Genomic DNA, 55,169 nt, shown 5'->3' with positions numbered 1-55,169 from the left:
CTCGCCCGCGGTCTGGTGACGATCCTGCGCGGTCGCCGCGGCGATCCGCCCCCCGCCGAGCCGGCGGCGACCCGCGTCGACATCCACCGGCAGCCGTTGCGCACGGCTCTGGACTGGCACCAGGACATGATCGCCGTGTGGAAGCGGAATCCCACTTTCGGTCCGGGCCTGCACGACGACCTGAAAAGCACCGGGCTGCTGCCGCGCTGCGTCATCCTGACGGCGCGGGACGGCGGGCCGCTGTGCTTCCGCTACATCGGAGAGCCGACCCGCCGGGTCTTCGGCGACCGCTGGGCCGACCAGAACATCGGCAAGCCCCACCTCGAGGACGTGCACAGCGCCTACGCCCAGGCCATCGACGCGCAGTACCGGGAGGCGGTGGAGGGCGGGGAGCCGGTGTACAACCATCTCGTGATCACCGGACTTCCCCGTCCGCCCGTCAATTACCGGCACCTCCTGTTCGGCTGGTCACTGGGCCATCGCCGTCAGGCCCTGCTGGCGCTGATCGACTCCTGACGCAAACGGCCCTTCACGTCAGGCCGCCCGGGCGAGGTCGGCGGCGAGCTGCGCCAGATCGCCCAGGAACTGCGCGCGGCTGAAGCGCACGAGGTGCATCGGCAGCGTCTTCAGGCCGATCTGGTTGTAGGTGATGCCCGGCTGGTCGTCGATGTGGCGCGGCCCCATCTTGCGCTCCGCCCAGACCGGGACGATGTCCGGATCGACGACCGAGATGAACCAGGTCGGCGACCACAGCAGCCACGCCGCCAGCTTGTTCACCCGCTGGCAAATCGGGAACAGGCCGCGGCCCTGGAAATCGGGGCGCGTCCATCCCGCGTTCGTCCACACCACCCGACCGCGCGTGCCGTTGGCGGTGTCGGAGGTGCAGGTGCACCATTCGCCGTCCGGAGCCTGGGCGGCCGGATCGTCGTAGAACACCGTCATGGCGTTGAAGCGGTCGCCGATGGACTGCGTGCTGCAATCGTAGAGCAGCCCGGCCTGGGCGGTGACCACGTCGCCGGAGGCGGCCGTCCCGCAGATCCAGAAGGCGTTGGCCGGAGTCAGGGAGCGGCAGGCCGGATGGGCCGCCGGCAGCATCGGCTCCCAGGAGCCCGCGGCCACCGCCGCCTCGTTGACCCGCACCAGCGCCGGCATGTCGAACACGACGGAGAGCGCCACCCCGCGGCCGGACGCCAAGGCGACGAGTTCGTCGCGGGCGGCCTGGAGCAGGCCGGACAGGGGTCCCGACGGGATGGGGAGAGCGGACAGGGCGATGGAGGCCGGTTGCGTGCCGTTGAACTGCGTGCCGGTAAGCATGGATGTCTCTTCCTTGGGTTGGAAAGGGTTGGCGGAAGCCGCCAAGCGGGGCGCCATCCGCCCCGCACATCCACATCATCGTCACCCCGAAACCGGCATTACTACTTTTACGAATGCCGTGACCCGGAAACGCGCGGGGCGCCCGATCCACCGGACCGGACGCCCCGCCGTTTTCCTGCCGCCCTTTGGACCGGGCATCTTAGCGGCCCTTGCCGTCCGAGGGCACGGCCGCCGCCTCGCTTGAGGAGGCCGGGGTGGACCCGCCGGCGCCCTTGGCCGGGCTGCCGGGCACCCACCAGCGGCGGGCCTCGCCGTCCGCGGCATCGGGGGCCGCGTCCGCACGGGTCTTAAGCATTGAGAAGACGATGGAGCCGCCGACCAGGAAGGCCGTGATGCCGAGCGCCACCGCCGTCGGCATCTTGTAGATGTCGATCATCAGCATCTTGGCGCCGACCACCACCAGAACCAGCGACAGGCCATACTTCAGGTAATGGAAGCGGTGGATGATCGAGGCCAGCGCGAAGTAGAGGGCGCGCAGGCCGAGGATCGCGAAGACGTTGGAGGTCCAGACGATGAACGGGTCGGTGGTCACCGAGAAGACCGCCGGGATGGAGTCCACGGCGAAGACCAGATCGGTGAACTCGATCAGGATCAGCACGAGGAACAGCGGCGTCATCATCCGCACGCCGTCGCGCATCACGAAGAACTTCTGCCCCTCGTAGCCGTCGGTCATGCGGAAGCGGGAGCGGACGAACTTGACGATCCGGTTGTTCTCCATGTCCGGCTCGTCGTCCACCGACATCAGCATCTTGATGCCGCTGAAGATCAGGAAGGCGCCGAAGATGTAGATGATCCAGTGGAATTCCTGGATCAGCGCCGTGCCCGCCACGATCAGCACGCCGCGCATCACCAGCGCGCCCAGGATGCCCCAGAACAGCACCCGGTGCTGGTATTGCGGCGGCACCGCGAAATGCGTGAAGATCAGCGCGATGACGAAGATGTTGTCGACACTCAGGCTGTATTCGATCAGGTAGCCGGTCAGAAATTCCAGCCCCTTCTGCGACCCTTGGAAATGAAAGACGCCGGCCGCGAAAATCATCGCCAGCGTGGAATAGGCCGCGCAGCGCATCAGCGCCTCGCGACCGGAGATCACATGGGATTTCTTGGAAAATACACCAAGATCAAAGGCCAAAAGCACGCCAACGAAGACGGCGAAGCCGGCCCACATTAAAACGATCTGATCCATGGAACTGTCCCTTGCTTCATGCACTCCGCTCCCGCAAGCGGAGACTTCGATCGTCACATGAGCAGTCCGACATCACCGGTGCGCCACGGCGGGACGCATCGGCCAGAGGGGCCCGGACTGGAAGCGCGGCCGCAAGGTCTGCGGCCAACGGAAAGGCGCGCGACGGCTCGGCCGCGGCGCGCCAGGACACCCGCCTCCATCGTTCGCCGTGGAGACGTGGCGGTCGGTCAGGATGCTGGTTCGCTGCGGTCCATGTCGATGTCTCCCAAAGGCCCGTCGGGGGGGCCATCGTCCGGCGGTGGACCTTGTGGGGGAGCGGGACCCAGGGGGAAGGACAGGGCCAGCTTCCGCAAGGCCGCGCCAAAGCGACGGCTCAATGGGAAGTCCGACATCACAGCGCCGGGCGACGCTGCCAGAGGGGCCCGGACCTCAACCGTCATGTAGTCAGGCCCCCTCCCGGCGACAAGAGGGGGTCATGTCCTTTCCGGACGGTGATCGGAGCGATGATCCCGGACGGCGGCCCGGCCAGCCGATCGCCTCAAGGTTGCCGGAAGCAAAACCATGATCTTTCTTTGCGAAACCCGTTTCATCATTGGATGATTTCGTGCCGATGGCCTGTTCGTACCGATTGAAGGCAATCCACGGCGGGGCATCCACAATGACACGGCGTTCCATTCTGCTCGGCTGCCTGCTGGCGGCCGGACTGGCCGGTTGCGGCCCACGTTTGGAGACGGTTGAAAATTATGTCCTGCCCGTCAGCGAGGCGGGAAAGCTCTGTGTCGCCCAATGCAAACAGGCCAACACAGTCTGCCAGTCCGCAAAGGAGCTGGCCCTTCAGACCTGCCGTGCCCAGGGTGTGACCCGCGCCCAGGCCGAGTATCAGGGCTATCTCACGTCATTGCCCAAGGATGTGGATAAGAAGAAGATCAAGACGTTCAGCGACTTCAACCGGGAACCCAGCTGCTACAGCAACCTCACCTGCTATTCCGATTACAAGGACTGTTACAAATCCTGCGGCGGCCGGATCGAGGCGCAAACCTATTGCGTCAGCAATTGCAAGGAAATGGTGCCGCCCATGCCGGACGGGTCTCCGGTCGGACCGAAAACCACGCTCTGACACCGGCTGAGCGAAAGGAGCGGATTGCGGCTTGACCGCAGCCGTTCCGCCCGCGTAGCTTCGCATCCGACGGTTGCCCGAAAGGGCTGAAAATGGGAACACGGTGCGGACCCCACGGCGATTTGCTGTGCGATGGTTCTACGCCGGGGCTGCCCCCGCAACTGTAAGCGGCGAGTCGTCCATCGGAATGCCACTGGGATCGCGATCCTGGGAAGGCGATGGGCCGACGATAACCCGCGAGCCAGGAGACCTGCCGTCAGTCGTGGTCACACGCGAACACGTTCGGGCGGGGTGCACCGAAGGTCGTCGAACCGGGATTCCGTTCGCGGAGACCCCGGTGGGGCTTCGTTCGCGGTGACGTGCCACCGGCGTCCCGCCCGAGGTCTCAATGAGTGTCCGCGTTCCCCGTCTTCACCGGACGGCGTCCTTCGCCGCCCTTCTGGGAAGCCTTGCCCTTCCCGTGTCGGCCCTCCCCACGCCGGCCTTCGCCGACTCCGCCACCATCACGACGCTTCCGCCGGTCTCGGTGACCGCCAACCGCGTCCCCACCGCCGCCGAGGAAACCGGCAGCGCCCTGACCGTCATCACCCGCGAGGAGCTGGAGCAGCGCCAGACCCAGCTGCTGTCCGACGCGCTGCGCGCGGTGCCCGGCGTCGCCGTCAACCGCACCGGCCCGATGGGCACCCTGACCCAGCTGCGCATCCGCGGGTCGGAGGGCAACCAGACGCTGGTCCTGATCGACGGGATCGAGGTGAACGACCCGGCGTCCGGCTCCGAATACGATTTCGCCAACCTGCTGGCCGGCGACGTGGAGCGCGTCGAGGTGCTGCGCGGCCCGCAGAGCGCGCTCTACGGCTCCGACGCGGTCGGCGGCGTCGTCAACATCGTGACCCGCCGCGGCGCCGGCGCCCCCCGGTTCCGCGCCGCCGTCGAGGGCGGGTCCTTCGGCACCGCCGCCGGTCGGGCCTCCTTCGGCACGGGGACCGACCGCTACGACCTGTTCCTCAGCGGCCAGGGCGTCACCAGCGACGGCGTGTCGGTCGCCGACAAGCGGCTCGGCAACCCGGAGAAGGACGGCTACCGCAACGGCACGCTGACCGGAAACGCCGCCGTCCGCCCGACCGAGCGCAGCGAGATCGCCGTGACCGGCCGCTACACCCGCTTCCGCACCGACACCGACGGTTTCGTCGGCGGGCGCGGCGCCGTCGATGACGGCACCAGCACCGCCGGGGAGCAGTATTTCGGGCGCCTCCAGGGCAAGATCGCTCTTCTCGACGGCCGGTGGGAGCACATCGTCGGCCTGACCCATGGCCGCCAGCAGCGCGACTACCGCGACGCCGCCAAGACGGTGACCAGCCGTTACGACGGGCGCAAGACCAAGGCCGACTACCAGACCAACCTGACGCTGGAAAGCGGTCCCGCCGACCATGTGCTGACCGCCGCCGTGGATCATGAGGAGGACAAGGCGATCAGCCGCAGCGCCTTCTCCAGCTTCGACCGCTCCATCGGCTCCACCGGGCTGGTCGGGCAGTACAAGCTGGGCCTGTTCGACCGGCTGACCCTGACCGGCAGCGTCCGCCACGACGAGAACGACCTGTTCCGCGACGCCACCACATGGCGCACCACGGCGGCCTATCTGGTCGAGGAGAGCGGGACGAAGCTGCGCGCCTCCTACGGCACCGGCGTCAAGAATCCGACCCTGTTCGAGCTGTACGGCTACACCGCCACCTACGCCGGCAACCCGAACCTGAAGCCGGAGCGGGCGCGCGGCTGGGACGCCGGCTTCGACCAGTCCTTGTGGGGCACGCGGGCGGCACTGGACGGCACGTGGTTCGACCAGCGCATCCGCGACCTGATCACCGGCACCGGGCGGACCTCCGTCAACATGCCGGGCGAGTCCCGCATCCGCGGTTTCGAACTGGGGCTGTCGGTGGAGCCGCTGGACCGGCTGACCGTCCGCGGCTCCTACACCTGGACCGACGGCGAGGATTCCGCGGGGGCGGAGCTGGTGCGCCGGCCCAAGCAGCTCGCCAGCCTGAACGTCAATTACCGCTTCCTGGAGGACCGGGCGAACGCCAACCTCGGCGTCGTCTACAACGGGCGGTCCAGCGACTGGGCCTACGACCCCTTCTACAACCGTCAGGTCGTGACCCTCGCGCCCTACACGCTGGTCAATCTGGCCGGCTCCTACGCGGTGTCGGAGGGGGTCGAGGTCTTCGGGCGCGTGGAGAACCTGTTCGACCGCCAGTATCAGGAGGTCTGGACCTACGGCGCGCCCGGCCGGGCCGGCTATCTCGGGCTGCGGCTGCCGCTGTGAGACCCATCCGTCTCGGGCTGGCCGCCGCCGCCCTCTTGCTGATCGCGGGGGGCCGGCGGCGGCCTGGGAGGCGCCGCCCGCAAAGCCGCAGCGCATCGTCTCCCTGAATCTCTGCGCCGACGAGCTGCTGTTGCGGCTCGTCGGGCCGGAGCGCCTCGCCGCGGTGACGTGGCTGGCGCGCGATCCCCGCGCCTCCACCGTGGCGGCGCTGGCGGCGCGGGTGCCGATCAACCACGGGCTGGCGGAGGAGATCCTGCCGCTCGACCCCGACCTGATCGTCGCCGGACGCTACACCACGCGGGTCGCGGTCGGGCTGCTGACCCGGCTGGACGCCCCGCTCCTGGAGCTGGACGTCCCCCAGAGCGTGGCCGGGGTGGCGGAGCAGATCCGCGGCCTCGCCCGCGCCGTCGGCGAGCCGGAGCGGGGGGAGGAGCTGGTCGCCGCAATGCGCTCCCGCCTCGACGCCCTGCCCCCCGCGGCGCCGGGACCGCGCCCGACCGCGGTGGTCCTGCGGCCCAACGGCTTCGTCGCCGGGTCCGGGTCGCTGGTGGACGAACTCCTGACCCGCGCCGGGCTGGAGAATCTGGCCGACCGCCTGCCGCTGGGCAGCCAGGGCGCCCTGCCGCTGGAGGCGATCATCCTGGGCGGTGCCGATGTGCTGATCGTCGACGCCGCACCCGACGCGCCGCCGTCGCTGGCCGGCGCCCTGCTGCACCACCCCGCTCTGAAGGCGTTGGGACGCACCGTCCGCACCGTGACGCTGCCCTCCCGCCTGTGGACCTGCCCCGGCCCGCAGATCGCCGAGGCCGCGGAACGGCTGGCCGCGGCGCGGGAGGCCGCGCCATGACGGCCGCCGCGGCGAGGGACTCGCGCATCCCCTACCCCGCGCTGGTCGCCGGGCTGACTCTCCTGGCGCTGACGCTCTGCGCGGTGTCGGCGGCGGTCGGCTATGTGCCGTTCGACCTGGGCGCCGCTGTGTCCGACTGGCTCGCCGGACGCCCCACCCTGGGCGCGCTGGTGCTGGCCGAGCTGCGCCTGCCGCGCGCCCTGCTCGGCCTGCTGGTCGGCTTCAGCCTGGGGCTGACCGGGGCGGCGATGCAGGGCTGGCTGCGCAACCCGCTGGCCGAGCCGGGGTTGGTCGGCGTGTCGAGCGCGGCGGCTTTAGGGGCGGTGATCGTCTTCTACAGCGGCCTGTCCGCCGCGCTGTCGCTCGCCCTGCCGCTCGGCGGCATGGCCGGGGCCGCCGTTGCGGCGGGGCTGCTGAACCTGATGGCGGCGCGGGGGGCCGGAACGACGGCGCTGGTCATCGGCGGCATCGCCATCAACAGCCTTGCCGGGTCGCTGACCGCGCTGGCCCTCAACCTCGCCCCCAACCCCTACGCGGCGCTGGAGATCGTGTTCTGGCTGATGGGGTCGCTGGCCGACCGCGGCACCGACCAGCTCTGGCTCGTCCTGCCGCCGATGCTGGCGGGCTGGGCGCTCTGCCTGTCCGGCGCCCGCGCGCTCGACGCGCTGACCCTGGGGGAGGACGCGGCGCGCAGCCTGGGCTTCAACCTCACCGGGCTGCGCGTCCGGCTGATCGCCGGGGCGGCGCTGGCGGTGGGCAGCGCGGTGTCGATCACCGGCGCCGTGGGCTTCGTCGGGCTGGTGGCGCCGCACCTGATGCGCCCGCTGGCCGGGGCGCGGCCCGGACGGCTGCTGCTGCTGGCGGGGCTGGCCGGGGCGTCGCTGACCCTGGCCGCGGACATCGCGGTCCGGCTGCTGCCGACGCGGCCCGAACTGAAGCTGGGGGTAGTCACCGCCCTGATCGGGGCGCCCTTCCTGATCGCCCTGATCGCCCGGCTGCGGCGGGAGGAGGCGTGATGCGCATCGAAACCCACGGCCTGTCCGCCACCGTCGGCGGACGGACCATCCTGACGGACGTCAATCTCGCCATCGGACCCGGCGCCTTCACCGGCCTGATCGGCCCCAACGGCGCCGGCAAGACCACGCTGCTGCGCCTCCTCGCCGGTCTCGCCGAGCCGGCGGCGGGCCGCGTCACCTTCGACGGGCGGTCCGCCGCGCGGATCGGGCGCCGGGCGCTCGCCCGCGGCATCGCCTATCTGCCGCAGAGCGGCCCGGTGCATTGGCCGCTGCGCGCCGAGGCGCTGGTCATGCTGGGCCGCCTGCCCCACCGCGGCCCGCTGGGCGGCATCACCGCGGCGGACCGCGCGGCGGTGGAGCGGGCGCTGTCCACCGCCGACGCCGCGCACCTGCGCGGGCGGATCGTCGGCACCCTGTCGGGGGGCGAGCGGATGCGCGTCCTGCTCGCCCGCGCCCTGGCGACCGAGGCGCCCGTCCTGCTGGCCGACGAGCCGGTCGCCGCCCTCGATCCCGGCCACCAGCTCGCCTGCATGGCGCTGCTGCGCGACGCCGCCCGCCGGGGGAGCGGCGTCGTGGCGGTGCTGCACGACCTGACCCTGGCCGCCCGCTTCTGCGACCGGCTGATCCTGCTGTCGGGCGGCGGCGTGCTGGCCGACGGGCCGCCCGGCCAAGTGCTGACCGACGACCATCTGCGCGCCGCCTACGGCATCGCCGTCCACCGGGGCGAGGCCGGCGGCGAACCCTTCCTGCTTCCCTGGCACGCCCTGCCATCCCCGAGTTCCGAAACGGAGACCACCCGATGAGCGACCTGCCTTCCCTGCTGCGCGACGCGCTGAACGATCCGGCGACCGGCTGGAGCCTCGGCGCGTTCGGCGCCATCGCCGAGTTCATCCGCGACCCGGACGAACCCGCCGCCCTGCGCGACGACGGCCCGGAGCTGGAGGCGCGGACCGCCCGCGGCGGGCTGCGGCTGCGCCCCGGTCCGGCCATCCGCCCGGTGCCCTACCGGACGCGCAGCGGCAGCCTCGCCGTGGCCCTCTGCCTGCCCCGTCACGTCGGCGCGATGAACCGGCGCCGCGTGGTGACCGAGCTGGGCCCCGACCGCGAAGCCATCGCCGAGGCGGACCGCACCGCCCTGCTGTTCGACCTTGGGCTGGGCGTCTTCCAGACCGACGTCTGCGTGCGCAGCGCCGACCCCGCCACCATCGCCCGCCTGCGCGCGGTCGCCGGGACGGAGCTTCTGGCGCCGGGCAACCCCTTGCCGCCCGACCTGCCGGCGCTCAGCCCCGACCGTGTCTTCATCGGCCCCTTCGGGCGGATCGAGGTCAGCCAGCCGATCCCGCCGCCCGACGGCCGCAGCCCGGAGGGTCCGCACACCCACGTCCTGCCGAAGCTGCTGGCCCACAACCGGACCCACGCGGCGACCGTCCCGATCCCGGACGGCTGGGTGCCCAGCCTGTACCTGTCGCCGCCCGCGGAGTCCTTCGCCGCGTGGGAGGGGTTGGGGCACTGAGGTCCTGCCCCCTCGCTAACCCTCCCCCTCTACGAGGTGGAGGGGACTGCCGCCGCTTCGCTCAAGCCCCCCTCTCCCGCGAAGCGGGGGAGGGTTGGGGAGGGGGCACCGACGCCGCCGGCGCGCGGCGCAGCGCGTTCAACAGAATCCCGATCGTGGTGCCGTTGTGCAGCACCGCGGTGCCCACCGGGGACAGCAGGCCCAGCGCGGCGGCGCCGAGGATCGCGCTGTTCAGCCCGACCGTCAGGCGGTAGTTGCGGGCGATCAGCGCCATCGCGGCGTCCGCCGTCTCCTTGGCGTCGGCCACCCGCTCGATCCGGTCCTCCAGAAGCGCCACGTCGGCGGTCAGACGGGCGATGTCCGCCCCCTTCTGCATGGCGATGCCGACATGGGCGCCGGCCAGCGCCGGGGCGTCGTTGATGCCGTCGCCGACGAAGGCGATGCGCGCGCCGTCGCGGCTCAGATCCTCGATGATGCGGGCCTTGTCGGTTGGCAGCAGGTCGGCGTGGAAGCCGTCGAGACGCAGTTCCGCGGCCAGTTCGGCGGCGCGGTCGCGGTGGTCGCCGGTCAGCATCAGCACCCGCTTCACCCCGGCCCGCCGCAGCCGCGCGATGGTCGCCGCGCTGGCCGCGCGCACGCTGTCCTTCAGCGCCAGCACGCCGGCCAGCACCCCGCCGAAGCCGATGAACAGCAGCGTCTTGCCGTCGCGGTGCAGCGCGTCGATTGCCTCGCGGTGGGCCGTGGTGTCGATGCCCTCGTCGTCCTCGATGAAATGGCGGGAGCCGACGACGATGCGCTTGCCGTCGATGACGCTGGCCACCCCGTGGGCGACGATGAACTTCACCTCCTGATGGTCGAAGTGGCGGTTGTGGGTTTCCTTGGCGGCGTTGACCACGGCCATCGCCAGCGGGTGGAAGTAATGCTCCTCCACCGAGGCTGCGAGGCAGATCAGGTCGTCGGGGCTGAAGGTCGGATCGAAGGCGATGGAATCGGTCACCTGCAGATCGCCGGTGGTCAGCGTGCCGGTCTTGTCGAAGATGACGGTGTCGGCCTGGGCCAGCCGTTCCAGCGCGTTGGCGCCCTTGATCAGGATGCCCGCCTGCCCCGCCCCGTACATGGCCGACTTGAAGGCCACCGGCGTCGCCAGCTTCAGCGCGCAGGAATAGTCGGCCTGGAGCACCGACGCGGCGCTGCGCCAGTCGCCGGTCATCAGGAAGGAGCCGCCGGCCAGCTTCAGCACCGTGGGCACCAGCCGGTCGGCCAGCCGCGCCGCGTCGAGCTGGGCCTCGCTCTTGGCGGTCAGCGACTGTTCGACGTAATCGGCGATGCGGGCGGCGGCGGTGTGGCTGCCGACATGCTCGGCGTAGACGACCAGCCGCCCCTCCTCCATCAGCGTGCCGGACAGAACGGCGGAGCCGCGCTGCTTGACCACCGGGGCGCTCTCGCCGGTCATGGCGGCCTCGTTGACGGTCGCCTCCCCGCTCAGCACCGTGCCGTCCACCGGGATCACCGTCCCGGCGCCGATGACCACGCTGTCGCCGACCATGACGGTGTCGGCGGGAACCTGGATCTCCACCCCATCGCGCAGCAGCCACACCTGATCGCTCGACGGGCGCAGCAGCCGCTTCAGCAGCGCGTCCGACCGGCGTGCGATGGACTCCTCCATGTATTCGCCGAGCGCCAGCATGAAGACGGTGGTGTTGGCCGCGGTGAAATCCCGCCGCGCCAGGGAGATCGCCACCGCCGCCGCTTCCAGCACATGCGAGTTGACGCCCTCGCGCCCATAGATGGCCATGCCCTCGCGCAGCATCGGCAGGGCGACGGCCAACGACAGCGGCAGGCGCAGCGGCGGAGGCAGCAGGAAGCCGCCGGCCAGCGTGGCGAGGCTGCGGGCCAGTGCGGCGCCGTGATTCTCCCCGCCGTCGGCCGCCGTGGCGGGCGGCGCCGGTTCGGGGATCGGCAGGGCGGCCAGCGCGAGGCACAGCGCCGTGGCGTCGGTCACCGCCGGATCGTAGCGGACGGCCAGCGACCGCGCGGCGCGGCTGGCCCGGACCGACGTCACCCCGGCGACCGCCTCCACCACCCGGTGCAGGGTCGCCTCGTCGGCGGGGGTGCCGGGACGGCAGGCGTAGCGCAGCCGGACGCGCCCCGGAACCCGATGGACCGGCTCCAGCCGCAGGAACCAGGGCAGGCCGCTCATAACGCTCCGGCCTGTTCCGCCTCCAGCTCGGCCTGGAGGTCGGCCATCTGCTCCTTCATCTCGGCGAGGCCGCCGGCGAGGTTGCCGTAGAGCTTCAGGCCGGACTTCACGATCTTGCCGCGCAGCTCCTCGTCGGACAGCACATAGGCCGCTGCCGCCCCGACCAGAAGCCCGACCAGGAACTGCTCCGACCGGCGCGACGGCAGCAGGCCGGTCAGCCCGCCGAGAAGCCCCTGCCCCCGCGCCATGCCGGCGCCCATGCCACCGCCGACGGAGGCACCGCCGGCAGCCATGGCGGCTTCGTACTGGCGCTGCTGCTTCTTCAGCTTCTTCAACGCCTTCTTGGTCTTCTTAGCCATGGGGGTCCTCATTCTTCGGCAGCGCTTGCGGCGGCTCTTGCGCCGGATTCAGCAGATGTTCGATCATGACCACGCCCGCCGCCCCGGCGGCGACCGCCAGGGCGAGGCGCGCGTAGTCGCGGGTGCGCAGGGCGTCGGCGGCGACGCTGGCGGCGGCCAGCGCCGCACCGCCCTGCAGGCCGTGGCGCAGGATGGTGCGCGGCGCGGGGGGCTCGGCGCCCGTCACCCAGCGGTCCTGGACGGCGGTCAGCAGGCCGGTCGCCACCATGCCGCGCGTGAAGTCGGCGGCGAGCGTTCCGGAATCCTGCGCCTTGCCGCGCCGCTTCCCGCGCTTCACGCGGCCCCCGACGGGCTGGCGGGCGGCGTCTCGTCCTTTGCCGGCTCCGCCACATCGTCCTTTGCCGGCTCCGCCTCGGCGGGCGCCGCCTCAACGGGGGCTTCCCCGGCCGGCGTGGCGAGGCGGGAGCGCAGACCGGCGGAGGTCCGCTCGATGGCCAGCAGGCCGCTGACCGCGGCCTCGCGCACCGCGGTCTGGGCCTTGCCGGCGCCCTCGCGGGCGGCGGCCTTCACATCGACGGCCCCGAGGGCGGTGGCCCTGAGATCGGCGATCCTGGGATCGGCCTTGGCCTTGGCGGTCTTCATCATCCGGACGCCGATGGCCCCGGCGATCAGGCCGGACGCGAATGTCAGAAGCGGCAGCATCATGGTCTCCTTTCCGGCGCAAAGCCGGCGGTGGCGATGCGCAGCAGCGTCCCGGCCGCCGCGCTGGCTTCCCCGCGCAGCAGGTCGGGCCACGCCGAGGGCGGGATCACCGCGGGGTCGTATTCGATGGTGCAGGACCGGGCGAGCGGGTTCAGCGCGACAGAGCGGATGCCCTCCGCGCCGGAGAGCGCCCGATGCAGCGCCTTGGCGTCGTCCACCAGCGCCGCCAGATTGCGCTCCGCGGCGCCGTCGAGCTTCAGCCGCACCCGGCCCGGAATGTGGTGCGCGATGGTCAGGGCGGCGGCCAGCCGGGTCAGGAAATCGTTGGGCATGCTCGGGTCGCGCTCGGTCGTTGAAAGCGGGCGGTCATTGGAAGAGGCGTTTGCGCTGCACGGTCATGTGGACGAGCATGAAGGCGACGAACAGCGTGCCGAAGCCGGCATGGACGCGCTTGCCCACCCCCAGCGCCGCCAGGGTCGCCGCCATGCTGCCCATCATCCCGATCTTGGCCGCGCGGTTGATCCGCCACTTCAGCTCGGGAGCGGCCGGCTTGCTTGCCGCAGCGGGGGCGGGGGCGGGGGTGTCCGGCGGCGGGGCCTCCGCGGGGTGCAGGACCGCCGACAGCAGCGCCTCCACCTGCGACCGGGCGTCATCGGGCGCCACCGCGGCAGGGTCGTAGCTCAGCAGAAAGCTCCCCACCGCCGGGTTGCTCCCGGTGATCCGAACGCTGTCCAGGGACTCCAGGCTGCCCAGCGCCTCCTGGAAGCGGTCCGCCCGGCGCAGCAGCGGGTGACGCACGCGGATGCGTCCGGGCACCGCCGATGCGATGGGAGAGGTCCGTGCGGTCATTGCCCGTTCTCCTGCGTCCGCCGCGATCCACCCACACGGCCAAGGGTCTTCAGTCGTCGCGCAGAATATCCATAATTACAAAATGGTGAAACATTTCCCGTCTTCGCGCACAGGCGCCGGACGCAAGGCGGCGTTGCGGAAAAACCGCGCCCTCACCCAAGAAGTGCAGGGAACGGGGCGCAGAGCAGGGCCGCGGGACCGAGCCTCAACGCGATCCGCGGCGCGTGGGGAAACAGCAGGACCAGCGCCGCCGCGGCCACCGTCAGCAGCCCCAGCCACGCCGGAATGCCGATCGCCCACCCCCACGCCATCACCGCGGGCGGCAGCGACAGCGCGAGCGCCAGCCATCCCGCCCATCCCAGCAGGCGGCTGGTCCGGGCGGAGGGGCGGCGGGCGAAGACCTGCTCGTGATGGCGGTCCATGGCGAGGGCCAGGGCGAGCAGGCCCGCATAGGCGACGCACAGCGACGACAAGATCATGTCAGCTCCTCCACGACGGCCCCGGCGGGCAGCGCGGAGGCCGGCGCCGCCTTGCGGGCAACGGCGTTCCGCCCGACCTTGCGCGCCGCGAAGCCCAGCAGCAGCCCGACCGCCAGCGCCGTCAGGTCGAAGCCGGCCAGCAACCAGTTCCCCGCCGGCAGACTGTTCCCCAGATGCCCGGCGGCGGTGGCGAGATTCAGCACGGGCAGCAGAGCGAACAGCGCCGCCCCCGCCCACAGCTGCTCCGCCCAGCCGCGCCGCGACGGGCGCAGGGGGGCGTGCAGCAGGGCGGCGGCCCAGGCCAGGAAGAACACGCCGATCTCCCAGCCCGCGCGCTCCCCCAGCCCCGTCGGCAGCAGGCGGTTGGCCCAGAAATAGGCGGCGACGGCGAGCGGCAGGCCCGCCACCACGCCGATGTTCAGCCGGTCGGCGAGCCGGTGGCCGAACGGTTCGGGGCCGTCCGCCCAGGTGTCCGCCCGAGCGTCCGCCCGAGTGTCCGCACGGCCGCGCTGCGACCGCCGCTTGACCACCCAGAGGATCAGGCCGCTGCCCACCATCACCGTCCCGGCCACGCCGGAGACGAAGAACAGCCAGCGCATGCCCGGCCCGGCGAAGCGCGCCAGATGCAGCCCCATCAGGTAGTTGCCGGTCGCCATGGCCGCCGGCTGCGGGTCCGCCGGGGGAACCTCCAGCGCCCGCCCGGTCACCCCGTCGAACATCAGCCGCTCCGTCGCGGCGCCGCGCCCGATGGAATCGGACTCCGCGGGCCGCAGCTCGATGGTGGCGTTGGCGCGGCCCGGGTTGGTGACGGTCAGGCTTCCCACGCCGCCACGGTCGGCCCAGCGCCGGTCCGCCCCGGCGAGCAGCGGCGCCACCGGGGTCAGCGGGGCGGCCTGCGGCGCGGGCCGCGGCGTGGGCGGCGCGCGGCGGAAGCCGCTTTCGGCGAAGTAGGCCTGCCGGTTGCCGTCATAGGCGAGATCGACCGCCCAGGGCATCAGCATCGTCATGAACAGCAGCAGGCCGGAATAGGTGATCATCAGGTGGAAGGGCAGCGCCAGCACCGCCGCCGCCACATGCCCGTCCATCCAGGAGCGCAGCGCCGATTTCTCCGGCCGGAAGGTGAAAATATCCTTGAAGATGCGGCGGTGGGTGATGATGCCGCTGACGATGGCGACCAGCATCGCCATGGTGGCGATGCCGACGATCCAGCGCGCCGTCTCGCGCGGCATCCCGTACAGCTCGAAATGGAAGCGGTAGAGGAAGTTGCCGCCCGCCGTCTCGCGCGGCTCCAGCAGCGCGCCGGTCCCGGCGTCGAGCGTGGCGCGCTTCAGGGCGGCGCGGTCGTTCGGCTTGGCGTCCGCCGGGCGCCAGGACACCGACACCGCCGGAGTCCGCTCGCCGGGCAGCGTGATGGTCCACTGCGCCGCGTCGGGGGCGAGCTGGCCCATGCGCTCCACCGCCCGTTCGGCGGTCCCGGCGTCGGGAACGGAGCCGTGAAGCTCCGGCTGCATCCAGACGGTCACCTCCTGCCGGAAATAGGCGATGGTGCCGGTCAGGAAGACGGCGAACAGCAGCCAGCCGAGCAGAAGACCCGACCATGTGTGCAGCCACGCCATGGACTGGCGGAATCCGTCCTTCATGACGGCGCCCCCGATTGCAGGCCGTGCAGCAGCCAGGTTCCGCCGCCCAGCAGCAGCGTCGGCGCCAGCAGGCCGGGCCACACCCGCCGCGTCCGCACGGAGAAGGCCCAGACGAAGGCCCCGGCGTGGATGGCGAAGGACAGCATGGTGGCGGTGTAGACCGCCTCCGCCCGCGGCATCGGAAGCGTCAGGGCCAGGAACATCGCCGCCACCGCCGCCAGCGCGTAGCCGCCGACGATCCCGGCGAAGCTGCGGGACGCCACGTCCAGGCGCCGCCGCCCGTCCGGCCCGAACCTCAGCCGGGAAGGGAGAGTCGTCATCAAAGGAATCACCCACGCGTTCAGGACGGTCGGCCGCGTGGCGCCGGGGTTGCTCCGGCGGCGAACGGGGTGTCCGATCCGGCCCCCGCGTCACGCTCGGTGATCATCATCGTGGAAACACGGGGAGGCGTCCATAAAATTGAGAATGACTCGCATTCTCTTAAAAGCCAAAACCCGCAGGTCGGCCCGGCTCCCGCCCTGCGGGTTTCAAAAAAAACAATTCCAAACCGCTCTACTGGATTATAAAATATACTTGATAAGTAGATTTATTGTGAGCGTCCCGATGTCCCGCCTCGCCCCCGCCGTGAGCTTCGGCCTGACCACCCTGTCCATCGGCACGGTGTCCACGCTGCTGCTGTGGAGCGTCATGGCGCAATGGCCGCATTGGACGCGCCATGGCGAACCGCTGGCCTGGTTCAACGTCGGCTATGGGCTGGAACGGCTGGGTCTCGATCTGGCCTGGGTGGAGGCCTGCCGCGCCGACCCGTCCTGGCAGACGTTCCACCGCGCCGCCACCTGGGTCCTCGGCGGCAACCTGACCATCGGCCTGCTGGCGGCGGCGGCGGTGGTGATCCCGTTGTCGGTCTGGGGGGCGAACGCCGTCGAGCGCGCGCTCGTCCGCCGCTCCTGAGCGGCAGGTCATTTCGACGCTGCCCCACTCTCGCAGGGAAGGGAGATCAATCCCCTCCCCCGCCCAGCGGGGGAGGGTTGGGGTGGGGGCAAGCGCCCTTACCAGCTCCCGGCAAGGCCCAGCAATTCCAGCGCCTTGTGGCGCAGCTCCACCAGCACCGGGTCGTCGCGGTGGCGGGGATAGGGACGGTCGACGACGATCTCCGCCTTGATGCGGGCCGGGCGCTCGCTGAACACGATGACGCGGGTGGCCATCAGCAGAGCCTCCTCCACGTCGTGGGTCACCAGCAGCGTGGTGAAGCCGGCCCGCCGCCACAGCGCGACGATCTCGCCCTGCATCTGGATGCGGGTCAGGCTGTCGAGCTTGCCGAGCGGCTCGTCCAGCACCAGCAGGCGCGGGTCGTTGACCAGCGCGCGGGCCAGCGCCGCGCGCTGCGCCATGCCGCCCGAGAGCTGATGCGGGTAGGCCTTGGCGAAGCCGTCCAGCCCGACCAGCCGCAACGCCTCGTCCACCCGGTTGCGGCGCTGGCGCAGCACGCCCTGCGCCTCCAGCCCCAGCGCCACATTGTCCCAGACGGTGCGCCAGGGGTAGAGCGTCGGGTCCTGGAAGACCACCACCCGCGACGGGTGCGGCCCGGTGATCGGCAGCCCGTCGGCCAGGATCCGGCCCGAACGCGGCGGCTCCAGCCCGGCGACCAGCCGCAGCAGCGTGGACTTGCCGCAGCCCGACGGGCCGAGCAGCGCCACGAACTCGCCCGGCTTGGCGTGCAGGCTGACCGTGTCCAGCACGGGCAGCGGCGCGCCGTGCAGGTCGAAGGCGTGGCTGACGCCCTGGACCTCCAGCTCCAGACCCGCCGGCAATTCCTGTTCGAGCGCTACCATTTCAGCAATCCCTTCTGCCAGGCGAGCAGCCGGTCGCGCGCCTTGAACAGCAGCGTGACGAGGCTGGAGCACACCAGCGCCATCACCAGCAGCGCCGCGTACATGTTGGCGTAGGCCGCCCAGCCCTGCGCCCATTGCAGGTACCAGCCGAGCCCGGCCTTGACCCCCATCATCTCCGCCACGACCAGCACCGCGAAGGAGGCGCCGAGCCCCATGAACAGGCCGACGAAGACGTGCGGCATCGCCGCCGGCACCGCCACCTTCAGCACCAGGAAGCGCGCCGACGCGCCCAGCGTGCGGGCGATGTCGTAATAGGCCGGGTTGACGCCGGACACCCCCGACCAGGTCAGGATGGTCACCGGCACCCCGGTCGCCAGCGCGATCAGGAAGACGCTCGCGCTCCAGCTCGACGGGAAGGCGAAGAAGGCGATGGGCAGCCACGCCGTGGCCGGCAGCGGCCCGATCAGCCGCAGCACCGGATGCACCCAGTAGCCCACCGCCCGCGACCAGCCGATGGACACGCCGGTGACGAAGCCGACGAAGGCGCCGATCCCATAGCCGAGCAGCAGCAGCTTCAGCGACGCCACGGTGCATTCCAGCAGGCGCGGCCACTCGTCCAGATAGACCTCCAGCAGCGCCTGCGGCGGCGCGAAGAAGGGGCGCGGCAGCAGGTCGAGCTTGGCGGTGACCAGCTCCCAGCCGATCACGCCGAGCGCCAGCACCACCAGCCAGGGTGCCGCGGCGCGCAGCCGCTCCCCCGCCGCGCCGAACAGGCGGAGCAGCGGCACGGCGAAGGCCAGCGCGCCGCCGACGACCGCCAGCAGGCTGGCGAACTCGCCGGTGCGCGTCCATTCCTCCGTTTCCGGCCACAGGGCGGTCAGGGCGGCGGCGGCCAGCCAGACCGCGCTGGCCGCCAGCCCGCCCAGCCACAGGCGCGGGGCCGCGGGGGAGCGGCCGTGGTCCGCCGCCGCGCCCCCGCCCGCCGCCAGCGCCGCGGCGTCATCGAGGCTGCTCATCTCAGCCCAGCACGTCGGCGTAGACGCGGTCGGCGAACTTCGCCGTGTCGGTGCCCGGCTTGAAGACCTGCACGCTCTTCAGCTCCTCCGCGTAGAGCGCGATCTCGCGCTTGATGTCGGCGCCCACCGGGTTGTGGTCGTGGGTCTGGCTGCTGAGCTGGGCGGCGAGGTCCTCGATGCTGCTCTTGGGCGAGTATTGCTGGTAGACCTTGGCGGCCTCCACCGGGTTGGCGGCGGCGTAGTGCTGCGCCTCGAACACGGCGCGGGTCACCGCGGCGGCGGCGGCCTTGTCCTCGCGCAGCAGGCTGCCGCGCGCGCCGAGCACGCAGCAGACGCGGTTGGCGAACTCGCCCGAGAGGTTGGTGGAGATCTCCACCAGGGTGCCGGACTTCAGGAAATTGTAGGTCACCGGATCCCAGTGGGCGACGGCCTGCGCCTCGCCCTTGTCCACCGCGATGGCCAGCAGGTCGCCGGGGAAGACGCGCCATTCCACGTCCTTGTTCGGATCGATGCCCTGCTTGGCGAGCTGGATGGAGAACAGGTGCTTGGCCGGGCTGGACAGGTCGCTGATCGCCACCGTCTTGCCCTTCAGCCCGGCGAGGCTGGTGATCCCGCCGTTCTTGGCGGCCAGCAGCCGCATGCAGCCGCCATGCACGCCCGCGATGATGCGCACGTCGAAGCCCTGCTCCAGCGGCTTCAGCCAGCGCAGCGCCATGCCGTGGCCGATGTCGGCCTTGCCGGTGGCGAGCGCTTCCAGAAGCTGCTCCGTCGTGCCGGCGAAGTTGACGAACTCCACGTCCAGCCCGTGCTTCTCGAAGAAGCCGTTGTGCTTGGCCACCGCGACCGGAGCGCCGCACACCGCGCCGGTGTTCCAGGCGAGCTTCAGCGGCTTCAGCGTGGCGGGCGTCGGGGCGGCGACCAGCCGGGACGCCACGCCCGCGAAGGGCAGCGCCACCGCGCCCGCCGCCGCCACCTTCAGCAGCCCGCGCCGCGAGGGCGCCAGCGTCGAGATCCCCGAACCGTTCCGATGCGTGCTCATGGTCGTCGTCCTTCGATCGAGACGTATTCACTTATTACAAATGTGAATACATGATTTTCGTGGACTATATTCAACGGCCTCGCTCTATAATGTCAACTCATGAAGTAGAGAAACAACGCACGGAGGGACCCCATGATCACCGCCATCGTCCGCTACCGCCTGCCCGCCGCGATCGGGCGCGAGGACTGCCGGGCGCATTTCCTGTCGATCGCGCCGGGTTTCGGGGACGTGCCGGGCCTGATCCGCAAGCAATTCATCTGGAGCGAAAGCGGCACCGCCGGGGGAGTCTACCAGTGGGAAAAGCGGGAGGACGCCCAGCGCTTCTACCAGGGGCCGTGGCTGGACGGCATCCGGCGGCGCTACGGCACCGACCCGGAGATCGAGTATTTCGAGACCTTCGCGGTCACCGACAATCCCGGCGGGGCGGTGCTGGTGCCGGAGTGAGGGCGGGGTTCCGCCTACAGATCCGGCGGGGTGCGGACCGGCAGATGCAACGTCGCCAGGGTGCCGCCCCCGGAGCGCGAGGCGATGGTGAAGGAGCCGCCCAGCCGGTCCGACGCCAGATTGTCCACGATGTTCAGGCCCAGCCCGACCGAGCCGGTGCCGCGGCGGGTGGTGAAGAAGGGCTCCAGGATGCGCCCGGCGGTGCCCTCCGCGATGCCGGCGCCGTCGTCGGCGACGGACAGCAGGACCATCTCCGGCCCCGACGCCGCGGCCCCGACCGTCACCAGCCCGTGCCGCCCCGCCGGAAAGGCGTGTTCCAGCGCGTTGCGGACGAGCTGCTCCAGGATCGCGGACAGGATCGCCGGGTTGCTGACCATGCGCAGGTCGGCGGGGCAGTCCACGGCCATGCGATGCCCCAGCGGCTCCCACTGCGGGCGCAGGCTCTCCGTCACCTGTTCGAGGAAGGGCCGCAGCGCGATGGTCTGGCGCAGCCCGCCATGGTCCGCCGCCACCCCCTTGAAGCAGCGCACGATCTCCCCGGCGCGGGCGATGGTGCTGGACAGCAGGGCGGCCAGCTCTCCGGCGCTCGCCAGGAAGCGCTCCAGCTCGGCGCGGCGGAGCTGGTTGGCGGCCAGCCGCTCCGTCATCGCGGCGACCCGGTCGCCGAGGTGGGACGCGCTGCCCAGCGCCACGCCGATGGGCGTGTTGATCTCGTGGGCCACGCCGGCGACCATCTGGCGCAGCGCCGCCATCTTCTCGCGCTGGGCCTGGGCCAGCTTGCGCGTGCGCTCGCGGACCAGCGCCTCCAGATGCTCGTTCTCGTCCTTCAGGCTGCGGTTGGCCCGGCGCAGCGACAGGTGGGTGGCGACGCGGGCGCGCACGATGGCCGGGCTGAAGGGCTTGGTCACGTAATCGACCGCCCCGGTCTCCAGCCCGAAGGCCTCCTCCTCCGGGCTGGAGAGGGAGGTGATGAAGATCACCGGGACGTCGGCGGTGGCCGGATCGGTCTTCAGCAGCCGGCACACCGCGTAGCCGTCCAGCCCCGGCATCATCACGTCGAGCAGCACCAGCTCCGGAGGGTCGGCGGAGGCCAGTTCCAGCGCGCGGCGCCCGGAGGTCGCGAAGCGCACCTCGTGCCGGTCCTCCAGCACGCTGGCCAGCGCGCGGATGTTGGTCGTGTCGTCATCGACGATCAGAATGTGACCACCGCTCACGGCGTCGTCTCCCGGTCCCGTTCCCTGGTCCATGCGGTGGCGAGCCGCTCCAGCGCCGCGCGGGCGGCGGCGAAGTCCAACGCTTCCACGGCCCGCCCCACCTTGTCCAACGCCTCGTCATGGCCGTGCCCGGCCAGCAGCCCGCGCAGAGCGGCGAAGCGGGCCGCCGCCGACAGGCTGCCGCTGCGCAGCGCCTCCTCCAGCAAGCGCAACGCCTCCTCCCCGCCGTTCGGACGGTCCGGACGGGCCGCCGGCACGTCCGGCGCTCCCTCCGCGGCCATTTCCAGGGCGCGCAGCGTTTCCGCCGAGGCCAGCGCGGGGCCGAGGGCGGCGGACAGGTCGGCCACAAGCGCCGGCACCGCGTCCCACCGCTCCTCGCGCGCCGCCAGCTCCAGCGCCGCGGCGGCCGCGCTGGCCGCCATCGCCCCGACCGTCCCGGCACTGCCGCGCAGCCCATGGGCGTAACGCTCCATCGCCGGCCCGTCTCCCGCGCGGCGCAGATGCTCCAGCCGGACCGGCGCGTCGCCGTAGCGGTCGAGAAAGTCCAGGATCGCCCGGCGCAGCGTGAGCGCCCGCCCGTTCATCCGCGCCAGCGCCGGGGCGAGGTCGAACCCCTCCAGCGAGTCGGGCAGCGTTCCGGAATGTCCGGCCTCCATCGCCGCGGCCTTGGCAACCGGCAGAGCCTCCCGCCGCCCGAACGGCTTCAGCCGGCGGTTCAGCACGGCGACGAGGCGGTGCGGCTCCACCGGCTTGGCGATGTGGTCGTCCATGCCCGCGTCCAGGCAGCGCCGCCGCTCCTCCTCCAGGGCGTGGGCGGTCATCGCGATGATCGGCAGGCGGTCGGGGCCGCACTGGCGGCGGATCGCCCGCGCCACCGCGAAACCGTCCATGTCCGGCATCTGGATGTCGGTGAGCAGCGCGGCGTAGCCCGCCCCCGGTTCCAGCGCCAGCCGCACCGCCTCCCCGCCGCTGGCCACCGCGGTGACGGCCAGCCCGGCGTCCTCCAGCAGTTCCCGCGCGACCAGCCGGTTCACGGCGTTGTCGTCGGCGACCAGCACCCGCAGGCCGCGCAGCGGCTCGTCCACCTGCAAGCCCGCAAGCCCCGGTTCGACCAAGGCTGGATCGGCCACAGCCGGCAGCGCCGTCGCCGCGCCGTCCTGCACGCCGACCGTCACCGTGAAGCGGAAGGTGCTGCCCAGGCCGGGGGTGCTGTCCACGGCGATGCCGCCGCCCATCATGACGGCCAGCCGCCGGCTGATCGCCAGCCCCAGCCCGGTCCCGCCGTAGCGGCGGGTGGTCGAGCTGTCGGCCTGGGCGAAGGGCTGGAACAGCCGGGCCACCTGCTCCGCCGTCATGCCGATGCCGGTGTCGCGCACGGCGAAGCGCAGTTCGGTCTCCGCATCCTTCCCCGTCGCCGGCGGCGCGGCGGTCACGCCGAGGACCACGCTGCCGCTCTCGGTGAACTTGACCGCGTTGTTGACGAGATTGAGAAGCACCTGCCCCAGCCGCAGCGGGTCGCCCAGCAGGGCGGTGGGCACGTCGGGGGCGACCTCCAGCCGCAGGACCAGCCCCTTCTCCTCGGCGGACAGGGCGGCGGTGCCGGCCACCATGTCCAGCACCGCGGACAGGTCGAAGGGCACGCGCTCCAGCGTCAGCATGCCCGCCTCGATCTTCGAGACGTCGAGGATGTCGTTGATGATGCCGAGCAGCGCGGTGGCCGAGGCACGGATGCGGGTCAGGTAGCCGCGCTGGCGCGGCGGCGGCCCGGCGCGCAGGGCGAGGTGGCTGAGGCCCAGGATGGCGTTCATCGGCGTGCGAATCTCGTGGCTCATGTTCGCCAGGAAATCGCCCTTGGCGCGCGACGCCTCCTCGGCGCGGCGGCGGGCCTCCTCCACCTGCTGCTGGCGGCGCGCGATCTCGTCGAGGAAGTGGCGGATCGAGCGGGAGATGGTGGCGATCTCGTCGGTGCCGCCGTCGGGCAGCGGCGTCTCCCGCCCCTCCACCCGGTCGAGCACCGCGTCGTTCAGCCGGACCAGACGCAGGGTCAGGAAGCGGCGCAGATACAGATACACGCCAAGCGCCACCAGGAAGCCCAGCGCCCCCAGCCCGACCAGGATGCGGTTCTGCGTGGCGGCCAGTTCGGAGAGGCCGTTCGCCTCGCCCGCCGCCGCCGCGTTGATGCGTTCGAACAGCGCGTGGGAGATCTTCACGACCTCCTCCACCATCACCAGCACCTGATTGGTCAGCGCCTTGCTGCGGGCGATGGCCGCCTGCCGCTCCATCAGGCTGGGCAGCAGGCCGGAAGGGCCGAGCAGCGCCGCCTCCAGCCGCCGGTGCAGGGCGGCGAAGCGCTCCGCCTGTTCCGCCGGCAACCCGGCGTGGAGCGCCGGCAGGGCCGACAGCGCCGCCGCTGCATCCCGCTGGGCGCGCGCGATCTCACGCTGGAACCGGCTGTTGCCGGCGTGGGTGCTCTCGTTCAGCACCCGGTTGACCGTGTTGGTCCAGGCGGTCAGCGGCCCCAGCCGGTCCGCCGGCAGCGTCGGCAGCACGGCGGCGACCAGCGCGCCGGCCTCCGCCGACAGGCGGCGGGTCTCGTCCAGCGCGTCGTCGGTGCGCGCCGCCGCGTCGATCCGCTCGGCGACCAGCCGGTCGAGATCCGCCACCGTGGGGACGAGCGTTCCCAGCACGCCGGCCAGCGTCGCGCCGCCCTCGATGTCGGAGAGGGCCTGGGCCGACCGGGTGACCGCCGTCAGGTTGGCCGTCAGTTCGGCCAGGGTGACCCGCCGCTCGGGATGGCTGGCGGCAACGCCCAGCCGGGTCGCCTGCGACAGCACCTGCTGCAGGCCGCCGTTCAGCACCGCCCCGGTGGTGATGCGCGGCAGCGCCCCGTTGGAGAGGTCCGACAGGGCGTGCCGGAACTGCGCCAGATCGTAGAGTGCCGCACCCGACACGCCGAGCAGCACCCCCACCATCACCAGCAGGCCCAGCCCGACGCGCCGCCCGACGCCGCCCCGGAAGGGCGCACGCGGGACCGGCGCGGCGGGGGCTGGCTCCGTCGTCATCAACGCTCGGCGATGCGGCCGTCGATGCGGGGCGACACCGTGCCCCGGTCGGTCAGATGCTGCGCCATGATCTCCCACAGCAGTTTGCCGCTGGCCCCCGAGGAGGCGCCCGGCGACTTCAGCATGCCGTAGCCGTCGCCGCCCTGGGCCAGATAGTTGGGCAGGGCCACCGAATAGCGGGCGTTCGGGTCGAGCGGCTTGCCGCCCACCGTGACGGAGACCACGCGGCTGCCCGCCGGCTGCTTCAGGTCGTAGACCACCGCCATGTTGGACGGGTGGAGGAAGCTGCCCTTCTGGTTGTCCACCCCGGCGGCGCTGACCTCCAGCGCCTCGCGCAGGGCCGCGCCGGACAGGGTCACGGCGATGATGGTGTCGCGGAAGGGCAGTTCGCGCTGGATGTCGCGGCGGGTCAACACGGTCCCCGCCTCGTACTGGCGGTTGCCGCGGATGTTGCCGCCGTTGATGAAGGCCACATCGGTGTTGAAATGGCCGCGCATGGCGTCCGCGATCAGCGAGGCGAAGGCGTTCTCGCCGGTGCGCACCGCGGCGCGGCGGGTGTCGAGCGGGGTCGCCGTCGTGCCGATGTTGATGTCCAGCAGTTCCGACAGCCGGGCCAGATAGACGCCGACCCGCTTCTCCATCGCCGGGTCCGGCGGCAGCCCGGCGAGCGGCACGATGTCGGCGCCGGCCAGCGCGGGCGGCGCCTTGCCGTCGCCGTCCAGCCGCAGGACGAAGGCCGATCCCTTCACGTTGACGTGGACGCCGAAGACTTTTCCCTTATCGGCCTCCAGCACGTCCTTGCCGGTGGCGGAGAGCTGGAGCAGCGCGTCGATGGCGGGTTCGCCGCGCAGCGCCTCCACCGCCTCCGGGGCGTTGTCCAGGATGGCGACCACATAGTCGGCGCCCTGGGCGCGCAACGCGCGGGCCTCCGCGGCGATGGCGGCGGGCGGGCGCACCTCGATGTCCGGCACGATGTACTGGACGGTCAGTTCCGGCGAGATCGCCGAGACCACGCCGATCTTCCCCACCGGCGTGTCGAGCAGCGCCGACGGCTCCAGCCCCTCCATCACCTTGCCGGTGTTGCGGTCGATGGTGGTGGCGCTGACGAAGGGAAAGCGCGCCTCGTAGCTGCGCAGGGTCAGCTCGTCCTTGCCGAAGCCGAGGTCGCGCTTGGTCACCGCCATCATGTCGGGCTGAAGCTCGTTCAGCAGGTCGATCATGTGGGCGCCGCGGTCGAAGGTGGACAGGACGCCCGCGGTCAGCGACGCGCCGCCGTGCAGGAACAGCGTGTTGCCCTCCGCCCGCTTGGTGCGCAGCAGCGTGGCGAGGTTGGCGAGCCCGCCCTCGCCCTCCACCGGCTCGATGTCGGCCATCGTCGAGGTGAAGACGATCGACAGTTCCGCCGCCGACGCGGCCGGCGCGAAGGCGCCGAGCGCCGCGACGGCGCAGGCGGCCGCAACGGCACGCCAGCCGGAAAAACGCCCCGTCCCCCCATTGCCGCGCTTCGGCATGGTTACCCCCTCCTGCCATCCCTGTTCCTTCAGGATGGTTCTTCCCGTATTCGGGCGGGGGAGTTCAAGGCATATCCATGCATGCCGGGGAACATTCCGGTGACAAAAATCCCCTGTCGCAACAAGGACAAAGGGAACAGGCGGCTCAGGCCGCCTCATCATGCCAGGGGTAGGCCAGCGGAACCTCGCGGAAGGCGAAGCGGTCGAGGTGGCGCTCCAGCGCCCCCTTCAGCGCGGCGAGATGCTCGGCGGAGCTGGCGTCCAGCCGGCAATCCAGCGCGTCCGGCCGGGCCTGGAGCGTCAGGGTGGCGTCCCCCGGCCAGTCGGCGCCGCGGGCGTTGTGCGGGAAGACGACGCTCCCCGCCTCCGGCGTGTACTCCACCGTCAGATTGTGCGCCCAGTGCTTGCAGAGCTGCTGGAGGTAGCGGCTGCCGTTCGGGGTCGGGACGCGGACGCTGCTGGCGTGTCTCATGATCATCCTTCTGTTTGGTGACGCTGTAATCAGGGAAGACGTTCGATGCGCTGGGCCGCCTCGTCGAGGATGGAGACGGCGGCGTGCACCGTGTCGGCATCGACGCCCTCGCGCCCCAGCCGGTGCATCAGCACGGCGCGCAGGTTTTCCATGGCGCGGCGGATCGGCGCGCCGTCGGTGTGTTCCCGCCGGGTGGCCAGCGCGGCGAGGCGGGCGAACAGGGCCTCGACGGTGTCCTTGTCCTGGGCGAGCTGGGCGGTGCCGTCCGCGGTCACGGCGAAGGGCTTGCGCGCGCCTTCGGCGTCCGCCTTGGCGATGTGGCCCATCTCCTCCAGCAGCGACAGGGTCGGGTAGATCACCCCGGGACTGGGCACATAGCCGCCGCCGGTCAGCTCCTCGACGGCGCGGATCAGGTCGTAGCCGTGCCGCGGCTCGTCGGCGATCAGCCGCAGCAGGACCAGCCGCAGTTCCGACGATTCGAAGACGCCGCGCCGCCCGCCGCGACCGCCGCGCCGCTCGTGACGCTCATGGCCCCAGCCGCCCTCCGCGGCGTGACGGCCGCCGCCATGACGGGGACCGCCACCATGGGGGCCGCCATGGGGCCCATCGCCGTGCGGACCGGGATGATGGCGGCGCATCCGTCCGCACCAGGGATTCGGGAAAAACCTCATGACAGGGGCTCCACTGTGTTTCGATAGGTTCAAGATATATCGTGAACTATCGCAAAACAAGCCCCGGTCGCCGCCTCCCAGGCAGCTGTTACACTCTGTTACCAGAATCCTCTCCTCGGACATCCGCTGGCAACCGGCCTCCCCTAGAGCTACGTCCGGCAAGCATACTGCGAATGCGAGCAATTCGCATTGACGATCCGCAGGAATCCGGACCACAGTACGCCCGCCCTTCCGGCATAGGCCGTCCCGGCAAAGTTGAAGGAGATTCAAGGATGAAGCTGACCCGACGCCACGCCCTCGCCATGACCGCCGCCGTGGTCGGCCTCGCCGCCCTGGCGCCCGTTGCGGGCCATGCCCAGGACATGACGGTGCGGCACGCGCAGGGCGAGACCCGGCTTCCCCCGAAGCTCGACCCCGTCCTGGTCTTCGACATGACTTCGCTGGACACGCTGGACGCGCTGGGCGTGGCGGTCGCCGGGGTGCCCACGGGGCTGAAGCCGCCGCACCTCGCCAAGTATGACGGGCCGTCCTATGCGAAGATCGGCACGCTGTTCGAACCGGATTACGAGGCGGTGAACGCCGCCGAGCCCGGCCTGATCATCGCCGGCGGCCGGTCCGCTCCGAAATACGCCGAGCTGTCGCGCATCGCGCCGACGCTCGACATGACGACCGATCAGAACGACTTCCTGGCCAGCTCAATCGCCAACGCCGAGACGCTGGGCCGCATCTTCGGCAAGACCGCGCTGGTCGAGCAGAAGGTGGACCGGCTGCGCGCCTCCATCGCCGAGCTGAAGGCGGTGGCGGGCAACGCCGGCAAGGGCCTGCTGGTCCTGACCACCGGCGGCAAGATGAGCGCCTACGGACCGGGGTCGCGCTTCGGCATCCTGCACACGGAGTTCGGCATCCAGCCCGCCGCCCCGGACCTGAAGGTCGCCAACCACGGGCAGGCCATCTCCTTCGAATTCATCCTGGAGACCAACCCCGACTGGCTATTCGTGATCGACCGCGACGCCGCCATCGGGCAGGACGGCAAGCCGGCCCGGCAGTTCCTCGACAACGACATCGTCCGCCGCACCACCGCCTGGCAGAAGAACCAGGTCGTCTACCTGAACGGCGGCAACTGGTACATCGTCGGTGGCGGGCTGGCGGCGCTCCAGCAGGATGTGGACGACCTCCTGGCGGCGCTGTCCAAGAAGTCCTGATCCGTGAAGACCCTGCCAACCGCCACGCTCCCGCTGGCGACCGTGGGCATCGGCCTGCTGGCCGTCTGGAGCCTGTTCGTCGGCGTCAGCGACGTGAGCCTCGCGACGCTGTTCGGTGGCACTCCGGGTGACGCCCCGGACCAGGCCACGCAGGTCCTGCTGGTCAGCCGGCTGCCCCGGACGCTGGCCCTGATCCTGGCCGGCGCCGCCATGGCGGTGTCGGGCCTGCTCCTCCAGATGCTGGTGCGCAACCGCTTCGTGGAGCCGTCCACCGCCGGGACCGCGGAATCGGCCATCTTCGGCATGATGATGGTCTCGCTGCTGGCGCCGGAGATGCCGGTGTTCGGGCGCATGGCCGTCGCCAGCCTGTGCGCGCTGGCCGGGACGGGGCTGTTCCTGGCGATCCTGCGGCAGGTGCCGCTGCGCTCGCCGCTGGTCGTGCCGCTGGTCGGCATCATGCTGGGCGGGGTCATCACGGCGATGACCGAGTTCATCGCCTACCGGCAGGACCTGATCCAGTCGGTGCGCGGTTGGGAGACGGGGGACTTCTCCGCCATCCTTCTGGGGCGGTACGAGCTGCTGTGGCTGAGCGCCGCCCTGACCGGCGTCGCCTATCTGGCGGCCGACCGCTTCACCGTCGCCGGGATGGGGCGGGACGTCGCCACCAACCTGGGCATCGACCACCGCAAGGTGATGGCGCTGGGGCTGGTCATCGTGTCGATGACCACCGCGGCGGTGATCGCGACCTGCGGCATGATCCCCTTCCTGGGGCTGATCGTTCCCAACGTCGTCAGCCTCGTCCGCGGCGACAACATGCGCGGGTCGCTGCCCTGGGTCGCGCTGATGGGGGCCGGGCTGGTGCTGGCCTGCGACATCGCCGGGCGGCTGGTGATCCATCCCTACGAGATCCCGATCGGGACGATGATGGGGGTCATCGGCAGCGCCCTGTTCCTCTATCTCCTGCTGCGGAGGAACGGCCATGCCGGCTGACCGCCGCATCCTGTCGCCGATGGTGGTCCTGGGCGGCCTGTCGGCGCTGACCCTGCTGTCGATCGCGCTGTTCATGACGCTGGGCGCGCGCGGCAAGTGGGACTTCATCCTGGCCTTCCGCGGCACCAAGATCGCCGCGATGGTGCTGGTCGGCTACGCCGTCGCCGTGTCGACCGTCCTGTTCCAGACGATCACCAACAACCGTATCCTCACCCCGTCGGTGATGGGGTTCGACCATCTCTTCCGGCTGATCCAGACGGTGCTGGTCTTCCAGTTCGGCAGCGGGCTGGTGGCGTCGCTCGACCCGCGCCTGCGCTTCGGCGTGGAGGTGGCGTCGATGGTCGTCTTCTCCGGCCTGCTCTACTGGTGGCTGTTCAACGGGGCGGGACGCGGCGACAACCGGCGCAGCCTGCATCTGCTGCTCCTCGTCGGCATCGTCTTCGGCGTGCTGTTCCGCAGCCTGACCGGCTTCCTTCAGCGCATCATCGACCCCAACGAGTTCCTGACCGTGCAGGACCGGCTGTTCGCCAACTTCAACCGGGTGGACATCGAGCTGCTGGCCGTGTCGGCGCTGGTGGTGCTGGCGGTGTCGCTGGCCGGCTGGCGGTGGCGGCGCACCTTCGACGTGCTGGCGCTGGGGCGCGACGCCGCGATCAACCTCGGCGTGGAGCACCGGCGCGCGGTGATGGCGGTGCTGGTGATGGTGTCCATCCTGGTGTCGGTGTCCACGGCGCTGGTCGGGCCGGTGACCTTCTTCGGGCTGCTGGTCGCCAACCTCGCCTATCTGGTGATCCGCTCGCACCGGCATGCGCTGATCCTGCCCGCCGCGGTGCTCCTTGCCGTGCTGACGCTGGTCGCCGGCCAGCTCGTGCTGGAGCGGGTGTTCGGCTACAACGCCGCGCTCAGCATCGTCATCGAGTTCGTGGGCGGTCTCGCCTTCCTGTTCATCCTGGTGCGGGGTTCGGCCCGATGATCGACGTCAAGAACATCAAGAAGAGCTACAACGGCACCGTCGTGGTGGACGGGGTGACGCTGTCCCTGCCGGCGGGCGGGGTGATCTCGCTGATCGGGGCGAACGGGGCGGGCAAATCGACGCTGCTGTCGATCATCAGCCGCCTGCTGCCGATGTCCTCGGGCACGGTGGAGATCGACGGGCTGGACGTGACCACCACGCCGGGCGAGGTGCTGGCCCGCCGCCTGTCCATCCTGCGCCAGGACAACCAGATCATGTCCCGCCTGACGGTGGAGGATCTCGTCGCCTTCGGCCGCTACCCGCACAGCAAGGGACGCCTGACCGACGCCGACCGCGGGCACATCGCCCAGGCGCTGCGCTATCTGGACCTGGAGCCGCTGGCCGGCCGATTCCTGGACGAGCTGTCGGGCGGCCAGCGCCAGCGCGCCTTCATCGCCATGGTGCTGTGCCAGGACACCGAATACATCCTGCTCGACGAGCCGCTGAACAACCTCGACGTCAAGCACGCCGTGGCGATGATGAAGCTGTTCCGCCGCACCGCGGACGAGTTCGGCAAGACCATCGTGCTGGTGCTGCACGACATCAACTTCGCCTCCTGCTACTCCGACCGCATCGTCGCGATGCGCGAGGGCCGGGTGGTGCACCAGGGGCCGCCGGAGGTCATCATCACGCCCGAGGTGATCCGCGACGTCTATGGCGTCGAGGCCCAGGTGATGGAGAACGCCGGCCAGCGCATCGCGCTGTACTATCAGTAAGGTCTTTTCAGAAGCGCGGCGGGTCGAAGATCACCGAACGGTCGATGTCGGCCAGCCGCGCCCGTCCGCTCAGCGCCATGGCGACCTCCAGCTCGGTCTGCAGGATGGTCAGCATGTGGGCCACCCCCGCCATGCCGCCGACCGCCAGGGCGTGCAGCACCGGCTGGCCGACGAGGACCGCGTCGGCCCCCAGCGCGAGGGCCTTCAGGATGTCGGTGCCGCGCCGGATGCCGCCGTCCGCCAGGATGGGCAGGCGGCCCGCCGCGCGGGCGGCGACCAGCGGCAGCACCTCCGCCACCGCGGGCAGCGTGTCGAGCGTCCGCCCGCCGTGGTTCGACACGATGATCCCCGCCGCCCCCGCCTCGACGGCGGGGTCCACGTCGTCGGGGTTCATGATCCCCTTCAGCAGCACCGGCAACCGGGTCTCGGCGCACAGCCAGCGCACCGTGTCCCAGGTGGCGGCGGCGTGCAGCATGCCCTGGAAGACGGGACTGCCGGGCCGCGACGGGGTGAAGGAATCCGGCGCCAGCCCTGTCAGATTGACCGGGGCGACGCCGTCGGGCAGGCGGAAGCCGGCGCGCTGCTCGATGTTGCGCAGGCCGCTGACCGGCGCGTCCACCGTCAGCACCAGCGCGCGGTAGCCGGCGGCCTCCGCCCGCCGCACCAGGGCCAGCGTGTCCTCCGGCCGCGCCTGGGTGTAGATCTGGAACCACAGCGGCCCGCCAGCCGCCGCCGCGACCTCCTCCAGCGTCACGCTGGACTGGGTGCTGACGGTCATCCAGGTGCCGGTGAGGCCCGCCGCCTGCGCGGTCGCCCGCTCCCCGTCGCGGTGGACCAGCCGGTGGAAGGCCATGGGCGCGATCAGGATGGGATAGGGCATGGCCTGCCCGAACAGGGTCGTCGCCGCGCTGGCCTGCGACAGGTCGCGCAGCGCCCGCGGCATCAGGCGCATCCGGTCGTAGGCGTCGCGGTTGGCCTGCCGGGTGATGCCGTCCGCTCCGGTCCCGGCGATGTAGGCGCGGGTCGCCGCATCGACGCGGGCGGTAAAGTGGCGCTCGTAGTCGTGGAGCGAGACGGTGTCGGCGGGAACGCTCATCGCGGATGTCCTCATGGATTGTCCCCTCTCCCCAGAGGGGAGAGGGCTATCAAGAACGGCCCTCCGCCAACACCGCCGCCCGCCGCGCCAGGGCGCGCAAACGTGGGTCGGGCTGGTCGGCCAGGGCGGCGGCCATGCCGCGGTAAAAGTCGGGGAAGCCGGTTTCCAGCGCCCGCGCGAACCACGCCAGCGCCTCCTCCGTCCGCCCGTCCTGAAGCAGCAGTCGGGCGTGGTTGAAGCGGCCCCAGCAGTCCCCGCCCTCCGCCGCGGCCTGGAAAAGTTGGCGGGCCCCCGCCCCGTCCTCGGCCACCGCGCGCCCGGCCTCGTGGAACAGGCCCAGCATGTTCAGCGCCTTCACGTTGCCCCGGCGGGCCGCCGCCGCGTAGAGCCGGTAGGCCTCGGCGTCGTCCGCCGGAACGCCGACGCCACGGCAATGCAGGTCGGCCAGATTGAACAGCGCCCACGCATCGCCCAGTCCGGCGGCCCGGCGGTAGTAAGCGGCGGCCTGGACGGGATCGGCGGGCACGCCCCAGCCGTGCTCGTGGCAGCGGCCCAGCATGTTGACGGCGCGGGCGTCGCCGCTGCGCGCGGCGATGCGGAACCACTCCACCGCCCGCGCCCGCTCGGCCCCGCCGCGGTCGAGGCACTGCTGCCCCAGGGCGAGCTGCACGTCGATGATGCCCGGCCCTTCCGTGGAAAGGGCAGCCGCAACGCCATTCCCCATGGCTTGGGCCATCACACCTCCGCCCAGCGCCGCAGCAGGTTGTGGTAGTGATTGACCAGGGCCAGCACGGACGGGTGCTGGTCGCCCAGTTCGCGGCGCAGGTCGATGATCGCGACGTCGAGGTCGTAGAGCATCGCCCGCAGCCCGTCGTCCTTGACCAGCGACTGCGTGAAGAAGAAGGAAGCCCAGCGCGAACCGCGCGTCACCGGGGTCACCCGGTGCAGGCTGCTCGACGGATAGACCACCGCGTGCCCCGCCGGCAGCTTCACGCCCTTGGTGCCGTAGGTGTCCTCGACGACCAGATCGCCGCCGTCATACTCGCCGGGATCGCTGAGGAAGATCGTGGTGGAGACGTCGGCCCGCATGCGCATGCCGCCGGTGCCCGGAATGGCCCGGATGGCGTTGTCCACATGGTTGCCGTAGGTCATGTCCAGGTCGTAGCGGTTGAACATGGGCGGCAGGACGCGCAGCGGCAGAGCCGCGGAATTGAAGGCCGGGTTGCGGCCCAGCGCCTTCAGGATGACCACGCCCAGCTCGCGGGCGGTGTCGCTCTCCTCCGGGATCTGCAGGTTGTTCTTCGCCAGCACCGCCTGGGAGCCCGCGGTGACGCGGCCATCGACCCAGGGCGACGCCTCCAGCACCGCGCGGCAGTGGGCGACCTCGTCGGCGGTCAGAACGTCGGGGATTTGCAGAAGCACGGGGAGGAATCCTTTTGCAGAAGACAGGGCGACCCCACCGCTTGTCCCCTCTGGGGAGAGGGGACAAGCGGCAAAAGCCCTATACATGGAAGAAGGCCGGACCGGTCCCCGGAGGATGGTCCGGGAGCACGGTCCGGCCTGGCCGGGATCAGAAGGTGACGCCGGCGGTCAGCATGAAGGTGCGGCCCGAGGCCGGCACCGCGCGCGAGGCGTTGAAGGCCGAGGCGTAGTTGCGGTGGTCGGTCAGGTTGTAGGCGTTGAGCGCCAGGGACAGGTTGTTGATCTCGTAGGACACCACGCTGTCCAGCGAGACCGTCTCCGGCACGCGGCCCGTGTTGGCGCTGTCGGCCCAGTATTCCGAGGCGTACTGGATGCCGCCGCCGACCATGACCTTGCCGGGCACGACGCCGGGGGCGAACTCGTAGGTCGACCACAGGCTGGCGTTGTGCTTCGGCACGTTCGGGGCCTCGTTGCCGACGACCGCCGCGTTGGTCCGCGACTCCTTGATCTCGCCGTCGAGATAGGCGTAGCTGGCGTAGACGCTCCAGCCCTCGACCACCTTGCCGCTCACCCCGGCCTCGAAGCCGCGGATGCGGGTGCCCAGGCCGGCCTCGGAGAAGCCGTCGGTGACCGTGCCGGTGGCCGGATCGACCGAGTAGGTGTTGCTCTTCTCGATCTGGAACAGGGCGCCGTTCACGCCCAGCCGCCCGCCGAAGAAGTCGGCCTTGCCGCCGATCTCGTACAGGTCGGTCTTCTCCGGATCGAAGTCGCGCCCGTTGCGCGGGGTCTCCGCCGTGCCGTTGGTGAGCTGCGCGGCGATGTCCACGCCGATCGGCTTGTTGGAGCGCGCGTAGGAGACGTAGAGCGACGCGTCCTTGGTCGGCTCGTAGATCAGGCTGGCCGACGGGCTGAGCGTGCGCGTGCTGGCGCTGCCGCCCGCCACCGCCGGGTCGGCGGCGCGGAAGGTGCTGCGGAAGTAGTCCCAGCGCAGGCCGCCCTGCACCGAAAGCTGGTCGAACAGCCACACGCGGTCGGTGACGAACAGGCCGGTGTTGGCGACGCTCGATTCACGCACGCCGGTCGCCGGGTAGGTGAGGAAGGCGTTGGCCGGGTAGTTGTGGCTGGGATTGCGGATGGTCTGGGTGTTGGTGCGGTTGACCCACGTGCCGCCGCGACGCTCGTCCTTCTGGTAGCTGAGGTCCAGGCCGCCGTTCACCTTGTGGTAGAGGCCGAGGAAGGTGCCTTCCGCCTTCGCACCCGCGACGTTCTGGACGCCCCAGCCCTTCTGCTTGAAGGCCAGGCCGCCGCCGGCGCCGTAGGCGATCACCGGGTTGCCGCCGTTCAGGAAGAGCGTGCTGTTGGCCGCGGTCAGCGCCGCCGGGGCGGTGGAGACGAAATCGCGCTCGTAATGGCTGTAGCGGCTGTCGTTGTAGAAGGACAGGGTCTTGCTGACCTCGTGGGCCAGGGTCGAGGTCACGACGTGGTTGTCGGTGTCGTCGCGGTCGTGATTGCGGACGTAGGACGTGGACCGGTCGAGGCCGAACTCGGGCGCCGGGCGGAACGTGCCGTCACGGCCGCGGATCATGGGCACGCCCATGTCCGGGATCTTCTCGCCGTTCAGGTAGGAGTAGTTCAGGTGCCAGGTCGTCGGGGTGCCCAGCCCCACGCCGAGGTCGGCGGCGATGCCCTTGCGCTTGGCCTCGACCTCGTCGCGGTCGGCGACGTCCTGGTCGTGGTACAGGCCGTTGATGCGCAGCGCCGTCGTCTCGTTGATCGGCTGGTTCACGTCCACCGTGGTGCGGTAGGTGGGGCCGGAACCGACCGACTGCTCGACCTTGTAGCGCTTGTCCAGCCCGGCCTTCTTGGTGCCCTGGTTGATGACGCCGCCGGAGTTGCCGACGCCGAAGCCGTTGCCCGACGGACCCTTGAAGACCTGCACCGTCTCGGTGTTGAAGACGTCGTGGGTGTAGACGCCGAAGTCCTTCAGGCCGTCGGTGTAGATGTCGCCGCGGGCGGTCAGGCCGCGGATGCGGAACTGGTCGCCGTTCTGGCCGCCGTTGCCCTCGCCGGTGGAGATGGTGATGCCGGGGACGTTGCGCAGGACCTGTTCCAGGGTCGTCGCGCGCTGCTGCTCGATGATCTCTTCCGGAACGACGTTGACGACGCGGGGCGTGTCCTTGACCGTGTCGGGCAGGCGGGAGATGCCGGTGGGCTTGGCGTTCACGTTCCCGCTGTCCGCCGGACGGTCGGCGCCGACCCGCACCGGGTCGAGGACGGTGGCGTCACCGGCCGCGGTGCCCGGCGCGGGCGCGGTCCCCGAACCGGCCGTCTGCGCCTCGGCCACCGTCGCCAGGGTGGAGAAGGACATCGCCAGCCCCGCCGTCGCGGCGGCGCCGGCGATGATGGGTCGGAGGCGGTCGGGGACATTCGATTGCAACATGAGGCTCTCCCGAAAAGTCGTCGTGGCGGATGCGCCGATCAGCGGCGGGTATCTACCAATCGGGGTGGCGCCCCCTTCAACGGCGATCATTCAGAATAATTCTAAATTGCAAAATCACCGTCATTCAGCCCCATCGCATGCGGGGATATGCTCTTTGGCGGAGACCCATGACGGCCTCTCCGGCGGCTCGCCCGGCGCCCGGGAGAAACGGGTTTTTCATTTGCGTTACAATGATTTAAAATGCCTGTTCAGGGGCTTTCAAAGACCCCTGCGGGTGGTGGCGGGGCCGGACTGTTGCAAAGCAGCAACGTCGATAATAAGAATTATTCTCAATACGCAGATCGGCCGCGGCTCGAACGTCTTTTATACGTCAGCCCGGAATCCGCACGGCCAGCGCCGTCTGGCCGAGACGGGCCTTCCAGAGCTGCTCGGCCAGCCGCAGGGCGTCGGCGAAGGCCGGCCCGGTGGCGCCGGGAAGGGCGAACAGGGCAAAGGCCGCGGTGCCGATGATGACGCGCTCGGCCCGCGCGTCGCGCACCGCGCCGGTCCACACCCCCTGCCAATATTCCAGGCTGGTGCCGCGCGGGCGCGGTGTCGGCGGCGGCTCGTCCATGCAGGCGGGCAGGATGAGATCCTCCGCCTCGCCGTTGACCAGACGGTGAATGGAGGAGGGGCGGAAGGGCGAGAACTGGGCGACGTCGCGCACGCTGCCCAGCACGGCCATGTGCTTCCAGCCGAGGATGCGCGCGGCGTCGCGGTGCAGTTCCCGGTAGGTCGGCTTCGCCGCACCCAGCAGGGAGGTCTTGGCCTTGGCCGGCTTCAGCAGATGCACCGCCTCGAACACGGCGGAGCGGGTCTGGGTCAGCCGATGCAGCCCGATCAGCCGGTAGATCTGCGGGGACAGGGCGGCGAGCGGCGCGTAGGCGATCCGCTGCGTCGCCAGCGCCGCCGCGATCTCCCGCGCGTTGGTGCAGACCGGGATGCCCACGGTGGGCGCGATGAACTCGTACCGGCCGGAGGCCGCGCTGCAGCCCGTGCTGCCGTGCAGCAGCACCCGGTGACCGGCCTGCGCGACCAGCCGGGCGGCGTGGAAGAACCAGGGCGGGTTGTGGTAGTTGGGCGAGGTGAAGCAGGGCCAGTCGATGTCCGCCTGGATCGTCCGCCCCAGCCCGGCGGCGACATGCGCGCGCATCGCCCGCACCATCCCGGCCAGTTCCGGCGCGGTCGAGCCGCGCATCCGCATCATGCCGAGAAGCGCGCCGACCTGGACCGGATCGGCCTCGCCCGCCAGGACGATGGCCATCGCCTCCTCCGCCTCCTCGGCGGTCAGGGGGCGTCCATGGCCGCCCCCGGCGACGCCCAGCACGCCGATGTGACGCGCCAGACGGTCCTGCGCGGGGGCGTCCGGCGCGATCCTCTCCAGCTTCGCGTCGATCTGCGCCGGGGACGGCTGCCCGTCCAACAGGCCGGCGGGCCGGACCTGGAGCGGCGGCGCGTCGATGCCGGTCGGCACGTTCCAGCGGGGATCGAAGGTCTCGTCGGGCGCCGGGCGTTCCACTGTCGGTTCGAACAGGGCGTCGATCCCGCGGGCCAGCGCCTGGACACGCGGGCGCAGCGCTTCGGCGAAGGGCGTGGGCACCAGACCGCGGCCCGAGCGGATGAACAGGGGATCGCCGAACTCCTCGCGCATCTGCGCCAGGAGCCGGCTGAGCGCCGAGGTCTGCAGACCAAGGTCGCGGGCGGCCAGCGTGACGTTCCGTTTCGACAGCAGCGCGTCCAGCGCGACGATCAGACGGCCGCGCGACAGCCGGTTCTCCTGGGTGCCAGGGGCGGACTTGCCCTGACCGGACGCCTCCGGTTCCGCCACCGGCGCCGCCACCGGCGCCGGACGGGATGTCCCGTCCCTCCTCTTGACCGTCATGTGTTTTCAGCCCGAATGCGGTTGCCTCGCCGGTTGACGGCTGCCTATCATGATAATGATACGCATTTGCATACCAACGCAACACGCATGGCCCTCCCCTCCTTCCTTCGAAAGAGGGGAGCCATGGGCTTCGGAAACTCAGTCCTCGGACGCTTCGGGCGTGGAAATGGCGGGCTTGGGGGCGGCGGCCTGCTCCGCCTGGATCCGCTCGACGATGCGGGTCAGCGCCGCGGCGTCGAACGGGCTGTCCATGTTCAGGTCCTGGGCGAACTTGCGGATCACGCCGATGGCGCGGCGCCGGGTCACGATCTCGATGTCGCCGGGCCGCGTCCGCTCGACCACCGGCCCCTTGTAGTAGCCGCTGCCGACGCGCCACTGGCGCTGCCCGTCCGCCCGCCATTTGGTGCCGTCGGACAGCACCATGCAGCGGTTGCCCTCGGTGAAGGCATCGACGGTGGCGATCCTCTCCGGGCCGGTCTGGCTGTTGTGGATCGTCACCTGATCCCCGACCCTGAACGCTGTCATTCTGTGATCATCCTCATCTCAGTCAGTCGCGATCCGTCACCGGACCGCCGGAATGGAACCGCGCGTCCTGGTCGCTCTCGCGCCGCTCCTCCACCGCCGCCATCAGACGCGACTTCGCGGTGGCGCGGCTGTCGGGCGTCCCGTCCTCCGTCCGCTGGCCCGGCGGCCGGCTCCGCGAGGCGGAGCGAACGCCGTTCAGCGCCGCCAGGAAGCCGGTGGCCGGGCGCATCGTCCTGCCGCCGCGCAGGCCGGGCGGCGAACCCGCCGCCGGCAATTCCGATGGCGGCAACTCCGGCGACGGCGACTTCACCGCCGCGGCAGGGACGGTTACGGGAACGGCCACCGGAACGATCTCGGCCTCCACCTCACCGGACGGCGCCCGCCGCTCGGCGGCCTCGGCGCGGGCCAGGGTGGTGGCGCGCTCCACGACCAGCGTCCGGCATTCGCCGTCCAGCGTTTCGTAAACGCGCTTGGCCTCGTTCAGTTCATGCAGGTCTTCCGTTTCCAGCGTGCGGTCCAGCGCGCTGGAGAGCAGCCGGAACTCCAGCACGCCCGGCACCCGCGCCTCGTCCACCGCGCGCTTCAGCACGCCGACGGCTTGCAGGGTTTCACGGTCCAAAGTGCCTTCGGGCATCGACATGCTGTGGGTTGATCGGCGGGATCACCCGAAATATCGGCTGAGGCCGGGCGGGGTCAAGTGCGATCCGGCACCGTTCCGGACTCATCCTCCGGTTCGACGGCACCGCGTCTTTGCAGCCACAGGGCGACGAGCCAGCACAGTGCGGCCCAGCCCGCCCCGACGCACCAGCCCGCCAGGACGTCGGTCGGCCAATGGACGCCCAGATAGACGCGGCTGCAGCCGACCAGCAGGGTCACCGCCATCGCCACGACGAGCACATAGGCCTTCTGCCGCCTCCCCTCGACGAAGCGCGCCAGCATGGCGCCCAGCGTCAGGAAGACGACCGCCGACAGCAGCGAATGGCCGCTGGGGAAGCTGGCGGTGAAGACGATGTCGCCATGGGGGACGACATCCGGACGCTCCCGCCCGATCTGGTTCTTCAGCAGGCCGCTGATCGCCATGCCGCCGCCGACCGACAGCAGCACCAGGAGCGACGCCCCGCGCTTTCCGCGAAGCAGCAGGAAGCCCAGCGTCACCGCGGTGATCAGCGACAGCACGGTGATGCTGCCCAGCGCCGTGACGTCGCGCGCCGCGTTGTGAAGCCAGGGCGGCCCCAGCGGCGTCGCCGGATCGCCGGCCACCCGCAGCGCCAGCAGCACCGCGCGGTCGAAGGCCGCCGTCTCGCCCTCGATCACCTCGCCGGCCAGCAGGGCGAAGGCCAGGATCAGCCCGGCGCTGACCGCCATGCCGACAAGAAGCCGCAACTCGTGCCGGCCGAGCCTCGTCCAGAAGCCGGGTGCCCTCAATCCTGCCAGCGCCATCGCCCGTCCCATGCCTCCCGTCGGTCGCAGAACGGTTATGGGAACGCCGGCCTCCGGGGAAAAGGTCCGCCGGGGCGACGCGGACGCGGCCGAACGAACGACCCCGCAAACATAAAGATATCTTTATGCTTGCGGGGGCCGGATGGCGCTGCTACACCAACGCCACAGCGGGCCGGTGCGCCCGCCCCTTTTCATTGCTGTCCCGCAAACAGCCGCGCAGGAGACCCCCCGATGGCCGCGCCCGCCAACTTCACCGACTACAAGGTCAAGGACATCAGCCTCGCCGAGTGGGGCCGCAAGGAAATCACCATCGCCGAGACCGAGATGCCCGGCCTGATGGCGCTGCGCGCGGAGTTCGGCGAGTCCAAGCCGCTGGCCGGCGCCCGCATCGTCGGCTGCCTGCACATGACCATCCAGACCGCCGTGCTGATCGAGACGCTGACCGCTCTCGGCGCGACCGTCCGCTGGTCGTCCTGCAACATCTTCTCGACCCAGGACCAGGCCGCCGCCGCCATCGCCGCCGCCGGCATCCCGGTCTTCGCCTGGAAGGGCGAGACGGAGGAGGAGTTCTGGTGGTGCATCGAGCAGACCCTGCGCGGTCCGGACGGCTGGGTTCCGAACATGATCCTGGACGACGGCGGCGACGTCACCCAGATCATGCACGACAAGTATCCGGAGATGCTGGCCGAGGTCCGCGGCCTGTCGGAGGAGACCACCACCGGCGTCCACCGTCTCTATGAGATGATGAAGAAGGGCACGCTGAAGGTTCCGGCCATCAACGTGAACGACAGCGTCACCAAGTCGAAGTTCGACAACCTCTACGGCTGCCGCGAGTCGCTGGTCGACGGCATCAAGCGCGCCACCGACGTGATGGTGGCCGGCAAGGTCGCCGTGGTCGCCGGCTACGGCGACGTGGGCAAGGGCTCCGCCGCCTCGCTGCGCTCGCAGGGCGCGCGCGTCCTGGTGACGGAGATCGACCCGATCACCGCGCTCCAGGCCGCCATGGAAGGCTATCAGGTCGTCACGATGGACGAGGCCGCCCCGCAGGGCGACATCTTCGTCACCGCGACCGGCAACGTGGACGTCATCACGCTGGACCACATGCGCCAGATGAAGGACCGCGCCATCGTCTGCAACATCGGCCACTTCGACAGCGAGATCCAGATCGAGGCTCTTCGCAACTACAAGTGGGAAGAGGTCAAGCCGCAGGTCGACGAGGTCGTCTTCCCCGACGGCAAGCGCCTGATCGTCCTGGCCCAGGGCCGTCTGGTGAACCTGGGCTGCGCCACCGGCCACCCGAGCTTCGTGATGAGCGCCAGCTTCACCAACCAGGTGCTGGCCCAGATCGAGCTGTGGACCAACGCCGCCAGCTACGAGAACAAGGTCTACGTCCTGCCGAAGCACCTGGACGAGAAGGTCGCCCGCCTGCATCTGGACAAGATCGGCGCCAAGCTGACCACGCTCTCCGCCAAGCAGGCCGAGTACATCGGCGTGAAGGTCGAAGGCCCGTTCAAGCCGGACCACTACCGCTACTAAGCGGATCCGGACGGATCGGAACGGAAAGGGCCGCCCCACGGGGCGGCCCTTTTTGTGTTTGGGGCGCGCTGTTGCCCCCACCCTTCCCACGGCTTTGCCGTGGGCCCCTTCCCTCCCCCGCTGCGCAGGAGAGGGAAATTTAGTCCCCTCCCCTGCGCAGCTCTCGCGCAAACCAGAGGTTTGCGCTGACGCGGCAGGCGGACCTTTTGGTCCGCCGAGAGCGGGGGAGGGCTAGGGAGGGGGCAAGAGTTCCCTAACGCCGCACCATCGGCGCCAGGTCCTTGCGGATGCCCGCGTCCAGCCGGGCGTTCAGGTCGTCCATCATACGGCGGACGAGGTCCTGGAGCGTCGCCTCGCGGTCGGCCACCGAGATGTTCTCCGGCACCGTGGTGGAGTGGGTCACCGTCGCCTTGGTCATGCCGCGGAAGGTCGTCTCGCCGGGCAGTTCGCCGCCGATCTCGACCTCGATCCGGCCGTCGTAGCGCTGGGCCTGATCGTTGGTGAAGTAGCCCTTCACCCCGCCGGTCTTGGGAAGCTGGACCTCGACGATGCTGGCCTCGCGGATGGTGACGCGGACGCGGCCCGGCCCGCCCGCGGCCTGGAGCCGCTCGTTGGCCCAGCGGCGCACCGCCTCGGCGGGCGGCAGGGGGATGCGCTGGTCGACGGCGGTGCCGGCCGGACGGTGGGCGTCCACCACGTCGACGCTGCCAGCGCTCAGCACGATCGGGCCGAAGTTGGAATAGTCGATGGGCCGGGCCGCCGGACGCGGCGGCGTGCTCTGGCAGGCCGTCAGGGCCACGGTGGCGAGAGCGGCGGCGAGAACGAAACGGCGGGTGGGCATGATCGCTCCGGTGAGACGGAAAAACGGCGCGGCACTATAGCCGCGCCGCCTCCCAAGCGCATCCGGAACCTGGAGCCGCCTTACTTCGCCGTCCCGTAGACCCGGTCGAGGTCCGCGTCGTCGAAGTGGTAGGCGGTGGAGCAGAACTGGCAGACCACCTCGACCCGCCCGTCGTCGATCTTCAGGCTCTGCACCTCGTCCCGCGGCAGGCGGGACAGCATGTCCGACACCCGCTCGCGCGAGCAGCGGCAGCCGAAGCGCAGGGCCTTGGGCTGCCACACCCGAACGCCGTCCTCGTGGAACAGGCGGAACAGCAGGTCGCGGGCCGGCAGCTCCGGGTCGAGAAGCTCGTCGCCGGTGGTGCTGGACAGCAGGACCATGGCGCGGCGCCACGCGTCCTCGTCGCCGGAACCGAGCACCTTTTCCGTGGCGTCCTGCGGCAGGCGCTGGATCATGATGCCGCCGGCCCGCCAGGCGCCCTTGCTGCCGTCCGGCAGGGTTTCCTGGTCCACCGACACGGTCAGGCCGGTGTCGATCTGCTCCGACTGGCGGAAATAGTGCTGCACGCAGTCGGCCAGCGTCTTGCCGTACAGCTCGACGATGCCCTGGTAGCGCTCGGTGTTCGGCCCCTGGTCCACGGTGAAGGCGATGTGCCCCTTGCCGAGCAGGGCCGGCGCCGGGGCGATGGCCACGTCGTCGCCGGCCTTGGCCAGCGCTTCCTCGTCGAACTGCGCGTAGGCGCGGATGTCGCCGACCGAGGTGATGTCCGCCACCATCAGCCGGACCGGCCCGTCGCCCTTGGTCTGGAGCGTGAAGATGCCGTCGTACTTCAGCATGCTGGACAGCAGCATGGCGAGCGTCATCGTCTCGGCCAGGAAACGGGCGACCGGCTCCGGATAGGCGTGGCGGGTCAGGATTTCGTCCAGCGCGGGGCCCAGCTTCACCATGCGGCCGCGCAGGCGCGACGCCTCGATCTGGAAGGGAAGAACGAGATCGTCGGCGATCGGTTGGACGGAAGGATCGTCCATGATGTCCTCGAAGTTACGACAGGCCATGGCCCGGCGCCGCCATCCCGCTCATCGCGGGGGGCGGCGCCGGGCCATGACTCCAATTCCAAGGGCTCCTAGCCCCAAGTGCTCTTAAATAGTGGCGCCGAGGCACCATGCCAGTATGGCCTTCTGGGCGTGCAGGCGATTTTCCGCCTCGTCCCAGACGACCGAGTGCCGGCCGTCGATCACCCCGTCGGTCACCTCCTCCCCGCGGTGGGCGGGCAGGCAGTGCATGAACAGGGCATCGGGGGCGGCCAGCGCCATCAGCGCCTCGTTGACCTGATAGGGACCCAGGATCGCCGCCCGCTCGTCCACGTCGGTGTTGTGCATGGAGGCCCAGGCGTCGGTGACCACGCAGTCGGCGCCGCGCACGGCCTCCTCCGGCGAGGTGGTGACGGTGATCCGCCCGCCCTCGCGCTTCACCCAGTCCAGCAGCTCCGGCGCCGGGCCGTAGATGTCCGGGCAGCCGAGGCGGATCTCCACGCCGAGGCGCACCGCGACATGGACCCAGCTCACCGCCACGTTGTTCACGTCGCCGATCCAGGCCACCGTGCGCCCTTCGATGGGGCCGCGATGCTCCTCGAAGGTCATCACGTCGGCCATGATCTGGCAGGGGTGCGACTGGTCGGTCAGGCCGTTGATGATCGGCACGGAGGCGAACTCGGCCAGCTCGTGCACGCGCTCCTCGCCCATGGTGCGGACCATCACCGCGTCCACGTAGCGGGACAGGACGCGGGCGGTGTCGCCGATGGTCTCGCCGCGGCCGAGCTGCATGTCGTCGGGCTTCAGCACCACCACGTCGCCGCCGAGCTGGCGCATGCCCACCTCGAAGGAGACGCGGGTGCGGGTCGACGGCTTCTCGAAGATCATCGCCAGCGTGCGGCCCGCGAACAGCGAGCGGTAGGCCGGGATGTCCTTCTTGATGGTCGCGGCCATGGCGAGGATCTGGCGCAGGGTCGCCTTGTCCAGCCGGTCGATGTCGAGGAAATGACGAACGGCGGACATCACACCAGCTCCTTGGCGGTCTTGGCGAGGATGGCCACGGCCTCCTCCACCTCGGCTTCGCCGATGTTGAGCGGCGGCAGCAGCCGGACCACGTTGTCGCCCGCCGGAACGGACAGCAGGCCGTTGGCGCGCAATGCCGCCACCACGTCGCCGACCGCCGGGCCGCAGACGAGGCCGAGCATCAGCCCCTGGCCGCGCACGCCCTTGAAGACCGACGGGTTCCCGGCCACCAGCCCGGCCAGACGCTCCTGGAGCAGGCCGCCGATGCGCTGCACATGGTCGAGGAAGCCGGGCTCCAGCACCTTGTCCAGGACGGCGTTGCCGACCGCGGTGGCCAGCGGGTTGCCGCCGTAGGTCGAGCCGTGGGTGCCGGCGGTCATGCCCGACGCCGCCTTTTCCGTCGCGAGGCAGGCGCCCAGCGGGAAGCCGCCGCCGATGCCCTTGGCCACCGCCATGACGTCCGGCGTGATGCCGGCCCATTCATGGGCGAACAGCTTGCCGGTGCGGCCCATGCCGCACTGGATCTCGTCCAGGAACAGCAGCAGCCCGTGCTGGTCGCACAGCTCGCGCAGCCCGCGCAGGAACTCCACCGAGCCGGCGCGGATGCCGCCCTCGCCCTGGATCGGCTCCAGGCAGATGGCGGCGGTCCGATCGGTGATGGCGGCGCGCACCGCCTCCAGATCGCCGAAGGGCACGAGGTCGAAGCCGTCGAGCAGCGGGCCGAAGCCCTTGATCAGCTTCTCCTGCTGCGCCGCCGACACCGCGGCCAGCGTGCGGCCGTGGAAGGCCTGCTCGAAGGTGATGATGCGGGTGCGGGCCTTGTCGCCCTTCTCGTAATGGTATTTGCGGATCAGCTTGGCGCCGCACTCCCACGCCTCGGCGCCCGAGTTCGTGAAGAACACGGTGTCGGCGAAGGTGGCCTCGGTCAGCCGCTTGGCAAGGCTCTCCTGCCCGGCGACCCGGAACAGGTTGGAGGTGTGCCAGAGCTTGTGGGCCTGGGCGGTCAGCGCCTCGACCAGATAGGGATTCGCGTGGCCGAGGACGTTCACCGCCACACCGGCGGCGAAGTCGAGGAATCGTCGCCCGTCGGTCGCGTACAGATACGGACCTTCGCCGCGCTCGAACACGATGTCGGCGCGGGCATATGTGGGCATGACGACCGGAATCACAGCGAAAACCTCCGAATGAGGAAAGCCCGGCGGACACCCTCGCCCGCCGGGAACCGTCGAATATCAAGATGTCACTTCGGCCTGTCAACGGATTGGCTACGCCGACCGGCCGGATTCGACCGGATTCGCGCGGATTTACGCCTTCAGCTTGTAGCCCGTCTTCAGCATGCGCCAGGCCAGCCACCACAGGGCGCCGTTGACGGCCAGCATGACGAGAATCCCGATCCCCAGCGTACCGTCCGACCGCCCGATGAAGCCGTAGCGGAAGCCGTCGATCATGTAGAAGAACGGGTCGAAATGGGCGATCCACCAGAAGACCGGCGGCAGCGTCTCCACCGAATAGAAGGTGCCCGACAGGAAGGACAGCGGCGTCACCACGAAGTTGGTCACCGCCGCGATGTTGTCGAACTTCTCCGACCAGATGCCGCCGACCAGCCCGAGCAGCGACAGCAGCATGGAGGCCATCAGGGCGTGGAAGATCACGAACTCCGGATGGGCGATGCGCACCGGGACGAAGGCCCAGATCGCCAGACCGGTGACCAGTCCGACCAGCAGGCCGCGCGTCACCCCGCCCATGACGAAGCCGAAGACCAGCTCCAGCGGGGCCATCGGCGGCATCAGGATGTCGACGATGTTGCCCTGGACCTTCGCGATCACCACGGAGGAGGAGGTGTTGGCGAAGGCGTTCTGGGCCATCGCCATCATGATCAGGCCGGGCGCCAGGAACTCCAGATAGGGCACCGTCCCGATCATCCGCACCGCACCGCCCAGCGCCAGCGCGAAGACGGCGTAGAACAGCAGGGTGGTGACCACGGGCGCCCAGACGGTCTGCTGGTGCACCTTCAGGAACCGGCGCACCTCGCGCGCGTAGAGGGTCCACAGGCCGACCCAGTTGACGGCGCCGACCTGGCGAGGCATGGGAGGGAGAGGATGAGTCATCGCACCACGATTCACAGGATTGGACCGGACTTTAGGGCGCGCCGCCCGTTCCGGCAACCGCCCCCGGACGGGAGACAGCCATGACCCGCGACCAGCCGCCGGCCCGCAAGCCGCCGCGCCTCGTCACCGCCCAGTATCTGGAGAACGCGGCCCTGCACTATCTCCAGCGCTTCGCCAGCTCGTCGGCCAGCCTGCGGCGCGTGCTGATGCGCAAGGTCGACCGCTCCGCCCAGGCCCACGGCACCGACCCGGCGGAGGGCGCGCGCTGGGTCGAGGACCTGATCGCCCGCTACCAGCGCAGCGGCCTGCTGAACGACGTGGCCTACGCGGAGATGCGCGCGGCCAGCCTGCACCGCCGCGGCACCTCGACCCGCGCCATCCGCGAGAAGCTGTCCGCCAAGGGCATCGGCCGCGACGAGGCCGACCGCGCCCTGGAGTCGCTGGACGAGGAGGTGGAGGGCGACCTGAACCTGACCGCCGCCCTGGCGCTGGCCCGCCGCCGCCGCCTCGGCCCCTACCGCCTGCCGGAGAAGCGCGCGGCGTTCCGCGACAAGGATCTGGCGGCGCTGGGCCGCGCCGGCTTCGCCTACGACATCGCCCGGCGGGTGGTGGACGCCGAAGACCCCGACTCGGTGGAGTAACCCCCTCCCCTCCGCGGCCCGTTCGCCCCGTCCGGCTGTTGTTCGGCAAACGCCACCGGTTCGGGAAAGCAGACATGCGCCACGCCGCCCTCGCGGGCCTCACCCTCGCCGCCGGGCTGCTCGCCGCCGCCGGAAGCGCCCGCGCGCAGGACGACGAGCGCATGGCGCTGTCGTCGGAGCTGCCGATCACCGTCGAGGACGCCGCCGCCATCGAGAAGGGCAGCGTCGACGTGAAGGTTCGCGCCTTCTTCGACCGGCTGAAGGGGGACGGCGGGCGCAACCGCCTGACCTTCGACCCGGAGTTCCAGGTCGGCGTGGCCAACGGCTTGGCGCTGAAGGTCAATCCCGGCTACCGCGTGGGCAACGCCGACGACGCGCAGCAGGGCGACGTCAAGCTGTCCGCCGAATACAACATCCGTGAACCGTCGCAGGGGCGGCTGGGCCTGTCGGTGGAGCCGCTGGTCAGCATCCCCTATGGGTCGGGGAGCAAGACGACCGAGGCTGGGATCACCGGGCGCCTGACCCAGCCGCTTGGGCCCGCCGCCGGCGCGCCGCGCCTGCACGCCAACCTGTCCTGGCGGCATCTGTTCGATCCGGAGCCGGGCGAGCGCGAGAACCGCTTCATCATGGCCGCCGGCATGAACGCCCCGGTCGGCCCCGCCACCGCGGTGGCCTTCGACGTGGTGCGCGAGCAGTCGCAGGAGCGCGGCAAGGCCGACAATTTCCTGGAGGCCGGCGTCCGGCATCTCGTCGGCGAAGACCTCGCCGTGGGGGCCGGTGTGGGCGTCGGGTTCGGTCCCGATTCGCCGCGCTACCGCCTGCTGCTGGGCGTGCAGCGGTCGTTTTAGGACAAGCCCCGAAAACGACAAAACGCGCGCAAAGCCTTTCGGCGATGCGCGCGGCACTCTCAACCGGGGTTCGGTGCAACCGAGAGTCGGAGTCGTCCTGGTGTGGGGCTTGCGCCCGGCCGCGGAGTTTGCCGCCCCGCGGTGACGTCACCAGAATCGCCTGGACGCGCTCCGGCGCCTCCAGGCGGTCAGCCTCAGGCCGCGACGGCCTGCTGCTTGTCCTGGGCCTTGGCGATGCGGCGCTTCAGGCGGCGCGCATCCAGGCTGAGGACCTCGTCCTTCGCGTCGAGCAGGAAGGCGTCGAGGCCGCCCTTGTGCTCGATCGAACGGATCGCGTTGGTGGAGATACGCAGGCGCACCATCTGACCCAGAGCGTCGCTCAGCAGCGCGGTTTCCTGCAGGTTCGGCTGGAAACGGCGGCGGGTCTTGTTGTTGGCGTGGCTGACGTTGTTGCCAAACTGCGTGCCCTTACCGGTCACGGAGCACCGACGTGCCATCGGACTGATCCTTTATTTTAGCAAATGAAACCCGGTCCCGGGCAGCATTCCGCCCGAAGGAGGCGGCGTTATAGTCGAACAAGCGCGCGCCCGTCAAGGAAGGAAGAGACGGGCGCGCGCCGATCGACGGTCCCCGGGCCGGCGGGGACCGCGATCCGGTGAATCACTGGGCCGCGGGAGCGGCGGCCTTCGGGGCGGCCTTGGCAGCTTCCGGCTTCGGCGCTTCCGTCTTGGCGGCTTCGGCCTTGGGGGCTTCGACCTTCGGGGCCTCGGCCTTCTTGTCTTCAGCCTTCACGTCGGCTTTCGGGGCTTCCGCCTTGGGCGCCGGGGCGGGGGCCGCCTCGACCTTCGGCGTTTCGGCCTTCGGGGCTTCGACCTTCGGAGCTTCGACCTTCGGGGCGGCCGCCTTCACCGGCTCCGCCTTCGCAGCGGGCGCCTCGGCCTTCGGGGCGGCCTTCGGGGCGGCCTTCGGGGCCGCCGGAGCGGCGGCCTTGGCCGGAGCCTTGCGGGCCACCGGGGCCTTCTTCGGCGCCGGAGCGGGAGCCGCCTCAGCCTTCACCTCGACCTTCGCCTCAGCCTTCGGCGCCTCGGCCTTCGGCGCTTCGACGGCGGGGGCCGCGGCCTTGGGGGCTTCCGCCTTCGGAGCGGGAGCCGGCGCGGCGACCGGAGCGGCAGCCGGAACGGCCTTCGGCGCCGGAGCGGCCGGCGACAGGGCCACCGGGGCGACGCCCAACTCGGCGGCGATCTTCGCGGAGACGTCGAGGACGGTCTGCACCTGGTTGACGACCCGGGCCTGGGCGACGGTCGCCCATTCGCGCTGGACGGCCACGAGGTCCGCCGGGCTGCGCACCTTGGCGAATTCGCCGGCGAGGTGGGTCGTCTCGCCGATGCCGGCGGTCACGCCGTCGAGCAGGCGGCGGCAGCCGTCCTGCACCACGCCGGCGACGCGCGTGCCGCGGGCGGCGTAGGTCTCGGCGTTCGCCTTGCCCAGCGGCGACAGGGCCAGGGGGCCCAAGGTCAGGGGCCCCGAGGTCAGGGGATTGAAGCGCTCGAAAAGGTCCAGAAAGTTGGCGGCCATGTCCTAAGGTCTCCCGTTGACGACTCGACGCGGAGGCGGTTTCGGACAAGTCAACTCCGGCTCATACCCCAGGAGACTGCGGGCAAACCTCTCGCCCAAGCGCCACAAAGGCGCTCCTTTCCCGCCCATGCCACCTTATGCACGGGAGATTCACCGCGCAACGGAAATGTTGCGGTGCAGCATACCCGAAAGGACCTACTCCACCGGGCGCCCGAGGAACTTTTCAAGCAGAATGCGTGCGGCGGCGGCGGGGGTGACGGCGCCGCCGGTCACGCGCGACTCCAGCGCGGACAGGTCGGCGCGCACGGCGGGGTGCGCCTTGAAGGCGTCCACCAGCGTCTCGCGGATCTCGCTCCACAGCCAGGCGCGGGCCTGCTCGGCGCGGCGCGTGGCGCGGACGCCGGACGCCTCGGTGATGGCCTTGTGCTCCCCGATGGTCTCCCACACCGAATCGATGCCGGCCCTGGTGATGGCCGAGCAGCTGAGCACCGGCACGCGCCAGTCGCCGTGGCGCAGCAGGGTCAGGGCGTGGCGATAGTCCGCGACGGTATGCCGCGCCGTGGTGGCGAGGTCGCCGTCCGCCTTGTTGACGACCACGAGGTCGGCCAGCTCGACGATGCCCTTCTTGATGCCCTGAAGCTCGTCGCCCCCGGCGGGCAGCAGCAGCAGCATGAACAGGTCGACCATGTCGGCCACCGCCGTCTCCGACTGGCCGACGCCCACCGTCTCCACCACGATCACGTCGAAGCCCGCCGCCTCGCAGATCAGCATGGCCTCGCGCGTGCGGCGGGCCACGCCGCCCAGCGTGGCGCCGGCGGGCGACGGGCGGATGAAGGCGTCCGGCTCGCGCGACAGGTCCACCATGCGGGTCTTGTCGCCCAGGATGGAGCCGCCGGTGCGCTGCGACGACGGGTCGATGGCCAACACCGCCACCTTGTGCCCCCGCGCGATGACGTGCTGCCCGAACGCCTCGATGAAGGTCGACTTGCCCACCCCCGGCACGCCGGAAATGCCCACCCGCACCGAGTTCCCGGTGTGGGGCAGCAGCGTCTCCAGCAGGGCGTCGGCCTGGGCGCGGTGATCGCGCCGGGTCGATTCGATCAGCGTGATGGCGCGGGCGAGCGCGCGGCGGTCACCCCGCAGCACCGCGTCGGCGAGCGCGGCGGGGGTGTTGAGGGCAGGGGCGGGAGCGGTCGTCATGGCAGGACCCTAGCGGGCGCGGCGGGCGCGGTGAAGCCCCCGCGTCGATCCGCTGCGTCGATCCGCCGTCCTCCCCAGGGCTCAGGCGGCCCCGGATCGAACATTCGCGACCAGCCCGTCCAGCCAGACCTCCAGCGCGGCGAACAGGGCGACCGCGGTGGCGCAGGCCGTCCGCGCCGACTCGGGCGTGTCGAGATCGCTTTCCAGCCGGGCGAGCAGCGCCTTCCAGCGGCCGGCCATGTCGATCCCGGCGGACGCCAGGAAGCGCGCGCCGCGCGTGGCGTCGAAGCCCAGAGCGCGGGTGACGTTGGGCAGCATCGCCCGCCCGCCGTGGGCGGAGCCGTCCAGCACGTAGCGCGCCGCCAGCCGCGCCGGCAGGCTGTCCAGCGCCGGCAGCGACCGGGCCACCGGCAGGGCGTCCGCGTCGATCCCCAGATCGGCCAGATCGGCGCGCAGCAGGTCCAGCCGTTCGGCCCCCTCGCCCAGCGCCCGCTCGATGGGGGCGTTGAAGCCGTGCAGGGCGATCAGGGCGTCGCGGTACTCGTCCGCCGTGATCGACGGGCTGGTCAGAGGACGCAGGACCGCCGCCCGGTCCAGCCGTTCATGGATGTCGCGGGTCGCCTCGCGCAGCGCCTGCCGTACCGGTCCCAAAGGGATGCTCCGTCGTGATGATGGGTTCAGGTGGGAAAGGGCTCAGGTGGGGGCAAGGACTTCCGGAACCGGCTCCGGCCCTTGCGAGGATTCCTGCTGCCGCGCCCACAATGCGGCATAGGCGCCGCCGCGCGACAGCAGTTCCATGTGGCGTCCCCGTTCGATCACACGACCGGCCTCCATCACCAGGATCTCGTCGGCGTCGATCACGGTGGACAGGCGGTGCGCGATCACCAGCGTGGTGCGGCCCCGGCTGACCTCGCGCAGGTTGGCCTGGATCTCCCGCTCGGTGTGGGTGTCGAGCGCCGAGGTCGCCTCGTCGAACAGCAGGATCGCCGGGTTCTTCAGGATGGTGCGGGCGATGGCGACGCGCTGCTTCTCGCCGCCGGACAGCTTCAGCCCGCGCTCCCCCACCGTGGTCTCGTAGCCGTCGGGCAACGCCATGATGAAGTTGTGGATGTGGGCCAGCCGGGCCGCCTGCTCGACCTCCGCCGGGGAGGCGCCGGGGCGGCCATAGGCGATGTTGTAATAGACCGTGTCGTTGAACAGCACCGTGTCCTGCGGGACGATGCCGATGGCGCCGCGCAGCGATTGCTGGGTCACCTCCCGGATGTCCTGCCCGTCGATCAGGATGCGCCCGCCCGACACGTCGTAGAAGCGGAACAGCAGCCGCCCGATGGTCGATTTGCCCGCCCCGGACGGGCCGACGATGGCCACCGTCCGCCCGGCGGGCACGGTGAAGCCCACCCCCTTCAGGATCGGCCGGCGCGGGTCGTAGCCGAACTCCACCCCGTCGAAGCGCAGCTCGCCCCCCGTGATGGCGAGCGCCGGGGCGCCCGGACGGTCGGCCACCTCGCGGTCCACGGACAGCAGCGTCACCATCGATTCCACGTCGATCAGCGCCTGCTTGATCTCGCGGTACACCACCCCGAAGAAGTTCAGCGGCTGGTAGAGCTGGAGCAGGTAGGTGTTCACCAGCACGAAGTCGCCCAGCGTCATCGTGCCGTTGACGATGCCGCGCGCCGCCATGCCCATGACCACCGCCAGCCCCAGCGAGATGATCGCCGACTGGCCGATGTTCAGCAGCGACAGGCTGCGCTGGCTCTTCACCGCCGCCTGCTCGTAGGACGCCAGCGCCTGGTCGTAGCGCCGGGCCTCATGCCCCTCGTTGCCGAAATACTTGACGGTCTCGTAGTTCAGCAGGCTGTCCACCGCCTTGGTGTTGGCCTTGTTGTCGGTCTCGTTCATGGCACGGCGGAACTGGATGCGCCATTCCGACACGAAGAAGGTGTAGGCGATGTAGCTGCCCACCGTGGCGAAGGTCGCCAGCGCGAACCAGCCGTCGAACATCCGCCACAGGATCACGCAGACCAGCGTGATCTCGACCAGCGTCGGCACGATGGAGAACAGGGCGTAGCGCAGCAGCGTCTCGATGGCGCGGGTGCCGCGCTCCAGCGAGCGGGTCAGGCCGCCGGTCTGCCGCTCCAGATGGAAGCGCAGCGACAGGGCGTGCAGATGCTGGAAGACCGACAGGGCGACCTTGCGGATCGTGCGCTGGGCGACGTTGGCGAACACCGCGTCGCGCAGCTCCGCGAAGACCAGCGACATCACCCGCGCCAGACCGTAGGCGACGATCAGCCCCAGCGGGATGGTCACCAGCGCCCCGGCGTCCCCCGGCGACAGGGCGTCCACCGCCCGCTTGTAGAAGAGCGGCACCCAGACGTTCGCCACCTTGGCGCCGACCAGCAGGACCAGCGCCACCACCACGCGCAGCTTCGTCTCGAAGGAATCATTCGGCCACAGATAGGGGACGAGCGAGCGCAGCGCCGCCATGTCGCCGGTGCTGGACGCGGCCTCCGCATAGCTGGGGGCCGGGCTGGGGGTGCTGGTGCGGCGGCGCATGGAGGGGTCCGGGAAAAGGGTCGGTTGCCAAGAGCGGCTGCCCTAAACTAGGGCCACATGCGGCGCCAACCAAGGAAGACGGGCCGTGCGCCGGATGCATGGCGGTCCGCCGGAGCGCTTCCACACGGAAAACGGGAATCGATCTCCGAAAAATTGCACGCGGACGAATGGATAAAACCGTATTAGACTTAATGCCTATCTCCGTTGGCGAGGGCTGCGGAGCGATTGCCGCATAGGGCCGAACGTGCTGAAAAACCTCTCCCTGACCGCCAAACTGTCCCTGCTGAACGTGCTGGGGCTGTTCATCCTGGCCGGCGTGCTGACGCTGGCTTCCAGCCAGGTGCTGAGCGACCGCAGCGCCGCCTCCGCGCAGGAGCAGCGGGAGCGCAGCATGGCGCTGGCCCACATGCTGCTGAAGCAGAACGGCGCCGACTACAGCCTGCGCGACGGCGCGCTTTATGTCGGATCGACGCGGGTCGACGGCGACACCCGGATGGTCGACCAGATCCACGAGCTGACCGGCGGCTCGGCCACGGTGTTCCGCGGGGACACCCGCGTCGCCACCACCGTGCAGAACCCCGACGGCAGCCGGGCCAACGGCACGAAGCTGGGCGCCGGGCCGGTCTTCGACAGCGTCATCACGCAGCGCAAGCCCTACCGCGGCGAGGCCGACATCCTGGGCGAGCGCTACTTCACCTCCTACGACCCGCTGCTCGACGCCTCGGGCTCGGTGGTCGGCGTGCTGTTCGTCGGGCTGAAGCGGGCCGACGTGATGAGGGTGGTGGACGAGGTGGAGCACACCATCCTGGTGGTGGCGCCGCTGGTCACGCTGGCCTTCGGTCTGGTCAGCTTCTTCCTGGTCCGCCGCCAGATGGGTGCCGTGCGGGCGATGAGCGCGACCATGCACGACCTCGCCGCCGACAAGCTGGACGTCGCCGTTCCCGGCCTCGACCGCGGCGACGAGATCGGGCAGATGGCGCAGGCGGTGCAGGTGTTCAAGGACAACGCCATCCAGAAGAAGGCGATGGACAAGGCCGAACGCGAGCGGCTGGAGGCCGAGCGCCGGGCCGACGAGGCGCAGCGCGCCCGCGAGACGGCCATCGGCGAGGAGATCGCCGCGCTGATCGACGGCGTGTCGAAGGGCGACCTGTCGCGCCGCCTGGAGTTGGCCGGCAAGGACGGCTTCTACCGGACGATGTCGGCGGGCATCAACCGCCTGACCGACACGGTGGAGGCGGTCATCGCCGACCTCGGCGCGGTGCTCAGCGCACTCGCCCAGGGCGACCTCAACAAGCGGGTGCAGCGCGACTACGAGGGCGCCTTCCAGACGCTGAAGACCGACGTCAACGCCACCTCCGCCAAGCTGTCGGAGATCGTCGGCCAGATCACCCAGGCGGCGGACACCATCGCCTCGGCGGCGGGCGAGGTCTCCATCGGCTCCTCCGACCTCGCGGAGCGGACGGAGCAGCAGGCGTCCTCTCTGGAGGAGACGGCGGCGAGCATGGAGGAGCTGGGGGCGACCGTGCGCTCCAACGCCGACAACGCCCAGCGCGCCAACGGCATGGCCGCCGACGCCCGCACCGCCGCCGAGTCCGGCGGGACGGTGGCGGACTCGGCCATCGAGGCGATGAAGCGCATCGAGGCGTCGAGCCGCAAGATCACCGACATCATCGGGGTGATCGACGAGATCGCCTTCCAGACCAACCTGCTGGCGCTGAACGCGGCGGTCGAGGCGGCGCGGGCCGGCGATGCGGGCCGCGGCTTCGCCGTGGTGGCCCAGGAGGTGCGCAACCTCGCCCAGCGCTCCGCCCAGGCGTCCAAGGAGATCAAGGGCCTGATCCTCGACAGCGACGCCCAGGTGAAGGACGGGGTGGAACTGGTCAAGAAGGCCGGCGACGCGCTGGAGGGCATCGTGTCGGGCGTCCATCAGGTCGCCGGGCTGATCGCCGAGATGGCCTCGGCGTCGAGCGAGCAGGCGGCGGCGCTGGATGAGATCAACGCCACCGTCTCGCAGATGGACGAGATGACCCAGAAGAACGCCGCGCTCGTCGAGGAGACCACCGCGGCGGCGCAGGCCATGGCCGGTCAGGCCAACGACCTGAAGGGGCTGATCGGCTTCTTCAAGCTGGACCCCCGCGCCGTGCCGGTCGCCGTGCCGGTCGCCGCTGCGGCCATCGCTGCAACGCCGC

Annotated in this window: 54 protein-coding genes and 1 riboswitch (2 of these 55 cut by a window edge); of the genes, 17 read left to right on the top strand and 37 right to left on the bottom strand. The window is 70.7% G+C overall.

Features of this window, described 5'->3' with window-relative positions:
- Positions 1–516, top strand: the 3' portion of a protein-coding gene (locus TSH58p_RS26410) for a hypothetical protein (protein ID WP_109071461.1). 66 nt of this gene lie to the left of the window's left edge; 516 of the gene's 582 nt are visible here — the last part of the coding sequence; the start codon falls outside the window, past its left edge; it ends in the stop codon at positions 514–516.
- Positions 517–534: 18 nt separating this feature from the next.
- Here TSH58p_RS26410 and TSH58p_RS26405 read toward each other — a convergent pair whose 3' ends face one another.
- Positions 535–1,314 (bottom strand): hypothetical protein, encoded by a 780-nt coding sequence (locus TSH58p_RS26405; RefSeq protein WP_109071460.1) that lies wholly within the window; start codon positions 1,312–1,314, stop codon positions 535–537.
- A gap of 199 nt (positions 1,315–1,513) precedes the next feature.
- Entirely contained in the window at positions 1,514–2,560 is a 1,047-nt protein-coding gene (locus tag TSH58p_RS26400; protein ID WP_109071459.1) for a TerC family protein, read from the bottom strand.
- A gap of 592 nt (positions 2,561–3,152) precedes the next feature.
- On the opposite strand from TSH58p_RS26400, the gene TSH58p_RS26395 reads away from it, so the two are divergent.
- The 6 genes from TSH58p_RS26395 to TSH58p_RS26370 all read left to right on the top strand — a co-directional run bounded on the left by TSH58p_RS26395 (position 3,153) and on the right by TSH58p_RS26370 (position 9,370).
- Positions 3,153–3,677 carry a hypothetical protein gene (locus TSH58p_RS26395; protein ID WP_247874188.1) on the top strand — a complete coding sequence of 175 codons (525 nt, stop codon included), beginning with the start codon at positions 3,153–3,155 and terminating at the stop codon, positions 3,675–3,677.
- A gap of 53 nt (positions 3,678–3,730) precedes the next feature.
- Positions 3,731–3,950: riboswitch (cobalamin riboswitch) on the top strand.
- Positions 3,951–4,065: 115 nt separating this feature from the next.
- A complete protein-coding gene (locus TSH58p_RS26390; protein WP_109071457.1) occupies positions 4,066–5,994 on the top strand; it encodes a TonB-dependent siderophore receptor in 1,929 nt (642 codons plus the stop codon).
- A 130-nt stretch (positions 5,995–6,124) separates the two neighbouring features.
- Complete coding sequence (locus TSH58p_RS26385) at positions 6,125–6,841, top strand: ABC transporter substrate-binding protein (RefSeq protein WP_247895548.1); 717 nt, start codon at positions 6,125–6,127, stop codon at positions 6,839–6,841.
- Positions 6,838–7,857, top strand: coding sequence for an iron ABC transporter permease (locus tag TSH58p_RS26380; protein ID WP_109071455.1), 1,020 nt, complete (start codon positions 6,838–6,840; stop codon positions 7,855–7,857). Before TSH58p_RS26385 ends, TSH58p_RS26380 begins: the two co-directional genes overlap by 4 nt.
- Positions 7,857–8,660 (top strand): ABC transporter ATP-binding protein, encoded by an 804-nt coding sequence (locus tag TSH58p_RS26375; protein WP_109071454.1) that lies wholly within the window; start codon positions 7,857–7,859, stop codon positions 8,658–8,660. Before TSH58p_RS26380 ends, TSH58p_RS26375 begins: the two co-directional genes overlap by 1 nt.
- Positions 8,657–9,370 (top strand): hypothetical protein, encoded by a 714-nt coding sequence (locus tag TSH58p_RS26370; protein ID WP_109071453.1) that lies wholly within the window; start codon positions 8,657–8,659, stop codon positions 9,368–9,370. Before TSH58p_RS26375 ends, TSH58p_RS26370 begins: the two co-directional genes overlap by 4 nt.
- A 61-nt stretch (positions 9,371–9,431) precedes the next feature.
- Here the strand turns inward: TSH58p_RS26370 and TSH58p_RS26365 are convergent, their stop codons facing one another.
- The 9 genes from TSH58p_RS26365 to TSH58p_RS26325 all read right to left on the bottom strand — a co-directional run bounded on the left by TSH58p_RS26365 (position 9,432) and on the right by TSH58p_RS26325 (position 15,919).
- Positions 9,432–11,570 carry a heavy metal translocating P-type ATPase gene (locus tag TSH58p_RS26365; protein WP_109071452.1) on the bottom strand — a complete coding sequence of 713 codons (2,139 nt, stop codon included), beginning with the start codon at positions 11,568–11,570 and terminating at the stop codon, positions 9,432–9,434.
- Positions 11,567–11,929, bottom strand: a complete 363-nt coding sequence (locus TSH58p_RS26360) for a YtxH domain-containing protein (protein ID WP_109071451.1) — start codon at positions 11,927–11,929, stop codon at positions 11,567–11,569. Before TSH58p_RS26360 ends, TSH58p_RS26365 begins: the two co-directional genes overlap by 4 nt.
- Entirely contained in the window at positions 11,922–12,266 is a 345-nt protein-coding gene (locus TSH58p_RS26355; protein WP_109071450.1) for a hypothetical protein, read from the bottom strand. Before TSH58p_RS26355 ends, TSH58p_RS26360 begins: the two co-directional genes overlap by 8 nt.
- Positions 12,263–12,634, bottom strand: coding sequence for a hypothetical protein (locus TSH58p_RS26350; RefSeq protein WP_109071449.1), 372 nt, complete (start codon positions 12,632–12,634; stop codon positions 12,263–12,265). The genes TSH58p_RS26355 and TSH58p_RS26350 overlap by 4 nt, the downstream gene beginning before the upstream one ends.
- On the bottom strand, positions 12,631–12,963 hold the full coding sequence (locus tag TSH58p_RS26345; RefSeq protein WP_109071448.1) for a cation transporter: 333 nt from the start codon (positions 12,961–12,963) through the stop codon (positions 12,631–12,633). The genes TSH58p_RS26350 and TSH58p_RS26345 overlap by 4 nt, the downstream gene beginning before the upstream one ends.
- 34 nt (positions 12,964–12,997) lie before the next feature.
- A complete protein-coding gene (locus tag TSH58p_RS26340) occupies positions 12,998–13,480 on the bottom strand; it encodes a hypothetical protein (RefSeq protein WP_109071447.1) in 483 nt (160 codons plus the stop codon).
- A 152-nt stretch (positions 13,481–13,632) separates the two neighbouring features.
- Positions 13,633–13,959 (bottom strand): DUF3325 domain-containing protein, encoded by a 327-nt coding sequence (locus tag TSH58p_RS26335; RefSeq protein ID WP_109071446.1) that lies wholly within the window; start codon positions 13,957–13,959, stop codon positions 13,633–13,635.
- Positions 13,956–15,599 (bottom strand): PepSY domain-containing protein, encoded by a 1,644-nt coding sequence (locus tag TSH58p_RS26330; RefSeq protein ID WP_109071445.1) that lies wholly within the window; start codon positions 15,597–15,599, stop codon positions 13,956–13,958. Before TSH58p_RS26330 ends, TSH58p_RS26335 begins: the two co-directional genes overlap by 4 nt.
- Positions 15,596–15,919, bottom strand: coding sequence for a DUF3649 domain-containing protein (locus tag TSH58p_RS26325; RefSeq protein WP_109071444.1), 324 nt, complete (start codon positions 15,917–15,919; stop codon positions 15,596–15,598). The genes TSH58p_RS26330 and TSH58p_RS26325 overlap by 4 nt, the downstream gene beginning before the upstream one ends.
- A gap of 283 nt (positions 15,920–16,202) precedes the next feature.
- On the opposite strand from TSH58p_RS26325, the gene TSH58p_RS26320 reads away from it, so the two are divergent.
- Positions 16,203–16,550, top strand: a complete 348-nt coding sequence (locus TSH58p_RS26320) for a hypothetical protein (RefSeq protein WP_247874187.1) — start codon at positions 16,203–16,205, stop codon at positions 16,548–16,550.
- 98 nt (positions 16,551–16,648) lie between these two features.
- On the opposite strand, the gene TSH58p_RS26315 is transcribed toward TSH58p_RS26320, so the two are convergent.
- The 3 genes from TSH58p_RS26315 to TSH58p_RS26305 are packed head-to-tail and all read right to left on the bottom strand — an operon-like array spanning position 16,649 to position 19,486.
- Positions 16,649–17,431, bottom strand: coding sequence for an ABC transporter ATP-binding protein (locus TSH58p_RS26315; protein WP_109071442.1), 783 nt, complete (start codon positions 17,429–17,431; stop codon positions 16,649–16,651).
- Positions 17,425–18,447, bottom strand: coding sequence for an ABC transporter permease (locus TSH58p_RS26310; protein ID WP_109071441.1), 1,023 nt, complete (start codon positions 18,445–18,447; stop codon positions 17,425–17,427). Before TSH58p_RS26310 ends, TSH58p_RS26315 begins: the two co-directional genes overlap by 7 nt.
- Before the next feature lies 1 nt (position 18,448).
- Positions 18,449–19,486, bottom strand: a complete 1,038-nt coding sequence (locus TSH58p_RS26305; protein ID WP_109071440.1) for an ABC transporter substrate-binding protein — start codon at positions 19,484–19,486, stop codon at positions 18,449–18,451.
- Positions 19,487–19,618: 132 nt separating this feature from the next.
- On the opposite strand from TSH58p_RS26305, the gene TSH58p_RS26300 reads away from it, so the two are divergent.
- On the top strand, positions 19,619–19,930 hold the full coding sequence (locus tag TSH58p_RS26300; protein ID WP_109071439.1) for a hypothetical protein: 312 nt from the start codon (positions 19,619–19,621) through the stop codon (positions 19,928–19,930).
- Between the two features lie 14 nt (positions 19,931–19,944).
- Here TSH58p_RS26300 and TSH58p_RS26295 read toward each other — a convergent pair whose 3' ends face one another.
- The 5 genes from TSH58p_RS26295 to TSH58p_RS26275 all read right to left on the bottom strand — a co-directional run bounded on the left by TSH58p_RS26295 (position 19,945) and on the right by TSH58p_RS26275 (position 26,860).
- A complete protein-coding gene (locus TSH58p_RS26295; RefSeq protein WP_158282638.1) occupies positions 19,945–21,144 on the bottom strand; it encodes a sensor histidine kinase in 1,200 nt (399 codons plus the stop codon).
- Positions 21,141–24,206, bottom strand: a complete 3,066-nt coding sequence (locus tag TSH58p_RS26290) for an ATP-binding protein (protein WP_247874186.1) — start codon at positions 24,204–24,206, stop codon at positions 21,141–21,143. The genes TSH58p_RS26295 and TSH58p_RS26290 overlap by 4 nt, the downstream gene beginning before the upstream one ends.
- On the bottom strand, positions 24,206–25,717 hold the full coding sequence (locus TSH58p_RS26285) for a bifunctional UDP-sugar hydrolase/5'-nucleotidase (RefSeq protein ID WP_109071436.1): 1,512 nt from the start codon (positions 25,715–25,717) through the stop codon (positions 24,206–24,208). The genes TSH58p_RS26290 and TSH58p_RS26285 overlap by 1 nt, the downstream gene beginning before the upstream one ends.
- Positions 25,718–25,862: 145 nt before the next feature.
- A complete protein-coding gene (locus tag TSH58p_RS26280; RefSeq protein ID WP_109071478.1) occupies positions 25,863–26,189 on the bottom strand; it encodes a DUF2218 domain-containing protein in 327 nt (108 codons plus the stop codon).
- Between the two features lie 29 nt (positions 26,190–26,218).
- Positions 26,219–26,860 carry a PadR family transcriptional regulator gene (locus TSH58p_RS26275; protein WP_247874185.1) on the bottom strand — a complete coding sequence of 214 codons (642 nt, stop codon included), beginning with the start codon at positions 26,858–26,860 and terminating at the stop codon, positions 26,219–26,221.
- A 272-nt stretch (positions 26,861–27,132) separates the two neighbouring features.
- Here TSH58p_RS26275 and TSH58p_RS26270 point away from each other — a divergent pair, with 272 nt between their 5' ends.
- Genes TSH58p_RS26270 through TSH58p_RS26255 form a run of 4 tightly spaced genes read left to right on the top strand, consistent with a single transcriptional unit; the run spans position 27,133 to position 30,780 of the window.
- Positions 27,133–28,062 carry a siderophore ABC transporter substrate-binding protein gene (locus tag TSH58p_RS26270; protein WP_109071434.1) on the top strand — a complete coding sequence of 310 codons (930 nt, stop codon included), beginning with the start codon at positions 27,133–27,135 and terminating at the stop codon, positions 28,060–28,062.
- A 12-nt stretch (positions 28,063–28,074) separates the two neighbouring features.
- A complete protein-coding gene (locus tag TSH58p_RS26265; protein WP_109071476.1) occupies positions 28,075–29,052 on the top strand; it encodes an ABC transporter permease in 978 nt (325 codons plus the stop codon).
- Entirely contained in the window at positions 29,042–30,025 is a 984-nt protein-coding gene (locus tag TSH58p_RS26260; protein ID WP_204165725.1) for an iron chelate uptake ABC transporter family permease subunit, read from the top strand. Before TSH58p_RS26265 ends, TSH58p_RS26260 begins: the two co-directional genes overlap by 11 nt.
- Positions 30,022–30,780, top strand: coding sequence for an ABC transporter ATP-binding protein (locus TSH58p_RS26255; protein ID WP_109071433.1), 759 nt, complete (start codon positions 30,022–30,024; stop codon positions 30,778–30,780). Before TSH58p_RS26260 ends, TSH58p_RS26255 begins: the two co-directional genes overlap by 4 nt.
- 7 nt (positions 30,781–30,787) lie before the next feature.
- On the opposite strand, the gene TSH58p_RS26250 is transcribed toward TSH58p_RS26255, so the two are convergent.
- The 8 genes from TSH58p_RS26250 to TSH58p_RS26215 form a co-directional block, all read right to left on the bottom strand.
- Entirely contained in the window at positions 30,788–31,876 is a 1,089-nt protein-coding gene (locus TSH58p_RS26250) for an alpha-hydroxy acid oxidase (protein WP_109071432.1), read from the bottom strand.
- A 49-nt stretch (positions 31,877–31,925) separates the two neighbouring features.
- A complete protein-coding gene (locus TSH58p_RS26245; RefSeq protein WP_247874184.1) occupies positions 31,926–32,612 on the bottom strand; it encodes a tetratricopeptide repeat protein in 687 nt (228 codons plus the stop codon).
- The gene (locus tag TSH58p_RS26240) at positions 32,612–33,298 is read right to left on the bottom strand and encodes a Fe2+-dependent dioxygenase (protein ID WP_109071431.1); all 687 of its coding nucleotides are present in this window, start codon (positions 33,296–33,298) and stop codon (positions 32,612–32,614) included. The genes TSH58p_RS26245 and TSH58p_RS26240 overlap by 1 nt, the downstream gene beginning before the upstream one ends.
- Before the next feature lie 148 nt (positions 33,299–33,446).
- A complete protein-coding gene (locus tag TSH58p_RS26235; protein WP_109071430.1) occupies positions 33,447–35,738 on the bottom strand; it encodes a TonB-dependent siderophore receptor in 2,292 nt (763 codons plus the stop codon).
- Between the two features lie 370 nt (positions 35,739–36,108).
- On the bottom strand, positions 36,109–37,659 hold the full coding sequence (locus TSH58p_RS26230) for a glycosyl transferase family protein (protein ID WP_109071429.1): 1,551 nt from the start codon (positions 37,657–37,659) through the stop codon (positions 36,109–36,111).
- A gap of 138 nt (positions 37,660–37,797) precedes the next feature.
- Complete coding sequence (locus tag TSH58p_RS26225; RefSeq protein ID WP_109071428.1) at positions 37,798–38,184, bottom strand: hypothetical protein; 387 nt, start codon at positions 38,182–38,184, stop codon at positions 37,798–37,800.
- Between the two features lie 22 nt (positions 38,185–38,206).
- Complete coding sequence (locus TSH58p_RS26220; RefSeq protein ID WP_247874183.1) at positions 38,207–38,824, bottom strand: hypothetical protein; 618 nt, start codon at positions 38,822–38,824, stop codon at positions 38,207–38,209.
- Between the two features lie 53 nt (positions 38,825–38,877).
- The gene (locus TSH58p_RS26215; protein WP_199230190.1) at positions 38,878–39,636 is read right to left on the bottom strand and encodes a phosphatase PAP2 family protein; all 759 of its coding nucleotides are present in this window, start codon (positions 39,634–39,636) and stop codon (positions 38,878–38,880) included.
- Positions 39,637–39,855: 219 nt separating this feature from the next.
- Here TSH58p_RS26215 and ahcY point away from each other — a divergent pair, with 219 nt between their 5' ends.
- Entirely contained in the window at positions 39,856–41,160 is a 1,305-nt protein-coding gene (ahcY, locus tag TSH58p_RS26210) for an adenosylhomocysteinase (protein ID WP_109071425.1), read from the top strand.
- 253 nt (positions 41,161–41,413) lie between these two features.
- On the opposite strand, the gene TSH58p_RS26205 is transcribed toward ahcY, so the two are convergent.
- From TSH58p_RS26205 to TSH58p_RS26185, 5 genes are all read right to left on the bottom strand, one after another.
- The gene (locus tag TSH58p_RS26205) at positions 41,414–42,001 is read right to left on the bottom strand and encodes a hypothetical protein (RefSeq protein ID WP_109071424.1); all 588 of its coding nucleotides are present in this window, start codon (positions 41,999–42,001) and stop codon (positions 41,414–41,416) included.
- Between the two features lie 80 nt (positions 42,002–42,081).
- Complete coding sequence (locus tag TSH58p_RS26200) at positions 42,082–43,029, bottom strand: Hsp33 family molecular chaperone (RefSeq protein WP_247874182.1); 948 nt, start codon at positions 43,027–43,029, stop codon at positions 42,082–42,084.
- 111 nt (positions 43,030–43,140) lie between these two features.
- Positions 43,141–44,055 carry an ornithine carbamoyltransferase gene (argF, locus tag TSH58p_RS26195; RefSeq protein ID WP_109469567.1) on the bottom strand — a complete coding sequence of 305 codons (915 nt, stop codon included), beginning with the start codon at positions 44,053–44,055 and terminating at the stop codon, positions 43,141–43,143.
- Positions 44,055–45,209 carry an aspartate aminotransferase family protein gene (locus TSH58p_RS26190; protein ID WP_109469620.1) on the bottom strand — a complete coding sequence of 385 codons (1,155 nt, stop codon included), beginning with the start codon at positions 45,207–45,209 and terminating at the stop codon, positions 44,055–44,057. The genes argF and TSH58p_RS26190 overlap by 1 nt, the downstream gene beginning before the upstream one ends.
- A 150-nt stretch (positions 45,210–45,359) precedes the next feature.
- The gene (locus TSH58p_RS26185) at positions 45,360–46,163 is read right to left on the bottom strand and encodes an ABC transporter permease (protein WP_109469566.1); all 804 of its coding nucleotides are present in this window, start codon (positions 46,161–46,163) and stop codon (positions 45,360–45,362) included.
- An 80-nt stretch (positions 46,164–46,243) separates the two neighbouring features.
- On the opposite strand from TSH58p_RS26185, the gene TSH58p_RS26180 reads away from it, so the two are divergent.
- Positions 46,244–46,804: a regulatory protein RecX gene (locus TSH58p_RS26180; RefSeq protein WP_109469565.1), complete on the top strand. Its 561-nt coding sequence runs from the start codon at positions 46,244–46,246 to the stop codon at positions 46,802–46,804.
- 74 nt (positions 46,805–46,878) lie between these two features.
- The gene (locus TSH58p_RS26175; protein ID WP_247874352.1) at positions 46,879–47,652 is read left to right on the top strand and encodes a hypothetical protein; all 774 of its coding nucleotides are present in this window, start codon (positions 46,879–46,881) and stop codon (positions 47,650–47,652) included.
- A gap of 194 nt (positions 47,653–47,846) precedes the next feature.
- Here TSH58p_RS26175 and rpmB read toward each other — a convergent pair whose 3' ends face one another.
- The 5 genes from rpmB to TSH58p_RS26150 all read right to left on the bottom strand — a co-directional run bounded on the left by rpmB (position 47,847) and on the right by TSH58p_RS26150 (position 52,980).
- Positions 47,847–48,149: a 50S ribosomal protein L28 gene (gene rpmB, locus TSH58p_RS26170; protein WP_109469564.1), complete on the bottom strand. Its 303-nt coding sequence runs from the start codon at positions 48,147–48,149 to the stop codon at positions 47,847–47,849.
- Between the two features lie 163 nt (positions 48,150–48,312).
- Positions 48,313–49,227 (bottom strand): phasin family protein, encoded by a 915-nt coding sequence (locus TSH58p_RS26165; RefSeq protein ID WP_109469563.1) that lies wholly within the window; start codon positions 49,225–49,227, stop codon positions 48,313–48,315.
- 195 nt (positions 49,228–49,422) lie between these two features.
- Entirely contained in the window at positions 49,423–50,427 is a 1,005-nt protein-coding gene (gene meaB, locus TSH58p_RS26160; protein ID WP_109469562.1) for a methylmalonyl Co-A mutase-associated GTPase MeaB, read from the bottom strand.
- 81 nt (positions 50,428–50,508) lie between these two features.
- Complete coding sequence (locus TSH58p_RS26155; RefSeq protein WP_109469561.1) at positions 50,509–51,078, bottom strand: biliverdin-producing heme oxygenase; 570 nt, start codon at positions 51,076–51,078, stop codon at positions 50,509–50,511.
- A gap of 42 nt (positions 51,079–51,120) precedes the next feature.
- Complete coding sequence (locus TSH58p_RS26150; protein ID WP_109469560.1) at positions 51,121–52,980, bottom strand: ABC transporter ATP-binding protein/permease; 1,860 nt, start codon at positions 52,978–52,980, stop codon at positions 51,121–51,123.
- 244 nt (positions 52,981–53,224) lie between these two features.
- On the opposite strand from TSH58p_RS26150, the gene TSH58p_RS26145 reads away from it, so the two are divergent.
- Positions 53,225–55,169: the 5' portion of a methyl-accepting chemotaxis protein gene (locus TSH58p_RS26145; RefSeq protein WP_109469559.1), read on the top strand. Its footprint extends 143 nt past the window's final position; 1,945 of the gene's 2,088 nt are visible here — the first part of the coding sequence; its start codon is at positions 53,225–53,227; its stop codon lies off the right edge, out of view.

Source organism: Azospirillum sp. TSH58, from assembly GCF_003119115.1.
In the GTDB taxonomy this organism is placed as follows: Bacteria; Pseudomonadota; Alphaproteobacteria; order Azospirillales; family Azospirillaceae; genus Azospirillum.
The sequence above is the reverse complement of the archived record's forward strand: the minus strand, read 5'-3'. Positions and strand labels throughout refer to the sequence as shown.

Bases quoted from the DNA above. Each gene is read 5' to 3' on its own strand.
- TSH58p_RS26405 (WP_109071460.1), bottom strand. From the start codon at position 1,314: ATGCTTACCGGCACGCAGTTCAACGGCACGCAACCGGCCTCCATCGCC.
- TSH58p_RS26400 (WP_109071459.1), bottom strand. From the start codon at position 2,560: ATGGATCAGATCGTTTTAATGTGGGCCGGCTTCGCCGTCTTCGTTGGC.
- TSH58p_RS26390 (WP_109071457.1), top strand. From the start codon at position 4,066: ATGAGTGTCCGCGTTCCCCGTCTTCACCGGACGGCGTCCTTCGCCGCC.
- TSH58p_RS26380 (WP_109071455.1), top strand. From the start codon at position 6,838: ATGACGGCCGCCGCGGCGAGGGACTCGCGCATCCCCTACCCCGCGCTG.
- TSH58p_RS26375 (WP_109071454.1), top strand. From the start codon at position 7,857: ATGCGCATCGAAACCCACGGCCTGTCCGCCACCGTCGGCGGACGGACC.
- TSH58p_RS26370 (WP_109071453.1), top strand. From the start codon at position 8,657: ATGAGCGACCTGCCTTCCCTGCTGCGCGACGCGCTGAACGATCCGGCG.
- TSH58p_RS26365 (WP_109071452.1), bottom strand. From the start codon at position 11,570: ATGAGCGGCCTGCCCTGGTTCCTGCGGCTGGAGCCGGTCCATCGGGTT.
- TSH58p_RS26360 (WP_109071451.1), bottom strand. From the start codon at position 11,929: ATGGCTAAGAAGACCAAGAAGGCGTTGAAGAAGCTGAAGAAGCAGCAG.
- TSH58p_RS26350 (WP_109071449.1), bottom strand. From the start codon at position 12,634: ATGATGCTGCCGCTTCTGACATTCGCGTCCGGCCTGATCGCCGGGGCC.
- TSH58p_RS26345 (WP_109071448.1), bottom strand. From the start codon at position 12,963: ATGCCCAACGATTTCCTGACCCGGCTGGCCGCCGCCCTGACCATCGCG.
- TSH58p_RS26340 (WP_109071447.1), bottom strand. From the start codon at position 13,480: ATGACCGCACGGACCTCTCCCATCGCATCGGCGGTGCCCGGACGCATC.
- TSH58p_RS26335 (WP_109071446.1), bottom strand. From the start codon at position 13,959: ATGATCTTGTCGTCGCTGTGCGTCGCCTATGCGGGCCTGCTCGCCCTG.
- TSH58p_RS26330 (WP_109071445.1), bottom strand. From the start codon at position 15,599: ATGAAGGACGGATTCCGCCAGTCCATGGCGTGGCTGCACACATGGTCG.
- TSH58p_RS26325 (WP_109071444.1), bottom strand. From the start codon at position 15,919: ATGACGACTCTCCCTTCCCGGCTGAGGTTCGGGCCGGACGGGCGGCGG.
- TSH58p_RS26320 (WP_247874187.1), top strand. From the start codon at position 16,203: ATGTCCCGCCTCGCCCCCGCCGTGAGCTTCGGCCTGACCACCCTGTCC.
- TSH58p_RS26315 (WP_109071442.1), bottom strand. From the start codon at position 17,431: ATGGTAGCGCTCGAACAGGAATTGCCGGCGGGTCTGGAGCTGGAGGTC.
- TSH58p_RS26310 (WP_109071441.1), bottom strand. From the start codon at position 18,447: ATGAGCAGCCTCGATGACGCCGCGGCGCTGGCGGCGGGCGGGGGCGCG.
- TSH58p_RS26305 (WP_109071440.1), bottom strand. From the start codon at position 19,486: ATGAGCACGCATCGGAACGGTTCGGGGATCTCGACGCTGGCGCCCTCG.
- TSH58p_RS26300 (WP_109071439.1), top strand. From the start codon at position 19,619: ATGATCACCGCCATCGTCCGCTACCGCCTGCCCGCCGCGATCGGGCGC.
- TSH58p_RS26290 (WP_247874186.1), bottom strand. From the start codon at position 24,206: ATGACGACGGAGCCAGCCCCCGCCGCGCCGGTCCCGCGTGCGCCCTTC.
- TSH58p_RS26285 (WP_109071436.1), bottom strand. From the start codon at position 25,717: ATGCCGAAGCGCGGCAATGGGGGGACGGGGCGTTTTTCCGGCTGGCGT.
- TSH58p_RS26280 (WP_109071478.1), bottom strand. From the start codon at position 26,189: ATGAGACACGCCAGCAGCGTCCGCGTCCCGACCCCGAACGGCAGCCGC.
- TSH58p_RS26275 (WP_247874185.1), bottom strand. From the start codon at position 26,860: ATGAGGTTTTTCCCGAATCCCTGGTGCGGACGGATGCGCCGCCATCAT.
- TSH58p_RS26270 (WP_109071434.1), top strand. From the start codon at position 27,133: ATGAAGCTGACCCGACGCCACGCCCTCGCCATGACCGCCGCCGTGGTC.
- TSH58p_RS26260 (WP_204165725.1), top strand. From the start codon at position 29,042: ATGCCGGCTGACCGCCGCATCCTGTCGCCGATGGTGGTCCTGGGCGGC.
- TSH58p_RS26255 (WP_109071433.1), top strand. From the start codon at position 30,022: ATGATCGACGTCAAGAACATCAAGAAGAGCTACAACGGCACCGTCGTG.
- TSH58p_RS26250 (WP_109071432.1), bottom strand. From the start codon at position 31,876: ATGAGCGTTCCCGCCGACACCGTCTCGCTCCACGACTACGAGCGCCAC.
- TSH58p_RS26245 (WP_247874184.1), bottom strand. From the start codon at position 32,612: ATGGCCCAAGCCATGGGGAATGGCGTTGCGGCTGCCCTTTCCACGGAA.
- TSH58p_RS26235 (WP_109071430.1), bottom strand. From the start codon at position 35,738: ATGTTGCAATCGAATGTCCCCGACCGCCTCCGACCCATCATCGCCGGC.
- TSH58p_RS26230 (WP_109071429.1), bottom strand. From the start codon at position 37,659: ATGACGGTCAAGAGGAGGGACGGGACATCCCGTCCGGCGCCGGTGGCG.
- TSH58p_RS26225 (WP_109071428.1), bottom strand. From the start codon at position 38,184: ATGACAGCGTTCAGGGTCGGGGATCAGGTGACGATCCACAACAGCCAG.
- TSH58p_RS26220 (WP_247874183.1), bottom strand. From the start codon at position 38,824: ATGTCGATGCCCGAAGGCACTTTGGACCGTGAAACCCTGCAAGCCGTC.
- TSH58p_RS26215 (WP_199230190.1), bottom strand. From the start codon at position 39,636: ATGGGACGGGCGATGGCGCTGGCAGGATTGAGGGCACCCGGCTTCTGG.
- ahcY (WP_109071425.1), top strand. From the start codon at position 39,856: ATGGCCGCGCCCGCCAACTTCACCGACTACAAGGTCAAGGACATCAGC.
- TSH58p_RS26205 (WP_109071424.1), bottom strand. From the start codon at position 42,001: ATGCCCACCCGCCGTTTCGTTCTCGCCGCCGCTCTCGCCACCGTGGCC.
- TSH58p_RS26200 (WP_247874182.1), bottom strand. From the start codon at position 43,029: ATGGACGATCCTTCCGTCCAACCGATCGCCGACGATCTCGTTCTTCCC.
- argF (WP_109469567.1), bottom strand. From the start codon at position 44,055: ATGTCCGCCGTTCGTCATTTCCTCGACATCGACCGGCTGGACAAGGCG.
- TSH58p_RS26190 (WP_109469620.1), bottom strand. From the start codon at position 45,209: ATGCCCACATATGCCCGCGCCGACATCGTGTTCGAGCGCGGCGAAGGT.
- TSH58p_RS26185 (WP_109469566.1), bottom strand. From the start codon at position 46,163: ATGACTCATCCTCTCCCTCCCATGCCTCGCCAGGTCGGCGCCGTCAAC.
- TSH58p_RS26180 (WP_109469565.1), top strand. From the start codon at position 46,244: ATGACCCGCGACCAGCCGCCGGCCCGCAAGCCGCCGCGCCTCGTCACC.
- TSH58p_RS26175 (WP_247874352.1), top strand. From the start codon at position 46,879: ATGCGCCACGCCGCCCTCGCGGGCCTCACCCTCGCCGCCGGGCTGCTC.
- rpmB (WP_109469564.1), bottom strand. From the start codon at position 48,149: ATGGCACGTCGGTGCTCCGTGACCGGTAAGGGCACGCAGTTTGGCAAC.
- TSH58p_RS26165 (WP_109469563.1), bottom strand. From the start codon at position 49,227: ATGGCCGCCAACTTTCTGGACCTTTTCGAGCGCTTCAATCCCCTGACC.
- meaB (WP_109469562.1), bottom strand. From the start codon at position 50,427: ATGACGACCGCTCCCGCCCCTGCCCTCAACACCCCCGCCGCGCTCGCC.
- TSH58p_RS26150 (WP_109469560.1), bottom strand. From the start codon at position 52,980: ATGCGCCGCCGCACCAGCACCCCCAGCCCGGCCCCCAGCTATGCGGAG.